We start from the raw sequence: 55021 nt of genomic DNA on the forward strand, positions 1-55021 counted from the left end.
GCACGGCCAACACCTTGATGACCGTGTCGGCAGTCACGTCCGCGGTCAGCCAGGACCGGTCCGGTGCCGAGGTCGGCAATGGGTTGCCGACGAGCATGACCAGCCCGACTGGCACTCCGACGAGCAGGACAAGGAGTCCTGCCAGCGCCAGCAAACCCTTGGGCACGCTGCGCTTCTCGCTGTCCGCGGTGCGTGGGAGATGGTCAGCGCCGCGCCGCGGCTGATAGCCCGTGGTGTTCGGTGCCATGGTCGTACTTCCCCTGTCGTGGCGATCAGTCATCAGCGTATCCAGTGGTCAGTGTGCATCGGAACGGTCGAGCCCCTCGTACGGTCTCGCCCGGCCCTCGCCGGTCGCGCTCAGGTGCTGGACTCCCACAATGCCGAGCAAAGTGGCCGGGATGCGCATGGTCACCTTGGTGTGGACGACGAGCGGCCGAGGGTCGTTGCCACTCACCGTCTCGATGCCGATCAGCGTGCAGGAGCTGACGGAGCCTCGCGCCAGGACCGTCCTGCAGTAGTCAGCGACTCGCTGACGTGCCATCGGTGCGTCGAGGCCGAGCTTGTCCTTCTTGAGGTCGACACCCTGAGCGCCGGCCCGGGCTGCCTCCTCGGCGAAGGCGACGGCTTCCCCGCGTTCGTTGAGCTGGCGCGACGCGTCGATGACCAGCCCGCCGAGCAGCAGGAGAACCATCGCGATGATCGGGATGGCCGGCGCGATCGAGCCCCGCTCCCCGTCCTCAACGCCGCCGCTCAACCACCTCGCCATCAGCTGATCCCCCGGTTGGGGTCCATGGATGAGGTGAAGCTCGAGGTCGGGTGAACCGTGACGCCGCTGAAGAACATGCCCGCGTCGGCCAGCGAGTACTGGCAGCTCGCGGACACCGTGATGGCCGCGCCCGGCTCGAACGGCCGCGAGACGGTGACCTGAAGACTGTCCCGACAGCCCGGGACGGTGACCGAGTCAGCCACAGCGCGGCGCGCGGCGGCGAGCGCCTCGTCGTACGAGCGGGAGACCGTCGCCATCCGTGCCGCGTCCCGGGTGCCGGACTCCAGTGAGCCGTTCACCTGGCCGACCCGGCCGTACGCGACGATCAGACCGAGCAGGGCGAAGACGACACCGGCGAAGAAGACGAACTCGAGTGCGATCGACCCCCGGTCGCCCCTCGAATCAGTGGCAGCGCGGACGGTCATGGCGTTCTGAACCGCTCGACCGTGCCGGACGCCTCTTGCGAGATCGACCAGTCCCAGGGCACCAGGGAGATCACCTTGCCCTTCACCTTGACGTGCACCTTGCCTGCACCGTCGTCGTACGTCGAGCTCGCCGAGGGCTGTCGCAAGGCCTGGCCGCCGACCTGGCTGGCGTAACGCTCCGTGGAGACCATCACCTGTCCACGCATCGCTTGGTACGCGCCCGGATCCTGCGCGAGCCTCAGCTGGGAGACACCTTCGCGTGCCGCCGACAGGGCCACGGAGCGGCCATAGAAGAACAGCGCAGCCTGAATAGTGACGAAGATCAGGAGGATCAGGACAGGAGCAATGATCGCCAGCTCCAGCGCGGTCGAGCCTCGCTCACGTGACCGGGGCGGCATACGCCGCTCGCAGGTCACCTCAGCACTTGGACCCGGCGGGCAACGAGCCACAGTTATCGATCTGACTGGCCTTGTTGGTGACCACCTTGTAGACCACAGCCCCCACTGCGGTCGCAGCCACGACGACGATGGCGGCGATGATGGCCCACTCCAGTGCCGAAGCACCCTCCTCGCGAGCCGTGTGAGCGCGGTGGCGAGCGTCGTTGATCAGCAACCAGGCGAGCTGGAGCATCGGATTCCCCTCTGATGGTGGTACGTCGTCGGGCTGAGCGTTCCGGCCCGATCCCGCAGCAGTGTAAAGGCGTGCCCGATCGAGTGGGCAAATGCGCGGTCGGCGCGATCTGCGCCCCTCAGGTGGCGAGCAGCCGGGTGATCGCCGGATAGGCGAGGTAGATCAGGAATGCCGTACAGATCAGCAGCTGCGCGACCAACATCGACTGGGAGCGCTCGCCCTCGTCCCCCTCAGCGTCGGTCAGCTCCTTGCGGCGCAACGTCGCTGCGCGGGCCGCGAGTGACAACCTGATCTTCGCGCCATCCTCCGCTGCGAGGCCGAGAGCAGCGCCGAGGTCACGCAGCTCCTCGAGGTCGATCTCCTCACCCAGCTCGCCCAGCGCAACCCACGGCGTCGTACCCACGAGCCTGGCGTTGGCCAGGCTCTGGCGAATCCGCAGCAACGACCAGTGCTCGCTGATGGTGGCCGCCGCGAGAAGGGCCTCCGGGAGACCGCGGCCACCCGCGAGGTTCATCGCGACCAGGTCGAGGAAGACGCCGACCGTACGCCGGAACTCGCGTCGTCGTACGCCCGCCTCCGACTTCAGGGCCAGGTCCGGGATGAAGAATCCGAACACGCCGAGAGTGAGGGCAAGAACCACAGGGACAGCCGACGACAGCGAGATGCCGATGATCGACAACGCCGCCCACGCGACGGGTGCCAGGAAGAAGAACACGAGACCGGTCACGACCTTGACCGCGAGGAAGGCTCCGACGCTGCGGCCCATGAGCGCAAGGTCGGCTCGGACTCGGCCGAGCTGCCAGCCGCGCTCGGCAACGAGCACCTCGAGTCGGTCGGCGAGCCGCGCCATGACGGAGCGAGTGCCAGAACTCATCCCCGCGAAGCTGCTGTCCATCTCGGTCAGCGTGTGGGTACGCATCGAGCGCTGGCCGTGCTCGATGCGGGCCAGCATGGTCGCGACTCCAGGCTCGGGACGCAGCAGCACGCGGACGAAGGCGTAGACACCGACACCGACAAGAGCGCCGCAGAGCAAGGACAGACCCATCATCGGCTCAGGTCACCCGCCATCGGTCGTCTGGCCGTCGTCATATCTCCCCCTGCATCGTCGGCACCAGCGCGCCGCACGATACGCGAGATCCGCCCAGATGCGGGCGGGCGGCGCTTCACCCTACGGAGGATCGGCTTCGCTCGACTGACCTCGTCGAGCTAGCTGAGGCAAACGTTGCCCGCTCCGAAGTTCGTTGACCCGGCAGGCAACCACGCGTCGTACCGCTCCCCTAACATCGCGCCCGGGAGATGTGGATCGATGGGGGACAGATCATGGTTGAGGTAAAGCCTGACGGAGGCCCGGTGGTCGGGGGCAGCCCGACGGACCTGGATCAGGGCGCGCGGTCGCTGAGCACACTGGCCACCGACATGACGACCAGCGTGGCCAAGAGCGCGAAGAACGCCTGCACTGACGCCGGCGGTGCCAGTCATGACGGGCAGCTCGGGTCCGCGTTGCACGGTCTGAGCACGCTGGTGAGCTCATATACAACTGCGGTCGGTACGGAGAGTCGGATGCTGGGCACGCTGGCCAGATCGACCGCCGCTGATCTGCGGAATGCGATGGGTCACTGAGGTGACTGGCGATCCGGGTTTTGAGATCCCGCCGGGTGACCCGGACGGGTTGGATCGGGCAGCACGCACTCTGGGCTCTTTGGGTACGTCGTTGGGCACGACGGAGCTGAAGCGTGCGGAGTCGGGGATGGTGACCGCGACCCGGGGGTGGACCGGACCGCGCAAGAACGACTTCGCTGATGCCGGTGCGGGCATGCAGATCCACCTCAAGACCCTGGCGACGGCGCTGACGGGGGCCAGTACGGCGTTGCACCGGTACGCGACGGTGCTGCGGACCGCGCAGCAGGACATCGCCCGGTACGCCTCCGCGGCGCAGCACGCCGCGGATGTCGCCGACCAAGCCACTGACCACGGCAAACCCGATGTGGCAGCGGACACCCGTGCGAGCCAGGCGGCCACCCACAACCGCAACATGGCCAATGGCGCCCGCAATGACGTGCACACCGCGAAGACTGCGTTGTTGGGCAAGCTGCACGACATCTCCACCGTCCTGGTCCCCGGCACCGAGACCCTGACCGACGCCCAGGTCGCGCAGAAGGTCCTGGCCGCGTTCCACCAAACCGGGCTTCCCGCCACCGGTGCGACCAAGGACCAGGCCTGGGGCGCCCTGGCCAAAGCCCGCACCGACTCACCAGACGACGTCGTCCGCACCGACGGCGCGGTCAACTGGCCCGCATGGGTCGGTCAGCAGACCAACGCAGAGCACGCCAGTGCCAAGACGCCTACGCTCTGGGACTGTCTCCAAGACTGGGAAATCACGCCTCAAGATCATGACAACCCCGCCATGTTCTACCTGGAGAAGCTCGGCTTCCTCCCCGAGGCACCTGATCCGCTCAACGCCTCCAACTGGAGCGTCGGCCTGATCGGCATGAGCAACCAGCTCACACGCGAGACTCTGTCGCGGTACATCATCACCGAGTTCCGCTACAGAGACCCCGTCACCGGAAAGTACGCGAAGCCGTCAGAAGATTTCAACAAGGGGTCCGTGTACAAGAACCCGAACGACACCTTTAAGGAAGAGCCTTCCCGGGGCCTGCAAGCCAAGCCGGGCTGGAAAGCGTTCCGCAAAGGAATGTTCAAATGGACTGGCCGCATCGCCCGCGTCGCCGGACCCGCAGGCATGGTAACGATGGCCGTAGTCGACGGAGTCGACACCTGGAAAGAGGACTCCCACGACCCAAAGATGGGGCTCTGGGAACGCATAGGCCGAACTGCGGGTTCTGGGCTAGGGTCCGGAGTTGGCGGCGGGGTTGGCGGCTCACTAGGCGCAGCCGGCGGGGCCGCTCTGGGTATCGAGTCCGGGCCGGGATCAATCGTAACCAGTTTCGCTGGCGGTGTCACAGGGGCATGGATGGGGTCGACCATCGGGGAGGCGACCCTCAAGCGCCTCGGAGGAGAAACCGGGAAACTTGGTGGCGGACTGTGGAAGAAGATGACTTTTGACGAGCGAAAGTAGTCGGGAGATGGGAACGCTGGCAGCCTGGGCGCTCTCAGTGGCGATCGGCGCACCACTCCTTTGGTGGACCATCTGGTTGCGCCGTGGATATTCCGCGAGGGCGCGACAATTCAAACCTCGCACGGTAGTTCAGGAGCGGGCCTGCTTCTATGCCGTCCCCGCTGGCGGCCTGGTGTTCTCGCTAGTGCCAGCGTTGCTTGGCGTCAACTGGGCACTCGAATCAGCATTGGGAAGAATCGGCGCATTCCTCATGTTGCTCTTGTTCATAGTCGTAATTATCGTTGCCCTGGCCTCGACTATTTTTGCCTTCTTTTTCGCCGCGCTTGACTGGCTCGTGCCGACGCCGCGGTGGGTGGTGCCAAAGTGGATGTATGACGACGAAGTCGGGCATCCGTTCAGCTTCAAGATACGTGGGGTGAAGCGCGATCCGAACGCACCCGAGCCGCCATTCCTTTAGAAGGGTTAGCGTGACCTACTCAGAGGCCGACAGCTCGCCCGCGGCGATGGCTGATAGCGGAGCCGAGATCGTGGTCCATCGGCCGTGGCGGTGGCCGCACGCGGCATGGCCCTTCAAGATCGTCATTGACGGCGTGCTCGTCGGGCGACTTCGTCCACGTCAGACCGGTAGGTACTCGGTGCGGCCAGGTACCCATATTGTCTGCGCGCGCATCGCGCCGAAGGCGGGCAGACCGATACAGGTGCCCGTCGGCCCCGGCGAGACAGCAATCATCGAAGTGTTACCCAGCGGCCTCCCGGCCACCGCATCACTCGCCGGCCACGACACCAGCTTGCGCCTTCGCATCGTCAAGGCCGATGAGCCTGGCAAGGGGAAGCACCACGATGGCTGAACCTACAAGCCTCGGCGCGGACGCGTCGATCGTCCTTCCCGCTGATTGGGAGGCCATGTCGGCGCCCCCTCCACCGGCGGTGGTGATCGCGCGTTCGCCGGAGCTGTCCGAATCGTTGGCTGGCAGGACTCGCGGCGTACTGGTCGCGACCCGTGGCGCCGCCGCGCCGCTCGAAGAGTGGCTGCGATCGGCTTCGGAGGGTCTGGTGGAGCAGAACCCGACCTTCCACCTGCTGCAAGCCGCCGACGTCGAGCTGGACGGCCAACCTGGGTTCCGCATCCTCGGTACCCAGGTCGCCCCCGGCGGTGCCGCGGTCGTCCTGGACCAGATCAACACCATCGTCCCCGGTGAGGACACCGAGACTGCTGGTATCGCTCTCTCGTTCACCTGGCCCGCACTGGTGTACGACGCGGCCTGCGCCGCGCAGACCGAAGACATGGCCGCCAGCCTTCAGTTCGGCGGCGTGTCATGAGCCCTTGGTCGCCGTCCAGCGCGTTCACTGCTCAGGACACCCTTCGAATCCCGTACCCGCTTTGGCTTGCCATGACCGACCTCGTGAACGGGCAATCAGTCGACGCCACGGCGCGCGCCGCACTCAACGAACGGTCGCTCCTTATCGACGGCATCCCGAACCCTTTGCTCATCAATACCTTCGACGCGATCGCGAACCCTTACGCCGGGGTGCGTCTTGAGGTCGCCGGCCCGCAGTTCGTCCATGCGTGCGGCATCTATCCGGGGCGGTCGGCAACCGCGATTGCTCAAGTCATTGGGTCGCCACCGGCCGACCTCGAGGACTCTGAGGTCGAGGTAGCGACCACATTCTCCGACCACGTCCCTGCGTTCATCTGCCAGTACGCCCAGCTCGGTCCGCGACCCGCGCTGCAGGGCGAGCAGACGGCCGTGCCGTTCAAGCCAGCGATCGAGCTCAGCGACGCACATCCCGGACTGCGTGCATCTGCGGCGCTGACCATCGCGGACGCTCTGCAAGGAGCTCAGCCCGCGTCAGCGGAGCACCTGCGGTCAGGTCACTGGCGCGCTTGCTACCTCAACCTCGTCGCACGGCCCGACATCTCCATCGGACGGGCCTGGATCGATACCCCCGCCGGTGTCCTGTACTACGCAGACACCCGAGAGAGTGGTCGGCTACTCAGGACGAAGCATGAGGTTCTCCTCGAACCCTCATCCGGGGCAGACGTCCTCATCGAGATCGTCAACATGTGGCAGGGCATGGCCGGCACGGCCCTCACCCCGCCCGACCTCACCCTGGCAAGAGACGGCCGATCGGGCGAGACATTGAGCGAGAGCGAAGGAAGTCACCCTGATGATTGATGAGGCGAAGGACATTGCGCGTCGCGCGCATGCAGAGCAGGTCGACAAGGCGGGGCACGCGTACATCACGCACCCTGCTCGCGTCGCACAGCGGGTCGCCGGCGATGAGCGTGCTGAGGCGGTCGCGTGGTTGCACGACGTCGTTGAGGACACCGCCGTCACGCTCGCCGATCTGGCCGAGACGTTCCCCGCCGAGGTGGTTGCAGCCGTCGACGCCATCACCCGACGAAAGGGTGAGGACGGGGACGACTACTACGACCGCGTTGCCCGCGATCCGCTGGCGCTCAAGGTGAAGCTCGCAGACCTGGACGACAACAGCGACCCGGAGAGACTGGCACTGCTCGACGAGGCCACGCGCGAGCGCCTGACGCGCAAGTACGCGCACGCACGTCAGCGCCTCGCCCAAGGTGCGGAGTCACCAGAGCTCGACTGAGCGCGGTGCCGGTCAGCCGTCGAGGACCGGCTGCGCACCCTCGACCAGGAAGCGCTCCATCTTGGCCGGCATCGCCAGGCGACGCAGCCACAACAGGCCGCCGACGAAGATCAGCGCCACGAGCAGCAGCACCAGCTGACCCAGCGGGGAGTCGTACGCGTCGACGTACTGATGGTTGAAGATCGCGAGACCGAGCATGACGGACAGCACGAGCACCAGCACGATCCGCACGGATCGCCGAATGCTCTTGCGGGACGCCTCGATTCGACGTCGCATGTCGAGCTCTTCACGAGTCGACAGTGCGAGTGCGGTCAGGACGTCACGCAGACCGGGGCCGCGCAGCCGGGCGTTCAGGACGAGCGCCGCGCAGATGATGTCGCCACTCGGATCCCGCAGATCGTGGGCGAACTTCATCAACGCGTCCGGCAACGGCTCCCGGATGCGCAGCCGGTCGACCAGGAGGTTGAGCGAAGGACGAATGGCCGGCCCGGCGTTCACCGCCGTCGCCGGGATCGCCTGCTCCAGACCGTTGGCGCCGGCGATCGTGTCTCGCAGCGACTCGGTCCAGGACGCGAGCGCCTCCAGCCGAGCGATCGAGAGGCGTTCTTCGCGGTTGTTGCCGGCGAGGTTGTCCCAGAACGCGGCGAGGAGGCCGAGCCCGACGGCGGCGACCACCCAACGTGTGAGCACGAGCGCCACCAGCCCGGCGGCCACCCCGCGTACGAGCCGCTGTGCCGTGTCACCAGCCGAGGCGCGGCGAATCAGCTGCGGGCGAGAGCGGTCGCGAGCGGGCAAGCCGACCACAGCCAGGACGCCAACGAAGAGTCCCAGCCCCACGACCGCACCGAGCAACAGCTGGAGGACGAGCTCGGTCATGTCCAACGACTCCCCAGCTCAGGCGTGTAGCCGTGGCGTTCCAGGTCCTCGATGCAGGAGATGGGCGCGTGACTCACGGCCACGCCACTGGGGTCCAGCGAGAACACCTCGCTCGACAGCACGCGCTGGTCGATGCCCGTGACCTCGCGGATGCTCTCGATGCGGCGGGTCAGCGCGCCACCGGACTCGTAGTCGTTGTTCTTGCGCAGGAACACCACGAAGTTGATCGACCCGGAGATGAGCATGTGGGTGGCTTCGACCGGCAGTCGCTCATCGGCCTGAAGCGCATAGGTCGAGATGCGGTTGAAGACCTCGAGCGAGGAGTTCGCGTGGATGGTCGACAGCGAACCGTCATTGCCCTGGCTCATCGCGTTGAGCATCGTGACGATCTCGTCGCCGAGAACCTCACCAACGATCACTCGACTCGGGTTCATACGCAACGACCGTCGTACGAGCTCAGCCATGGTGACCGCGCCGAGACCCTCCGAGTTGGGCAGGCGCTCCTCGAAGGCCACGACGTTGGGGTGCTTCTGCTCGAACTTGTCGAGGCCGAGCTCCAGTGCCCGCTCCACGGTGATGAGTCGCTCGTACGACGGGATCTCGCCGGCGAGGGCGCGCAGCAAGGTCGTCTTGCCTGAGTTGGTCGATCCCGCGATCATCACGTTCTTGCGGGCGGCCACTGCCGCCTTGAGGAACCGAGCGACCTGCGGCGACATGGTGCCGGTGCCGACCAGGTCCTCGAGAGACACCGCCCCCAGGCGGGACCGGCGGATGGACAAGGACGGACGCTGGCAGACGCCCATGACGGCGGAGAGCCGTGAGCCGTCGGGCAGTCGCAGGTCGAGCTGAGGATTGGCCGAGTCGAACGGGCGCGAGGTGAGCCCGACATTGGCCGCCAGCACCTGAATCAACTCGACGAGCTCGTCATCACTGTCGGCGACGGGAGGAGCGAGCTCCTCACGACCGTCGGCATAGCCGACGAAGACCTTGTCGCACCCGTTGATGTCGATGTTTTCGACAGTGGGGTCGTCGAGGAGTGGCTGCAGCCGTCCGACCCCGAACAGGGCGGCGTGGATGGCCGCCGCCAGCTGCTCCTCCTGTAGCGCGTCAGGGGGCGTCGCTCCTCGGCTGATCTCGCCGCGCGCGTGGTCCTCAAGGATCTGCACGATGATCGAGCGGGCGAACTGACGCTCGTCCTCGGCAGTCATCGGCGGCCGGCCGGCCGCTTCATCAGCGCGGCGCTGCCGGTTGAGCCGGTCGGCGACCTGCCCTCGCAGCTGTCGGACGAGGTCGGTGTCGGGCAGGGCGGATCGGGTGGCGGACGTCGTCACGACGAGCTCTTTCGCAGTCTGCGTGAACCGCTTGGCGGAGCGGGCGGTTGATCGGCCGGCGTAGCCGACTCAGGCGGTGGCGCGGGCTCGTGCGTCGGCTCAGGCGCCGGATTGGCTTGGACCGTCGGAAGCCGGCTGGCCGTACGGCGGGACTGCCTCGTCTCACCCTGACCGACCGCGGGCGCGGGAGGCGGCGGCTGGCTCGGCTCGGGCGCAGCGGTCATCGCAGCCTCGATGGCCGCATCGACGGCAGCATCACTCTGGCTCTCAAACGGAGGTACGGTCACGCCCTCCGGGGCGGGACCGCTGTCTGCCTTTCCTCGGCGTCGCAGCCCCTTGCGCGCAGGTTTGGCGGGGACGTCGGCCGAGGGCGGGAGGTGGTCTGTGGCCGCTGGGTAGATGTGTGGTGACGGCACCGTCGAGTGCACACGGGCGACCACCTCGCGCCCGGAACGGACGAGCATCGTGCGCTCTGGGCGGCGAACCGGAAGGCCATCGAACATGCGTGCCGCCGGCGGGTCTTCCGCCAGCGACCCGAAGTCCACGAGCCAGTCGTGCGCGTGCAGCAACGCGCGCGCGGTCGAATCGGTCTCGCGCTGGTCCTGCACATCGTGCACGACCACGAAACCCACTGCAGGCGATTGCCCATCCGGACCGATGAGCGCCTGCCGCAGGGCACCGAGCCGCTCCCGGGCGTGCACGATGCCGGTGACCTGCGGTCGTACGACACAGATCACCGTGTGAGAACGCTTGAGTAACGGCAGGTGGGTCGACCGGGAGTACGCCTGCCCCACGTCCGCGATGACGTCAGCCCCAGGGAGCTCGCCGAGGGCCCGGCCGATCTCGTCCCAGAGACTGCCGACCGCCTGCGCCTGCTCGGGACCGCCCAAGCCGGTCAGGACCCGCTGGCCGCCTTGAGCGATCTGGGTGTGCTCGAGCACGACGTCAGCAGCGAGGCCACGTCGAGCCAACGGCATCAGGCTGAGCACACCTCGGTCGGTACGCAGAGGTGTGCCTTCGTCGGACGGCAGACGAAGGGCGACGTCGCCGCCCATGGGGTCGGCGTCAACGAGCACGCTCTCGCGGGGCCACAGGGCCGCGAACAACATCGCTGAGGTCGTCGCGCCGGGCGATCCCTTGGCCGACATCACGCTGATCAGAGCCATGAGAGTCCCTACTGGCCGATGAGATCGACCTGGGGCTTGGTGCCCTCGGGCAGCTGGGTGACGGCAAGCGTCCCCGCCGACGCGTTGGAGACCACCTCGCTCACCTTCGCCGTGGGCACGAGCAGCGTGAGCCGGGTCGAGCCGTCCGACGTCGTTCCTGCTCCGGATGCTGACACGACGCGCGCGGAGACGAGAATCCTGGTGCCTGCGCGGCTGCTCGGGGTGTCCTGGCCGGCGCCGGCCTTGCCGGGCACGTAGTACGCAGCCACCACCGAGCCCGAGGTGATGCCCGAGAGGGACTGCGTCGCCGGAAGCACCACTCCGACCAGCTCCGCATTGTCCGGCGTCACACCCTGTGCCTGGAACATCTTGCCGTTGATGAGCGTGCCTCGCGGCACGCGCGTCGTGGAGTACGTCCCGACGAAGGCCGGCTTGCTGCTGGCATCGCTGACCAGGCCTGAATCGCTCGCTACCCGAGCGGTCGTGAGGTCGGCAGCAGTCACCTTGTGGCCCACCGGGATGTCACGTGCCGCCACGAGGACGTCTGTGCGCTGCCCACTCCGATAAGCGATGAGGGCGCTGCCGAGGGCGCCGGCAAGGACGAGGAGCAGCGCGAGCGCGGCCAGTGCGGGGCGCTTGTCGCGCCGTCGTACCGGTAGGCGGTTGGCCGATGCCGTGGTGGCTCGGTTGTCGACTTGAGTCACGCGTCCATCCCCCAGTGCGGTCAGAATCGAGGTTCACCCCAGCAGTTCACACCGAGGCACAACCGCGCCGAGACTAACTGACGTCGTTCGCTGCCGGTCACTTGGCGAGACGGTGATCTTCGCGTCCGACAGGCGGGGTCCTACGATCGAGCGGACGACACCGCCAACGGGAGGTCTGCGTGCCGCGCGTTCTGTTCCGCCATCGGCGCATCATCACCGGTGGGTCCGAGTCCGCTCCGGTCACGGGTCTGCTCGTCGAAGGCGAGACGATCATCGCGACCGGCACCGCCGAGACGCTGGCCGCCGACGCTGACACGGTCGTCGACCTCCCTGGAGCCGCCGTCCTGCCCGGCCTGTACGACGCGCACATCCACACGGCCAACCTCGCCCGAGACCTCGTGTCGGTCGACATGCGCCGCGCCCGTTCCCTCGATGAGGCCCTCGACCTGCTCCGTACGCACGTCGCGGGTCTCCCCCAGGACGCCTGGATCTTCGGCGGGCGCTGGGACAGCAACAAGTGGCAGGGGTCGGGTCGACCTGACCGCTACGCCCTCGACCGAGTCGCGCCCGGCCGCAAGATCGCGCTCCCGAGTATCGACGGCCACTCGATCTGGTCGAGCAGCGCCGCGCTCGCGGAGGTCGGCTACACCCGGGGCACCCCGGACCCGGCCGGCGGCCAGATCGTCCGCGACGAGCACGGCGAGCCGACCGGCATCACCCGCGAGTCGGCCAACCAGCCCTTCCGGGCGGTCATGGACGACCCGTCCACCGACGCGCTCGACCCGTTGCTGCGGGCCTGCCAGAACGAGCTGCTCTCGGTCGGCCTGACCAGCATCCACGACATCGACGGCGAGGACTGCCGCGCGTCCTACCTGCGCATGAAGGACGCCGGCGACCTCGCGATCCGCGTGCACAAGGCCGTGCCGATCTATGCGCTCGAGCGGGCCATCGACGAGGGCCGGCGCACCGGCGACGGCGACGACTGGTTCAGCACCGGCCCGGTCAAGCTCTTCGGTGACGGCGCCTTGGGCTCGCACACCGCCTACCTGACCGATGCGTACAACGACTCTCCTGGCGACCGCGGCATCAGCGTGACGTCACCCGACGACCTGCTGCGCCTGACCCGCCTGGCCACTCGTGCGGGCATCGCCGTCGCGACCCACGCGATCGGCGACGCCGCGGCGGCGCAGGTGGTGGACGCGTACGAGAAGGTCCTTGCTGAAGGCCCACTTCCGTTGCAGCCCAACGGGATTCCGCTCCGTCTGCGGATCGAGCACGCGCAGCACCTGCGCCCGACCGACATCGAGCGGATGGCTCGGCTCGGCATCGTCGCGTCGATGCAGCCGACCCACTGCACGAGCGACATCGACCTCGCGGACAAGCTGCTCGACGGACACGACATCGCCTCCTACGCGTGGGCGACCTTGCTGCGTGCCGGCGTCCCGCTCGCGTTCGGTTCCGATGCTCCGGTCGAGGAGCCAGCGCCGATCGACGCGCTGTACGCAGCCGTATCGCGTCAGCGTCCCGACGGCACCCCGCCTGGCGGTTGGCAGCCGTCGGAGAGGCTGACCTTCGAGGAGGCGCTGGCTGCGCACACGGTTGGGTCGGCGTACGCCGCCGGGCAGGACGACCGCAAGGGTCGCCTCGTCGCGGGTCAGCTCGCCGACCTGGTCTGCGTGGATGCTGACCCGACCGACGATCGCGATCCCACGATCGTCCGGGACCTGAACGTGCTGCTGACCATGGTCGGCGGCCAGACTCGGTGGGAAGCGCCAACCGGCTGACAACAGGGGAGATTCGGCATGCGGCATGACGTACGACCACTCGGAGTGGCGCTGGCCGCTGCGGCGCTGCTGCTGACCAGCGGGTGCGGGGCCCGACCGCTTAGCGAGCTCCACGAGAGCGAGAGCGGCAAGCAGCAGGGGCCGGACACGGCACCGGCGGCCGACAAAGCCGCGTCGGTCATCAACGCGATCAAGCCCGACCCGGCTCTCACCGCTGCGCTGCCGTCGCGGATCCGGTCGAAGGGTCTGCGCATGTCGACCTCTGAGGGCTATCCGCCGATGGAGATGTTCGCGGCCGACCAGAAGACGATCGTGGGCCTCGACCCGTCGTTGGCGCGCGCGATCGCCCGGCGGCTCGGCGTACACATGACCGTCAGCAACGAGGACTTCAACGCGCAGATCCCGGGTCTGATCACCAAGCGCTACGACATGGTGATGACGTCGATGACGGACAACCCCGAGCGCCAGCAGAAGGTCACGTTCGTCGACTACGTGCTGGCCGGCGCGGCGTACCTGGTCAAGAAGGGCAACCCGACCGGCATCCAGACGCCCGAAGATCTTTGCGGCAAAACGGTTTCCGTCGTCGACAACGGTTCGTCGCTGGAGCTGGCGACGGGCTACGACAAGGCGTGCAAGGCCAAGAGCAAGCCGAAGATCAACGTCCTGAAGTTCCCTGGCGACCAGGACGCGCTGCTCGCGATGACGTCCGGTCGGGCGCAGGCCAACATCACCGACTACGTCGTCGCGGCGTTCCGGGCGAGCGACCCCAAGACCGGCAGCGAGGCGGTCCCGATCATCGGCACCGAGTCACCGTGGGGCATCGCCATGAACCCCACCGAGAAGCCGTTCATCGACACGGTGCGCAAGGCTCTGCAGTCACTGATCACCAGCGGTGACTACCAACGGATCCTCAAGGCGTGGAACCTCGACAAGCTCGCGGTGAAGTCCGCAGTCGTCAACGGCGGCAAGTGACGGAGATGACGAGATGACTACTCGCACAGCACCTTTCATCGATGACACCGGATCGCAGGTGCCGGTCACGCGCGTCTTCCACTGGGGACGCTGGGCAGCCGGCACGATCTCGCTGCTCGTGGTCGGCTGGCTCGCCTGGCTGATCATCCGCAACCCGCACCTGGACTGGGGCGAGGTCTGGAACTTCCTCTTCGACGGCAAGATCCTGTCGGGCGTCTGGGTGACGATCCAGATCTCGATCCTCGCGACCGTGGTCGGGCTCGTGCTCGGTGTGCTGCTCGCGATCATGCGGCTGGCGCACAACCCGGTGCTGCGCTCGCTGTCGTGGTTCTACATCTGGTTCTTCCGCGGGACACCGCTGATCGTGCAGCTGATCTTCTGGTACAACCTGGCGTTCCTGTTCCCGCACCTGATCCTGAAGATCCCGTTCACCGAGGTCGGCGTCTTCTGGGACACCAACCGGGTGATGACCGGCTTCACGGCCGCGATGCTCGGGCTGGGGCTCAACATGGCGGCCTACTTCGCCGAGACCGTACGCGCCGGCATCCAGGCGGTCGACGAGGGCCAGACGGACGCGGCGTACGCGATGGGCATGACTCCCGCGCAACGGATGCGCTACATCGTGCTCCCCCAGGCGCTGCGCATCATCATCCCGCCGACCGGCAACGAGTTCATCTCCATGCTGAAGACCACGTCGCTCGTCTACGTCGTGGCCGGCAACGACCTGATGACCAACGCCAGCCAGATCTACAAGACCAACAACCTGATCATGGAGCTGCTCATCGTGGCGAGCGCCTGGTACATGCTGATGACCGCCATCGCGACCTGGCTGCAGTCGCGGTTGGAGCGACGTTACGGCCGAGATGCCGTACGCCTGGTGCGAGGCGGTGGACTCACGGATCGCCTTCGCGGACAAGCGATTCCGGCCCGTCCCGTCGGCGAAGGAGCAGGCGCATGAGCACTGATGACAACGCCGGTCGAGTAGGCGAGCCCAACCCCGCTGGTCGAGTAGGCGAGCCTGACCCCGCTGGTCGAGTAGGCGAGCCCCCAGGGGCGAGCCGTATCGAGACCACCGGCACGCCCGCACCTGGTCTCGATACGCCCTCCGCTAGCGCTCCGGGCTACTCGACCGGCGATGGGGAGAACGTTGTACGCGCTCGGGGGGTGCGAATGGCGTACGGCAAGACGGAGGTCCTGAAGGGCGTCGACCTCGACGTCGCCCCAGGGGAGGTCAGCTGCATCATCGGGCCGTCGGGCTCGGGGAAGTCGACGTTCCTGCGCTGCCTCAACGGGCTGGAGCCGGTGCACGACGGCAGCCTGCGGGTGCTCGGCGAGGAGGTCGGCTACGACCTGCGCGACGGCAAGGCGCACCCGTGGGGGCCGAAGCGGTTCGCACAGTTCCGCACCAACATCGGCATGGTGTTCCAGCGGTTCAACCTGTTCGCCCACATGGACGCGACCGAGAACGTCGCCGTCGCGCCCATCCGCGTCAAGGGCATCGACCCGCGCCAGGCGCGCGAGCGGGCGGACGAGCAGCTGGACCGCGTCGGGCTCGCCGACCACGCGCACAAGCGTCCGCACCAGCTGTCCGGCGGTCAGCAGCAGCGCGTGGCGATCGCACGGGCGCTGGCCATGGACCCGGCGCTAATGCTGTTCGACGAACCCACGTCGGCACTCGACCCCGAGCTGGTCGACGAGGTGCTCGAGGTGATGAAGGCGCTCGCTCGCGACGGCATGACGATGGTCGTGGTGACGCACGAGATCGGCTTCGCCCGCGAGGTCGGCGACACGCTGTCGTTCTTCGACGAGGGTGTGGTGGTCGAGCACGGCGATGCCCGTACGACGATCGCCGAGCCCCAGCACGCGCGCACCCAGGCATTCCTGTCCAGCGTCCGCTGACGTACGTCCAACCACGCTGTCCTCGACTACCCCGCCGTTCCTGACACTGCCCTGGTGGAATGACTCGTCATGTCACCGAGGGCAGTGCGCGTTCCGGCGGGGTAGTCGGGTCCGGGCGAGCGGTCCTGGCAGACTGGCGCGCATGACCCAGACGCCTCGTGAGCTCACCGTCGGCGTCGGCGCGGGCGGACTCGCGACGGCCGACATGGTGCTCAACATCGGGCCGCAGCATCCGGCGACCCACGGCGTACTCCGCCTGCGCATCACCCTCGACGGCGAACGCATCCTCAAGGCCGAGCCGATCATCGGCTACATGCACCGCGGTGCCGAGAAGCTCTTCGAGGTCCGCGACTACCGCCAGATCCTGGTGCTGGCCAACCGGCACGACTGGCTGTCAGCGTTCAGCAACGAGATCGGGCTGGTGCTGACGGTCGAGCGAATGCTCGGCATGGACGTACCGGAGCGGGCGACCTGGACGCGCACCCTCATGGCCGAGCTCAACCGGGTGCTCAATCACCTGATGTTCCTCGGGTCCTACCCGCTGGAGCTCGGAGCGATCACGCCGATCTTCTACGCGTTCCGCGAGCGCGAGGAGCTGCAGGCCGTCATGGAGGAGATCTCCGGCGGCCGAATGCACTACATGTTCAACAGAGTTGGCGGTCTGCGCGATGACCTGCCGTCCGGCTGGCTCGGCCGCGTCGAGACGACCATCGACGACGTCCGCAAGCGACTGCCCGATCTCGAGAGCCTCATCGTCGGCAACGAGATCCTCCAGGCCCGCACCCGCGGAGTCGGCGTGCTCGACCAGGCGACCATCTCCTCGTACGGCGTCTCCGGGCCCATCGCGCGTGCCTCCGGTCTCGACATCGACCTGCGGCGCGACCAGCCCTACCTGGCGTACGCCGACCTGTTCGGTCCCGAGGGACCTGGCCGGGTCGTGACACGCACCGAGGGCGACTGTCAGGCGCGGCTGGAGGTGCTGCTGGAGCAGGTACACGTCAGCCTCGACATCGCCGAGCACTGCGTCGAGACGCTCCGTAGGCTCCCGCAAGGTCCGGTCAACGTGAAGCTGCCCAAGGTGCTGAAGGTGCCGGAGGGCCAGGACTACGTCGCCACCGAGAACCCGCTGGGGCTCAACGGCTACTACCTCGTGTCACGCGGCGAGAAGACGCCGTGGCGGCTCAAGCTGCGGTCGGCGTCGTTCAACAACGTGGCCGTGCTGGGCGAGATCCTCGAGGGCTGCCTGCTGGCTGACATGGTCGCGATCCTCGGATCGATGTTCTTCGTCGTCGGAGACATCGATAAGTAGTCGTTCACCCGGGAACCGTTCACAGGCCCAAGTTCTGTGAACCGGCTGCGATCTAGGTCACACGATGCTTACTTTGAGGTTACTTACTCAAAGGTAGGTAGACGGGGGTCTGCCGCCTTCCTCAGCTAGGAGCACCATGACGCAGCAGTCTCGTCCTGCCCACCGCCGTCGATCGTTGACCAAGATCGGCGCTGCGACCGCCGTTGGTGGCGCTCTCGCGCTGAGTATGGCTAGTGGCCTCGCATCCCCAGCGGACGCCGCGACGACCAAGTCGCTCAACTACAAGTGCGGACTGCCGGACCTCGGCATCAATTTCACTGACCCGTGGAAGGTCGTTGTTGCGGCGGACCTGCCCACCCAGGTGGACCCGGGCGCCTCCCTCCCCGCGCCCAAGGTCGACGCGACCGTCACCACCGGCGCCGACGCCGCGGCACAGCTGCGCGCTCTGAACGTCAAGACGATCAAGGGCACCAGCCCCGCTACGTACACCGTGAGCGGTGCGGTCGAGAACCCCGGCACGCGGACCGCGAACCTCACGATTCCGCTGACCAATGTCCCGGCCACGGGCAACATCGTGACCAAGCCGTCCGGTGTCGGTGCAGCCGAGAAGGCGGCTGCCACGGCCGGCACCGCGACCGCGACTGTGGGCAACTTCAAGGCAGCCCTCACCACCGACTCCGGCTTCGTCGCCAACGTCGTGTGCACCCAGGTTGCCGGCCAGGACGCCACGCTCGCCAAGATCACCGTCGGTGACGCTCCGACGCAGTCGCCCACCTCCACGGCGACGCCCACGGAGTCGCCCACCTCGACGTCCTCCCCGACCGACACCGGCACCGGGACGGCTGAGCCGACCGGCACTGGCACGGTCACCGGCCCACCGGTGCAGACCGACTTCGTCCAGGACGGCTCGGGCAACAGCACTGCGGCGATTGCCGGCCTGGTCACCCTCGGTGGCGTGGTCGGTGCGGGTGTCGTTGCCCGTCGCCGCATGAAGGGCTGACGCCTAGCTCAACGGGCACATGCACGAGGGCGGGACCTGCTGGGGCGGCAGGTCCCGCCCTTCGTCGTACAGCCGCACTCCGGCGAAAGTTGGCGAGCCGCACACGCATACCTGTGCACACCACCAACTTTTGCCGGCGAGGTGCGGACGACTGACGTCGGTTACCCGTCGCCCGTGGGCGGCTTCGTGGTCAGGCGGGCTCGGGCGGGCGGCGCTTGTCGTCGGGGTCGTCGTCCTCGGGCGGGTTCTTGCACCACGCCTGCGCGACCAGACCCGCTGCTGACAGACCGGCGCTCGCCAGCGTCAGCACCGCAGCGAGCGTCAGCGACGAACGTACCGAGTCGACGTCCGCGTTGGGGATGTGGACGAGCGCCTGCGCGAGGTACCAACCGGCCGCAGCTCCTCCGCCGATCACCGTCGCCTGCGCACCGACGACCGTGCGGCGGGCACGCTGTGGGGTCGGTAGGACGGTCGACTTACCCTCGACGTAGCGGTGAATCTCCCCGGCTGCGACCAGGATTGCGACGGCCATCAGCACGATGATCGCGACCGCGAACCATGAGTTCTGCGGCATGGCGCGGCCGCCCTCGGACCACAGACGCAGCCCGGCGTACGACGGGATGAGTACGACGACGCCGGTCGTGACCGCGTGCCTCCAGCTCAGACCCTCCTCGCTCACAGCACCTCCCACGCCGGGCCGGGTCGCAGACCGCTCTCGTCGGCCATTCCGGCGAGCTCAGTCACCGACTCCGCGTCGCGACCGACGCGCAGGGTCGCGGCCGGATCGACCTCCAGCCACGGCACCAGCACAAAGGCGCGCTCGCCCGCTCGGGGATGCGGCAGCGTCAGCTCGTCGGTGTCCGACGTCAGATCGGTGCCCGCCCACGGGTCACCCACCTGGATCAGGTCAAGGTCCAAAGTCCTTGCACCCCAACGGATTTCGCGGACTCGACCGTGCCATGACTCGATCTCGTGAAGTCGGGCGAGCAGAGTGTGCGGCGCCAGCCGTGAGCGCGCGAGGACGACCGCATTGAGGTAGTCCGGCTGCTCCGGCCCGCCGACCGGGTCGGTCTCGAAAAGCGGCGAGATGCGTACGACAGTGAGGCCGGCCGTCGCGTCCAGGGCACGCACCGCGGCACGCAGCGTGGCGCCACGGTCGCCCAGGTTGGCGCCGCAGGCGATGACGACCTGGCGGTCCTGCTCACGGCGTACGGTCACCGACGGGCCGCCGAGCTCGGCGTCGTGGAACGGCACACCGGCCGGCGCCTGCGGCTTGTGGATCGTCACCTCGACAGCCTCGATCGTCGGGCGAGTGAGCGCCGCGGCGGCGATGCGCTCAGCCAGCGTCTCGATCAGGTCGACGCTAGGACCGGACAGGATCTGCTCGGCCTCCTGCGCGATCTCGGCATAGCTCACGGTGTGGTTCAGGTCGTCACTCGCACCTGCACGACGCAGGTCCGTCTCCAGCACGATGTCGGCGATGAACGGCTGCGGCTCGACCTTCTCGGAGTCGAGCACACCGTGACACGCCGTCACCGTCAGGCCGGTGAGGGTGATGCGGTCGGTCATGAGGTCCCCCGGGTCCGGGCCAGCACCTCGAACGCGACTGCCGTCGCACGGACCTCATGCACGCGCACACCCCAGACGCCCGCCTGCGCCAGCAGCACACTGGTCGCCGCGGTCGCCTCATCACGCTGGTCCGGTGGCAGCGGCTCGCCGTCGAGACTGCCCACCCGTGACAGGAACGACTTGCGTGAGGTGCCTGCCAGCAACGGCAGTCCGAGGCGCTCGAACTCGGTCAGCCGCGCGAGCATCTCCCAGTTCTGCTCGGTGGTCTTGGCGAAGCCGAAGCCCGGGTCGACGATCAGCGACTCACGTCGTACGCCCGCCTCGAGAAGAGCCTCGACGCGCTCCTCGAGCTCGCGGCGTACGTCCGCCACGACGTCGCCGTAGACCGCTCGGCTCTGCATGTCCTTGCTGTGCCCGCGCCAGTGCATGGCGACATAGGGCGCACGGGCGTCGGCGACCACACGCGCCATGTCGGGGTCAGCCAGACCGCCGCTGACGTCGTTGACCAGCGAGGCTCCCGCCTCCAGCGCGGCGGCTGCGACCCGCGAGCGCATGGTGTCGACGCTGACGCGCGCACCCGCGGAAGCCAGCTCGGTGACCACGGGCAGGATCCGGCGCAGCTCTTCGGTCTCGTCCGGACGCGCCGCACCGGGACGCGTCGACTCGCCGCCGACGTCGAGGATGTCGGCGCCCTCGGCAATCAGCTGGTGGCCGTGCGTCACGGCAGCGTCGGCGTCGAACCAGCGACCGCCGTCGGAGAAGGAGTCGGGCGTGACGTTGACGACCGCCATCAGCACCGGACGGTCCGCCGGGGGTTCGGGCAGGCTGAGCGCGTCAGGCACGTTGGCTCATGCCCACTAGCGACCCATGACGAGGCTCATGGCCTCGGCGCGGGTGGCCGGGTTGCGCAGCTGCCCGCGGACGGCCGACGTCACCGTGCGAGCACCCGGCTTGCGGACACCACGCATCGACATGCACAGGTGCTCGCACTCCAGCACCACGATCACGCCGCGCGCGTTGAGGTGCTCGGTCAGCGCGTCCGCGATCTGCGTCGTGAGTCGCTCCTGCACCTGAGGACGCTTGGCGAACACGTCGACCAGACGCGCCAGCTTGGACAAGCCGGTGATCCGGCCGTGCTCGTCAGGGATGTAGCCCACGTGAGCGAGCCCGTGGAAGGGCACCAGGTGGTGCTCGCAGGTCGAGTAGACCTCGATGTCCTTCACCAGGACGAGCTCATCGTGCGCGACATCGAAGGTGCGAGCCAGCACGTCGGCCGGCTCCTGCACCATGCCGGCGAACGCCTCGGCGTACGCCCGCGCGACGCGGTCCGGGGTGTCCTTCAGACCTTCGCGGTCGGGGTCCTCCCCGACCGCGATGAGCAGCTCACGGACGGCTGCCGCGGCCCGCTCGTGATCAATCGGTCGTGGGGTCGACATAGCCGCCCTCGGGGACCTCGATGACCGCCTCCGGCGGGTGCTCCTGCGGCTGCTGGAAGTCCTCGTGCGGCACCTCGCCGCGAGAGAGGGCCTCCTGCTCGGCCGGCGTCAGCACCGGGCCGCGGTCGCTCACCGTGCGCACGTCACTGGACAGCCAGACCGGACGGTCCGGGCGCTTGTGGACGTCCTTGAAGATCTCCGCGAGCGCGTCGTGGTTGAGCGTCTCCTTCTCGAGGAGCTCGAGCACGAGCTTGTCCAGCAGATCGCGGTTGTCGTTGAGCGCGTGCCACGCCTCGTCGTGTGCGGCATCGATGAGGCGGCGCACCTCTTCATCGACGACACCGGCCAGGTCCTCGGAGTAGTCGCGCTCGTGTCCCATGTCGCGACCCAGGAAGACCTCGGCGTTTGCGGTGCCGAGCTTGATCGCGCCGATCCGCTCGCTCATGCCGAACTGGGTGACCATCTTGCGGGCCAGGCCAGTGGCCTTCTCGATGTCGTTGGAGGCTCCGGTGCTCGGGTCGTGGAAGACGATCTCCTCGGCGACCCGGCCACCGAGCGCGTAGGCGAGCTGGTCGAGCAGCTCGTTGCGCGTGGTGGAGTACTTGTCGTCGACCGGCAGCACCATCGTGTAACCGAGGGCGCGACCGCGCGGCAGGATCGTGATCTTGGAGACGGGGTCGGTGTAGTTCATCGCCGATGCGACCAGCGCGTGCCCACCCTCGTGGTACGCCGTGATCTTGCGCTCCTTGGCGCTCATCACGCGGGTGCGCTTCTGCGGGCCGGCCATCACGCGGTCGATGGCCTCATCGAGCGCGTAGTTGTCGATGATCCGCTTGTTGGTGCGCGCGGTCAGCAGGGCGGCCTCGTTGAGCACGTTGGCCAGGTCCGCACCGGAGAAGCCCGGCGTACGACGCGCGACGGTGAGCAGGTCAACGTCGGGAGCCATCGGCTTGCCCTTGGAGTGCACCTGCAGGATGTGGTGGCGACCGACCATGTCCGGCGCCTCGACCGCGATCTGGCGGTCGAACCGGCCCGGACGCAGCAGCGCCGGGTCGAGGATGTCGGGACGGTTGGTCGCCGCGATCAGGATGACGTTGGTCTTGACGTCGAAGCCGTCCATCTCGACCAGTAGCTGGTTGAGGGTCTGCTCGCGCTCGTCGTGACCGCCACCCAGACCGGCGCCACGGTGGCGACCGACCGCGTCGATCTCGTCGACGAAGATGATGGCCGGCGCATTGGCCTTGGCCTGCTCGAACAGGTCGCGCACACGGGAGGCACCGACACCGACGAACATCTCGACGAAGTCCGAACCGGAGATCGTGTAGAACGGCACGCCGGCCTCGCCAGCAACAGCGCGGGCCAGCAGCGTCTTACCGGTGCCGGGCGGGCCGTACAGCAGGACGCCCTTGGGGATCTTGGCGCCCACGTCGAGGAACTTGCGCGGCTCGGCGAGGAACTCCTTGATCTCGTGGAGCTCCTCGACTGCCTCGTCCGCACCGGCCACGTCAGAGAAGGTGACCTTGGGCATGTCCTTGCTGGCCAGCTTGGCCTTGGACTTGCCGAACTGCATGACCCGGGAGCCACCGCCCTGCATCTGGCTCATGAAGAACCAGAACAGACCGAGGATCAGCAGCAGCGGCAGGATCGTCAGCAGCATGCTGACGAAGACGTTCTGCTTCTCGGGGTCGTCGGTGAAGCCCTTGGCCGGCGGGTGGGCGTTGAGCGCGTCGACGATGCTGTCGCCGCGAGCAGAGACGTAGTACGACTGGATCCGTTTGGTGTCCTTGGCGTCACCAACGTCCTGCTTCTGCTTGAGAGTCAGGTCGATGCGATCGGGCGTGACCTTGGCCGAGTCGACCTTGTCCTGCTGGATCAGGGACATGGCCTGAGAGGTGTCGACGCGCTGGTAGCCGCCGGTATTACCCAGCGTGAACCAGAGGAAGCCGATCGCCACGATAAGGACGATCCACAGGCCCGGTGTGCGGGCGAGACGCTTGACGTTCATGTACCTGCGGGGCGCATGCCCCGATCCTCCTGCTCACTAGGCCACAACGGCCGTCGTACCCTCGCAGGGCAAGGCGGCCGTCGGCAACAGACTCGCACGACGTTACACGGCGCGACACACCCGCTTGGACGCGGGATGTTGCCGATCCTCGCTGGACAACGCCCCATGTCACGGATGCGTTCCGCCAGCGTACGGACCTCGCTCGTCTCCCTGCCCATGGCCATCGGCAGGTGGCCCGGAACGCCACACGAGTGGCCCACCAGGCGGTGGGCCACTCGTGCTCGGCGGGGGCCGGTCTGGTGCGGTCCCGTCAGTGGTGGCCGTCGATCGTCGTGGCGTACGAGATCACGCCGCCCGAAGGCGAACCGGAGCCGGCCACCCGCGTGATGGCGTTGGTGGCGAGGTCGTACTTCAGCAGCGACGCGGTCGGGTGGGGCTTGTTTTCGGCCCAGACGAACTCGTCCACGTACGCGGTCGAGCCATACGCACCGCTGACCTGGTAGTCCGAGTAGTACCCGTTCTTCAGGCCGGGCAGGTCATGGACGGTCGAGCCGACGAGGTAGCCGACGATGTTGCTTTCGCCGGGCTCGGAGACCAGACGCTTGGCAGTCGTGGGGTAGGCGAAGGCCGTGGACTGCGGCGTGATCGGCGTCGTCTTGCCGGTTGCCGTGTCGATCCGGAAGGACTGGTAGTCGCCGAGCTCCAGGCTGCAGTCGAGTGAGACCGACGTCGCGTCCCACTGCTGGGCCACGTCGCACTGGCCCAGCTCGCCGGCGTACCTCGCGGGGATGGCCCAGGTGTGCAGCACGGCCCCCGTCTTGGCATTGCGGGTCACGATCGTCTTGCCCTTGGTCTGATAGAAGACGCTGCCGCCCGGCGAAGCGGAGAACCGGGTGGACGGGGCGCTCAGGGTCCGGACGAGAGCGCCGGTCAGCGTGCGGGACTCGACCGGCCCGGTGCCGGCCTGGACGAGGATGCCGTCCCCACCGAACGCGAGGTACAAGCCGTTGATGCCATGGTCCGGCACGCGGAAGTAGGTCGGCTTCTTGGTCGCGGTGTCCCAGACCGTGATGCGGTACTGACCGTCCTGATGGCGCGAGGTCAGCACGTGGCGCATGTCCTGGGTCGTGTCCTGCAGGCCAGCGTCATCGGACACCGGCCCGATCGTGGTGAGGCTGCCCGTGGGAGACACGATCGCCAGGGCGCCCTTGTTGTCATCAGTGTCGGTGCTGTGTCGCACGACGGCCGACCAGCCATAGGCGTACGACCCGGCCGGCGGCAAGGCCGCGGTGCTCGCGCCCGACTGGCCCGTGGCGTACGACGGCTGTGCGGCCAGTGCGCCGCCAGCCAGTGTGGCCCCGGCCAGTGCAACAGCGGCCAGTCCGCGTGCAGAACGTGTCTTCATGAGACTCCCCTTCATCATGGTCCGGCGCTCTCAAAGTCGCCGGTGAACCCCGTGTGTGGGCCTCCTGGCCCGCTATGACAAGCCTCTGAGAAAGGGGCGTCCCGATCTACGGGACTTGGGCCCAATGGTCCTAGGACCAAGATCAGACCAAGTCGGAGCCAACCTGCTCGTCGGTGACCGCATGAGACCGGCCCAGACACAGCACGAGTGGCCCACCAGGCAGTGGGCCACTCGTATCGTGTCTGGGCTGGTCTTGCGTCGTGACCTCAGACGTGACCGTCGACCGTCCGGGCCTGCGTGCCGCTGAGGTAGCCGACGATCAGCCTGCGGCAGATGGGTAGTGCGAGGCAAGCTTGTCGGCGGCGCCCTGCGCCTGGGTCTGCGCGATCTGGCGTGCGCGCGCCGCCGTGCCGTTCGGCAGGCTGACCTCGGTTGCGACGAGCATGTTGCGCACCCGCACCACAGCCTCGTAGTCATGACCGTTCGTGAAGAGCTTGTGGTCGGCCTTGCCGGTGTTCACCTCGCGCCAGTCGTCATTCAGCACGCAGTCCGTTCCGTTGTTGGACAGTGCCTTCAACGCGGCGCGACCGTCCTTCCAACCGGTGACGTGAACCTCGGCGGTGTTCTGGTCCAAGTCGTTCGAGCCGTCGTAGTAGTCCCACATGCGGCCGGCGACCGGCGACAGTCCGCCAGGGTTGCCCGGGTCGCAGGTCATCGCGGACATCGCGGGCATGAGGTCGTACTGACCGCTGTCCCACTGGATGGGCTGTCCGGCGATCTTCGTCGGTGCCACGTTCGGCACGTTGTACGCGGGCGTCGCAGCCTGGGCATGCGAGGTGTCGGCGTGCGAGGTCTGGGCTGCGGCCACGCCGCCGCCCAGCGCGGCGGTGCCGGCGAGTGCGAGTCCGATGAGTCGGTACGAAGTGCGAGTCTTCATGTCAATTCCCCTCTTGACTGTCAACGACACGTGGCCGCTGAGCTGGCGACCGCCCCCTGCGGTCGGCCTGACATGAAGAACTCTGTCGCGAGCGCTCCGCGCACGCCATCAGACTTCGACTGATCTGTGGTCGGCGCCAAAGATCAGACCATGACAGGCCCCCCGGTCGTGCAACCTCCGCGGCCGCCACGCGTCACACGCGCCCGCACGCGTCGTACGCGCCGACCCCTTGGGCGGTCAGCTGTAGACGTGCGGGGCGAGCGTGCCGACGTCGCGCAGGTTGCGGTACTTCTCGTCGAAGTCGAGGCCATAGCCCACGACGAACTCGTTGGGGATGTCGAATCCGACGTATTTGCAGTCGATCTCGACCTTCGCAGCGTCCGGCTTGCGTAGCAGCGTGCAGATCTCCAGCGACGCCGGGCCGCGGCTGAGGAGGTTGGAGCGGATCCAGTTGAGCGTCAGACCCGAGTCGATGATGTCCTCGACGATCAGCACGTGCTTGTTGGTGATGTCCTCACGGAGGTCCATCAGGATGCGGACGACGCCGGAGGACTTGGTGCCCGAGCCGTAAGACGAGATCGCCATCCAGTCCATCGGCACCGACCCGGGGAAGGTCCGCATGAGGTCGGCCATCACCAGGATCGCGCCCTTGAGCACGCCGACGAGGAGCAGGTCCTTGCCCTCGTAGTCCTTCCAGATCTGCTCGCCCAGCTCGGCCAGCCGGTCCTGGATCTGCTGCTCGGTGTAGAGCACCTTCTCCAGGTCCTGGCCCATATGGCTCGCGTCCACGGTCACTCCCTTGTGCGGGTCGGTCGTGCGGGGGCTACGTCGGACCTATTGAACCGGACCGGCCTGGCGCACGATGATGCGGCCGTCCTCGCGGACGGCCTGCAGCCCGCCCGGCACGTCGACCGGGCCCTGCCCTTTCCAGCGCATGACGAGGTCGTCGATCCATCCGATCTGCGCCGAGGACAGGGCCGCTGAGTCGGCGCCTGCGTCGAGCAGCAGCAACCGGATGACGCGGGTCCGTACGCCGGTGGGCAGCTTCGCGAGCGCCTCAGCCTCCAGGCCGGCCGCATCATGCTCGTACGCCGCCGCGGCCAGCTCGTCGAGCACGTCACCGTCCGCACGGAGCAGGTCCGCCGACCGAGCCAGTCCGGCCCGTACACCTGGCCCGATGCGGGCCTCGACCTCATCGAGAACCCGGCGTACGCGTACGCGCAGGAAGCGTTCGTCGGCGTTGTGCGGGTCGTTCCACACCTGCAGGTCTTGGTCGCGGCACGCCTGGTGCGTCTCGGCCGCGGTGACGTCGAGGAAGGGCCGCAGGACGGTCGGCGTACGCCGCGGCATCCCTGAGAGCGAGCGCGTGCCCGAGCCGCGCGCCAGGCCGAGGAGCACCTGTTCGGCCTGGTCGTCGCGGGTGTGGGCGAGGACGAGCGAGGTCGCACCGAGCCGCACCCGCGCGGCCTCGAGCGCTTCGTAGCGGGCCGCGCGGGCCTGCGCCTCCGGCCCCTCGCCGGTGCCCGTCGGGACGTCGACGCGCAGCACCTCCACCGGCCCGAGCCCGATGGATCGACACTGCTGGGCGGCGCGGTCGGCCACCTGTGCCGAGCCTTCCTGGAGGCCGTGGTCGACGACCAGCGCGCCGACGGCGAATCCGGCCCGCGGCCCCTCGAACGCGAGCGCTGCCGCGAGCGCAAGTGAGTCCGCTCCGCCACTGACCGCGGCCAGCAGCAGCGTGCCCTCCACCTCTGCGCCCTGGGTGATGTCCACGTCCGCCGGGCGGTCCAGCTGTCGCCGCCGGCCGCCCCAAGAAACTGCGTCTCTTGAATCTGTCGCACTCGTAACCGCGTCAGATTCAGGAGACGCAGTCTCTTGCGCGGGGGCAGCTGGGGCAGGGGCGGGGTGGGGCAAGCGGGGCGTACGACGTGAGCTGAGCGCACGGCGTACGGCCAGTCGGGTGACCGCGACGGCGGCAGGCGGGCCGGCCATGGCTCAGCCGTGGACCCGGGCGACCCAGTCCGACGGCTTCTCGATCTCCGTCGGCAGCGGCAGCGTCTCGGGCGAGGTCCAGATGGCGTTGAAGCCGTCGACACCGACCTGATCGGTGACCGAGCGGACGAACACGGCGCCGTCGCGGTACTGGCGCATCTTGGCCTCCAGTCCGAGCAGCCGTCGCAGCAGCCGGTCGACACCGCCGGCACCCTTGCGGCGGTGGTTGAACCGCTCGCGGATCTGGTCGACGGACGGCACGATCTGCGGACCGACATCGTCCATCACGACATCCGCATGGCCCTCGAGCAGCGACATGATGGCGGTGATCTTGGCCATCTCGGCGCGCTGCTCGGGCGTGGCCACGAGGTCAGCGATGCCCTGGCCGCCCTCGCGCAGCAGGTCGGGCAGCCGGCCTGCGACGTTCTGGATGCGCTGCTGCAGCTGCTCGGGGTCGGGCACGAGATCGACCATGAGGCCACGCGCCCGCTCGATCATGTGGTCGCGCAGCCACGGCACCGCGGTGAACTGCACGCGATGCGTCTCCTCGTGCAGGCACACCCAGAGCCGGAAGTCGCTCGGGTCGACGCTCAGCTCACGCTCGACGTGCACGATGTTGGGTGCGACGAGCAGGAGGCTCGGTGTGCCGCCGGGGGCGAGGTCGTACTGACCGAGGACGCGGCTGGCGACGTAGCCCATGACGGCGCCCGTCTCGGCGCCGGTGATCTTGGCGCCGACCTTGCGGGCGGTGGGCCCGGACGGCTTCTTGGCCGCGAGCTGGTCGATGACCGGAGAGATGAGCGAGGCCATCGAGGCGACGTTGGTGTTGATCCAGCCCTTGCGGTCGACCACGTGCACCGGGCTGCCGTCGGCCACAGCGTGCAGGCGGGCGGTGTCGGCGACCGGTTGGTGCGCGCGCGCTGCGGCTCCGCGCAGGTCCTCGACGGCGGCGTGAGCCTCGCCCTCGGTGACCGACGGCCCGTCGCGTACGACGCGGTGTCCGGTGCGGCGGGCCAGCTCCCAGTCGACGTAGTCCTCGGGCTGAGTCATGACCCCATCCTCACATCCGCCCCTCCCGGCAGAAGTTGGTCACCTGCACACGCATACCTGTGCCCGGCACCAACTTTCGCCGGAGGGGGCCCCGACGGTGGACCGGTCAGCGGCAGCCGCAGGTGGCGAGGGCGGCCACGATCCGGTCGAGTGACGCGCGTGTCTCCAGCGCACCGCCCGCCTGCTTGCCGTTGTTGATGACGGCGAAGGCCAGGAGCCGCCCGTCTGCGTCGACCACCGTGCCCGTCAGGCTGCTGACCGACGGCAGGCTGCCGGTCTTCGCGCGCACCACTCCGGCACCACTGGTCGCCCCATCGACGGTGAACCGGTCGTGCAGCGTGCCGTTCCAGGCCGCGACGGGCAGCCGGGTCAGCACCTCGTGGAACGGCTTGCTCCGACCCGTGGTCCCGTGCACGACGAGGTCGCCGAGCACGCGCGCGGGGATGGTGGTGCCGTCGGACAGACCGCAGGCGTCCGCGAGCTTGACCCCGCGGGTGTCGATGCCGTCCTTGCGGAGCGTGTCCAGCACCCAGCCGGTCACGGAGGCCGTGTCACCGGGCTTCCCGGCCTTGGCCGCCGCCTGCCGCGCCAACGACTCGATCATCGCGTTGTCGCTGTCCTGCAGAGCCAGCCCGAGCACGTCGGCGATCGGCGCGGAGTGCACGACGCCGAGCCGTGCAGCGCCGGTCGGCTTCGTCGTCTGTTTCCCCAGCGTGGCCGAGATGCCTTGTGCAGCAAGGGCTTTCGCGAAGGCGTCGGCTGCAGTCCGCGCAGGATCCTTCGGCGGCGCGTGACCTGGGTCGGACCGCTTCGTCGACAGCCCGAGCATCGCGATCCGCGTCGTGAAACCCATGTCGACGTTGCCCTGATCCCAGTGCGCCGCCTGCAGCGGACCGGGCGCGTAGGACAGGTCGTAGTCGACCGTCGTGGACGTCTGCCCCTTCGCCTTGAGCTGGGTCGCGACCTGCACGGCCAGGTCCTCGAGGCCGGCGTGCCCGTTGATCGCCGCCGGGTCACCCTTGCCGGGCGCCAGGACGGTGTCGCCGCCCGCCACCAGGACGACCGAGCTGCCAGCGCCACTCGTGACCGTGGTGTCGAGGGTCGCGCCCATGTCGAGGGTCGAGGAGATGGCGTACGCCGACAGCATCTTGGTGATCGACGCCGGCGTGTGCGCCCCGTCGGCATCGACGTCGAGCAGATGCTGCCCGGTCTGCCCGTCACGCACCGTGACTGCGGTCGTCGGGCCGAGGTTCTTGCTCTTCAGTAGGGGCCGTACGACGTCGCCCACCTTGGCGGGCACGGGCACCGGCGCGTTGCTGCGCCCTGTGAGGAGGGCGGGCCGACCGGCCACAGGCGGGCGCGCGGACGCGACCGGTGGCGGAGTCGTACGACCAGCGACGGGGACCGGGGCACGCACGGCGTCCGCGCGGGTGAGCACGCCGGGGACCTTGTCGTAGACGTCGAGGGTGGCGTAGGCACCGAGTGCGATGAGCAGGGCTCCCGCTCCCGCCGCGACCTTGCCCGCAGTCCGCATGCCGCCCCTTTACACATTCTCGCCGTCGGTGGGAGACACTAACCCGCGGACCTGCGGGGCTTGCACCGTTCGGTCCATCACCGCAGACGACACGAGGGAATGGCCAGGTCATGGAGTTCGACGTCACCATCGAGATCCCCCGGGGCAACCGGAACAAGTACGAGATCGACCACGAGACCGGCCGCATCCGGCTCGACCGTCGGCTCTTCACATCGATGGCCTACCCCGCCGACTACGGCTACATCGAGCACACGCTCGGCGAGGACGGCGACCCGCTGGACGCGATCCTGCTCATCGAGGAGTCGGTCTACCCCGGCGTCGTCGTCGAGGCACGCCCGGTCGCGGTCTTCAAGATGACCGACGAGGCTGGTGGCGACGACAAGGTGCTGTGCGTCGTGGCGGGCGACCCGCGTACGGAGCGCACCAACGACCTCGAGGACGTCGAGCCGTTCCTGCTGAAGGAGATTCAGCACTTCTTCGAGACCTACAAGGCGCTTGAGCCGGGCAAGTCGGTCGAGGAGGGCTCGCACTGGGTCGGTCGCGACGAGGCCGAGAAGATCGTCGGCGAGGCCATCGAGCGCGCCAAGAGCAAGGGCCTCTCGACCGCCCGCTGGGCGATGCCCGAGGGCCACTGACCCACACCGCCGGTCGAGTAGCCGGAGCGCCAGCGGAGGCGTATCGAGACCCGGTGACCGCGTGCGCCTGGACGCTCCTATGGGTCGTCAAGTGGTTGCGGGGTGTTGGAGAAGTCGGTAGATGTCTCGGGCGATGTAGCGCTTGAGGCAGCGGGTGATCTCGCGTCTGGTCTTGCCTTCGCTGGTGCGGCGGGCGACGTAGTCGCGGGTGTTCTGGTCGTAGCGGATCCGGGTGAGGGCGATGGTGTGCAAGGCCCGGTTGAGCTGGCGGTCGCCGTATCGGTTGAGTCGGTGCCGGGTGATCTGACCGCTGCTGGCGGGGATCGGCGCAGTGCCGGCGATCATCGCGAAGGCTGCCTCGGAGTGGATGCGTCCGTTGTGGGACCAGGCGCACAGGATGGTCGCGGCCACGATCGGTCCGATGCCGGACTGGGTCAGCAGGTCTGGTCGCCAGGAGGTGACGATCGCCAGGATTGCTTTTTGGTGCTGCTCGGCTTCAGCGGCCAGGGTGCGGGCGCGGCGTGCCAGGGCCCGTAGTGCGGTGATCGTGGTGGTGGTCTCGGTGTCCGCTGCGGTGCGCACGCGTAGGGCTGCCGCGGTGGCGATCATCGCGGGCAGCCGTTGCCCGCGGAACCGGGCTCGGATGGGTTCAGGGGCGGCGATGACCAGCGCGAACAGCTGACGTTGGGCGTCGGTGGAGGCGTTGACCGCGGAGCGTCGCGCGGCCAGCAGCACCGACAGTGCCTGCCGGTCGCCGCTGGCTCGTGGGGTGCCTAGCCGGGGTCGGGCCATCGCTTCTCGGGCCGCGCGGACCGCGTCCAGCGGGTCGGACTTGGCACCGCCTCGGCGCTGGGCGCGTTGAGGGCGGTCCAGCTCGACCACCATCTCCTGCCGGCCGCTCAGCAGCCGCGTCAGGCCGGCGCCATGGCTGCTGGTGCCCTCGATCGCCCAAGCCCGCAGCACTGCGTGCTCGTCGGCGAACGCCACCAGGCGGGCGTAACCGGCCGCGGTGGCCTCCACCGTGATCTCACCCCGCACACCACCGGTGCGAGCATCAACAGCAGCCGCGCTGTGGGTGGCCACGTGAGTATCGACGCCGATGACGACATCGACCACATCAGTCAGACTGGTCATGCGTTCTCTCCTTTGTCGGAACGGGACGTGCTCCGGTCCGGATCGGAGAGTCGGCAGGACTGTGATGGGACACATCGCGCGCCGCTAACGCTCGATGGTCAAGCTCCTGATCAGGCCAGCAACTCCGACCGGGCCGGGGTCGGCAACCACGAGCGGACAAGTCCAGGCAAAGGCACCAAGCCAGTCTCGATACGGGTCACACCCGCGGCCACCAACCACAGCCCAGCACCAACAAGGCCGCGACACGAGCCTCACAGTCTCGATACGGCTCGCCCTAGGGGGCTCGCCTACTCGACCAGCGAGGGTTGGGTCAGGCGGCGATGCGGAGTTTTTCGGGGATCAGGTGGTCGTACGCACCCGTCTCGTCCGCATGAATGTGTCGGCGGGTGCGTCGCCTGTAGCGCACGATCATCGCGATGCCGGTGAACCAGACGAGGTACTGCACCGCCATGGCCCAGCGGAACGAGTCGACCGTGTAGGTCGACGGTCCGCCCGGCGAGACCCGGTCGAGCACCGCACCGATCAGCACCACGGTCCCGAGCGCGGCCACGAAGCCGCCCACGTTGACGATGCCGGTCGCGCTGCCGATCCGGGTCGGCGGGTTGAAGGTGCGGGCCAGGTCGAACCCGATCATCGAGCCGGGTCCGCCGACGGCGGTCACCATGACGAGCACGATCAGCAGCCAGATCGGCGCCCGCCCGGGCCACAGCAGCACCACGGTCCAGACCGTCATGATCGCCGCGACGACCCCCAGGATCAGGGTCGAGCGCGAGTAGGGGTAGCGCGTCACGAACACCCCGAAGAGCGGGCTGCTGATCACCGTCGTGACGACCATCAGCGCGAGCAGCTGGCTGGCCTGACCGGTGCTGAGGCCTTGCCCGGCGGTCAGGAACGGGAAACCCCACATGATCGCGAAGACGTTGGCGCTGAACTGGGCCGTGAAGTGGCACCACAGACCGAGGCGAGTGCCGGGCTCACGCCAGGCGTGACGTACGGCTCGGCCCACCGCTCGCATCTTGAGCTCGGTGCGCTCGCGGTCGGCGTACGGGCTGTCCCGGACGACGAAGAGCAGCACCACCCCGAGCACGACGCCCAGCCCTGACGCCATCAGGAAGGACGTGGTCCAGCCAAGTCCGTCGAGGCTGGCCGCGAGCGGTCCGGCTGCGGCGAGCGCGCCGAGCTGGCCGGCGAACCCGGTCACCTGGGTGACCATCGGCGTACGGGCTGACGGGAACCACAGCGCGACGAGCCGCAGGACCGAGACGAAGACCATGGCGTCACCCATGCCGACGAACACCCTGGCGAGGATGCCCGCCGCGTAGGAGTCGACGAACGCGAAGGCCAGCTGCGCCAGCGACATCGTGGTGACCCCAGCGATCAGGAGCACGCGCGAGCCGTAGCGGTCGAGCAGCGCGCCGACCGGGATCTGCATTGCGGCGTAGACCGCGAGCTGGACCATCGCGAACGTCGCCAGCTGGGCGGAGCTGATGTGGAAGCGGTCGGCCGCGACCAGGCCTGCCACGCCGAGCGAGGTGCGGTGGAAGATCGCCAGGATGTAGACGAGGACGGCGCTGGTCCACACCATCCAGGCGCGCGAGCCCCCGAGGGGGAAACGCAGCGTACGGTCGCTCATCGGGCGACTCCGAGCCGATCCATGGCGTCCTCGACATGCGCGCGCGACTCGCGGACGAACTCGGCCTTGGTGCCCTGCTCAAGGAGCCGAATCAGCTTGCGGTGCGCCGTAATTGCGTGGGCCATGCGGGACGCGCTCGCTCGGATGCCATCGGCGAGGATGCACATCTGGCGGTCGCGCAGCATGCCGTACTGACGAGCCATCACCGTGTTGCCGGCGGCCTCGACGATGACCGCATGGAAGACCCGGTCGGCCTCGCTGAACGCGGCCACGTCGTCCGCAGCCTTCGCCTCCTGCATCGCCTCGAGCCGCTGCTTGAGGTCGCCGACCAGCTCCGCGCGCGCAGCCCACGCCCGACCTGCGGCCCACTCCTCGATGACGAGCCGGGCCTCCAGCACCTCGTGCGCCTCACGCGGTGTGACGGGTACGACGAGCGCGCCGCGTTTGGGGTAGAGCGCGACGAGTCCCTCGGCCTGGAGTCGCAGGAGCGCCTCCCGCACCGGCGTACGACTGATGCCGACCTGGGCGGCGATGTGACCCTCGGTGAAGAGCTCGCCCCCGGGGAGTTCGCCGACGAGGATGGCCCGCTTGACGTGGTCGTAGGCGCGGTCGGAAGCGGGCGACGGGCGGGTGGTGACTGCTGTACTCATGTTGCATCCAACATAGATGCAACAGCATTGTGGGCGCTCCGCCGACCACATCGTGGAAGTCGCTGGTTACGGTGCCGTAATGGACACCTTCACCCGCGACGGCCTGACCTTCGACGTCACCGACAGCGGCCCGACCGCCGGCGAGGTGGTGATCCTGCTCCACGGCTTCCCGCAGGACCGCACCTGCTGGGACCAGGTCGCACCGCTGCTGAATGAGGCGGGGCTGCGCACGCTCGCCCCTGACCAGCGGGGCTACTCACCCGGGGCGCGGCCCAAGAGCCGATTCGCCTACACAATGCGCGAGGTCGCGGCTGATGCACTCGCGCTCGCGGATGCCGCCGGCGCCGAGCGGTTCCATGTCGTCGGTCACGACTGGGGTGGCGCCGCAGCCTGGTACCTCGCCCAGCACCACGCCGCCCGCGTCCGCACGGTCACCTCGCTCTCGACGCCGCACCCGGACGCGCTGGCCTGGTCCTTCACGCACAGCTCACAGGGCCTCAAGAGCTGGTACATGCTCTTCTTCCAGCTGCCCTGGGTCCCCGAGCACCTCGCACCGCGGACGCTGCGCAAGACGTTCGCCGACTCCGGCCTGCCACGCGCGGCCGCTGTCCGGTACGCCGACCGGTTCAGCACTCCGGAGAGTCTCACCGGACCGATGGGCTGGTACCGCTCGATGCTCGCCGACCCAGGGATGCGCCGAGCGGTGCTCCCCCGCGGGACAGTCGCGTGGCCGAAGGGCGGCTCGCCGCACCATCGCGTGCAGGTGCCGGCGACGTACGTCTGGGGTCGCGAGGACTTCGCCCTCGGCCGAGCAGCCGCGGACAAGACTGCCGAATTCGTCTCTGCTGACTACGAGTTCGTCGAGCTGGATGCTGGCCACTGGTTGCCGGACACCCACGCCCCCGAGGTCACCGAAGCCATCCTCGCCCGCATCCGATGAGTGCCGCCCTGACTGACCGGGGCGGCCGACGCGTCACGTTGCGCGCCGTCGATGATGACAACTGGCGCGCCATCGCTGACATCGCGCCGCGCGACGACCAGCGCGACTTCGTGGCCGCACTCGCTGCCCGCTACCTCCTGCTGTCGATGCGTGGCGGGGTGTGGACCTCGCTCGGCGTCCTCGCGGACGAGACCGTGGTCGGTCACGTCATGTGGGCGTACGACGAAGATGACGAGGCCTACTGGATCGGTGGCGTGGTCATCGACGCGTCCGAGCAGGGCAAGGGCGTCGGTCGGCAGGCCATGCTCGCGTTGATCCAGCTGTTGTCGGAGCGTCCGAACTGCCGCGAGATCCGGCTGTCCTACTCGCCCCGCAACACGGGCGCGGCCAAGCTCTACGAAGCGCTCGGGTTCGCGCCGACCGGCGAGGTCGAGGACGACGAGATCGTCGTCCGCCTGCTGGTCGAGTAGCCGGAGCGCTAGCGGAGGCGTATCGAGACCCCGGTGACCGCGTGCGGCTGGTCTCGATACGGCTCGCCCTTGGGGGCTCGCCTACTCAACCGGCGGGTCTGGGTCGCCAAATCGACCAGCGAGACAGCGCTGTCGCGGCGAAATGTCGGCTCGAAGTCACCTCTTGGTCACTCGACCAATGCATGCTGGGCGTGACCCGCTCGTGCCACTGCAGAGGATTGCCATGCCGCCGATCAGTCGCCGCTCGTTCCTGCTCGCCGGGGCCGGTGCCCTGGGCGCCGCCGCCCTCAGCTGCGGACGGGGTTCGTCGGCGTACGCCCTCGACCGCGCCCTGACCCTCGGCGCGGGCCGCGCGGTCAGCAGTGCCGGCACGACGCTCGAGCAGGCCGCCTCCCCTGCCGGCGCGTCCGGCTACCGCCGCCTCACAGCGGGTCCGGGCTACCCGCTCACGGTGCGCGAGGACCTGGCGACGGGCAAGACGGGCCGCGACGACCGGCGTACGGCAAAGGCCTCGATCGTGCAGTTCACCGACCTGCACGTGGTCGATGCCCAGTCGCCGATGCGCTTCGAGTACCTCCACCAGGTCGCCGGCTCGGCGTTCCGGCCCCATGAGGCGCTGGGCACGCAGGGCGCGGCGCAGCTGGTGAAGCGCGTGAACGACATCAAGAAGGGGCCGTTCAGCGGACGGCCCTTCGACTGCGTGGTGTCCACCGGCGATAACACGGACAACCACGAGGACGTCGAGCTCGAGTGGTTCCTGTCGGTGATGAGCGGCGGCAAGATCGTCCCCAACACCGGCGACCTGACTCGCTGGGAGGGTGCACAGACGACCGGTGACACGCTCTACTACAACCCCGAGCACTCGGTGCAGGACATGTACAAGAAGGTCGGATTCCCTTCACTGCCAGGCTATTTCAAGCGCGCGACAGCCGCGCACACGAGCGTTGGGCTCGCCACCCCGTGGTATTCCGTGTTCGGAAACCACGACGACTCGATCCAGGGCACGCTGCCACCGAACTTCCTCGGCATGGACGCGATCTACACCGGCGACTGCAAGTTCACCGGGTTCACCAACGATGCCGCCAACAAGGCGCTCGTCGACGGCCTGCGCAAGGGCGGCCTGCAGACCGCTGACGGCGGCGCCAGCGCGTCACCGTGGAAGGTGACCCCCGACGTACGCCGTCGCCCGTTCTCCCCGAAGGAGTACATCGAGCGGCACCGGCGTGAGGCGTACACCGGTCCTGGGCCGTTCGGGCACGGCTTCGACGCGGAGGCTGCTGCGACCGGGCGTGGCTACTACTCCTTCCGGATTGCGCCGGGTGTGACTGGTATTGCTATGGATTCGACCAACCGGGCCGGATTCACGGACGGGTCGATCGGCGACGAGCAGTGGCACTGGCTGAAGTCCACGCTGCGCGCAGGATCGAGCACCTACTGGGACTGGGGCTTCAAGCACACGCACGCCGTGACGGACGAGTACTTCGTGCTGTTCAGCCACCACACGTCCGACTCGATGGGCAACCTGCTGCTCGACCCGGGCAAGCTCGAGCTGCGGCACGCGGGCTTCGAGCTGTTGCGCATGCTGCACGACTTCCCCAACGTGCTGGCCTGGGTCAACGGGCACACGCACGTCAACGCGATCACGCCGCAAGGGCACGATGATCCCCGCCGGGCCTTCTGGGAGATCAACACCGCTTCGCACACCGACTTCCCACAGCACGCGCGCATCATCGACGTCTGCGACAACGTGGACGGCACCGTGTCAATGTTCACGACGCTGATCGAGTCCGCGGCGCCGTACGAGGCGTCCTACACCTCCGGCACGCAGGCGTCCCTGGCCTCGCTCTACCGCGAGCTGTCCTTCAACGACATCCACTACGACGCCGCCCGCGAGGGCCACGCGGTCGACCACAACACCGAGCTGCTGCTGGTCAACCCCCACGCCTGATCTGGGCCGACAGTCCCCCGGGTGAGCGAGGCGGACCGTTCGCTCAGGGGAGGCTGGGCCGTACGCCGCTCGCGCACGGTCGTCGTATGACCACCTTTGCCGCCCGAGACATAGCGCCCACCTGGCCGCCGGTCAGCCCGGCGCGTCGTCGCCTCTGCGTGGCGACGATCCTCGCCTGCCTCCCGTACGTCTGCCTCAAGACCGCGTGGATCCTCGGCTGGCAGGTCGGCGCGACCACCGACGACTTCTCCGAGACGACACGGGTGGCGAACCTCGTCACCGGGACGATGGATCTGTGCGGAATTGCGTTGGCAGTGTTGCTGATTCACCCGCTCGGCCGACGCATTCCGGCGTTCGTCGTCGGAGGACCGCTGTGGATCGCCAGCGGTCTCCTTGCACCGCTGGCGATCGGCATCACGCTCGGAACCGCGACCCAGGTCCTCACCGGCGGAGGCAGCCCCGTCTCCGGCGACGAGGCGCTGTCGGGCTGGGTTTTCTTGGCCGTGTACGGCGGGTTCACCGCGCAAGCCGTCCTGCTGCTCAGCGGCTTCGCGCTCTACGCACGGGACCGGTGGCCGGTGGCGCTGGGTGGCGGCCGCGAGCACGACGGCGCCGGCGCCACTCGCAGCCTGCAGAACCTGCTCGGATGGGTCTTCCTGCCGTCCGCGATCGGGCACGCCGCGCTCGCCCTCCGCTGGTCCGTCACCGGCGGCGGCGACTTCGACGACCCGTCGACAGCGCAGCGCGTCTTCCTGATCGTCGGCGCGGCGCTGGCCCTGGGCGGAGCTGCGGCGTACGCCGTCCTGCTCCGGGGCGGGCGGCTGCGGCAACGGTGGTTGACGCTCGGATTTGTCGGAACCGCAGTCGTTTTCACGGGCACGCTGACCGGACTGATCACGCTCGTGTCCGTCGAACGCACCGACTGGGGCGGCTCCGGTCTCACGCACGGCGAAGGTCTGGCCTACCTGTTCATCGCCCTCGGTGCCCTGGGCGGCGCGATCGGCGGCACCCTTCGCCTCGTCGAGGAGCAGCGCACCACCCCGCTGGTCGAGGAGCAGCGCACCACCCCGCTGGTCGAGTAGCCGGAGCGCCAGCGGAGGCGTATCGAGACCAGGTGCACGCGATCACCTGGTCTCGATACGGCTCGCCCTTGGGGGCTCGCCTACTCGACCAGCGGTACGGGCTCGCCTACTCGACCAGCGGTACGGGCTCGCCTACTCGACCGGCCGGAGAGAGCCGGCGACGGCGGTGGCCCAGGCGGCGCGCAGGGGGTGGATCGAGCCGAGGTCGCGCCTCGGGTGGACCCGATTGGTCAGCAGGATCGCAGCCGCCCGCCGGTCGAGGTCGACCACGAGTGACGTGCCCGTGAAGCCCGTGTGGCCCAGCGTGCGCGGCCCACTGAGCCCGCCCATCCACGCCGGCCGGTCGATCTCGAGCACGAGGCTGTGACCCTCCCCCTCGACACCCCGCAGGTCATCGGTCACGAGCGCGAAGCCGCGTTCGCTGAGAAGCCGGCCCCCGTCGTACGACCCGCCGTTGATGAGGCACCGCGCCAGCAGCGCGAGGTCGTCCGCCGTCGAGAACAGCCCGGCGTGCCCGCTGACTCCACCGAGCGACCAGGCGTTCTCGTCATGCACCTCACCCCGGACGATGCCGCGACCCGCGTCGACCTCGTCCTCCGTGGCTGCGCAGCGCGACGGGGCGAGTGGTCCAAACCCCGTGCTCGACATGCCGAGCGGCAACGTAATCCGTTGCTGCACAAGCTCTTTCAATCCCAAAGCACTCACCCGCTCAAGCAGCAGCTGCAGGGTGATGAGATTGAGATCGCTGTACGTGTAGCGCGCGCCTGCGGCCGCCTCGAGCGGACACGTCAGCACCGCGTCGAGCCGCGCGCCCCGATCCGGCCAGTCGCTCCACAACGGCAACCACCACGGCAGACCGCTGGTGTGCAGGGCGAGCTGCCCGACAGTCACGTCAGGCTTGTCCACGAACGACGGGAGGTACGCCGTCGCCGACCGGCCGAGGTCGATCTCACCCTCGTCGACCAGCTGGGCGAGCACCAGCGTGGTGAACACCTTCGTGATCGAGGCGACGTCGAAGACCGTGTCGACGGTCATCGGCACGCGATCGGCCGCGGGGAGAGCGACGTCCCGGGAGGCGTACGCGACGGCGTACCCGGATGCCTCCCGAGCGACCACCTCACCGTCATGGATCGCAAGAGCGACCGCACCGGGCAGCAACGGCCGACCCTCGGGCCCGGGCTCGGACTGCGCCCGGCGGATCGCGTGCAGGCCGTCCTGCAGAGCGAGCCGGTCAGACCGGCGGGAGGTCGGCAAGATCGCCCCGCCGCCACGCCTCGACGCTCGCGTCAAGACCCAGCGCGTGAACACCCATGCCGACGCGACCCGACTGGCGATCGACGAGGTAGACGCCCCGGTCGGGCGGCGTCCGGCGGTGCGGGCCGGGCACGCGAACGCCTTCCCAGGACACGATCCAGCCCCAGTCGCGTTGCTCGACGCCACTGATGATGAGCGTCTCTCCCTCGCGTGGCGGGCTCGAGTCCAGACGCTCACGAATCAGCTCGACAGCTGTGGCCTCATCCAGTTCCCAGGACATCGCCATCCACTGTAGAAGACTGAGCGCCGCTCAGGCGGTGTGCTCGTACGCGGGATATGTCAGGTAGCCGACTTCGCCGCCCTGGTACCAGGTCGCCTCGTCGTCGGGGGCGAGCGGCAGCCGCAGCCGCAGGCGCTCGACCAGGTCGGGGTTGGAGATGTACGCCCGGCCGAAGCTCACGACGTCCGCACCGAGGTCGAGCCAGCGCTCCGCGTCCGTGAGGTCCACGCGCTTCGGTCCCATCGGCACCGACGGATTGGCCATGAACACGCCGGACCAGGCACGGCGGAGACCGAGCAGCACCTCGTCGTCCGCGGTGCCCTCGACGTGGAGGTACGCCAGGCCGAGCCGGTCCAGCGAACCCAGCAGCTCGGCGTACAGCTCAGGCACGTCCTCGTCCTGCACACCCCAGATCTGCGCGCCCGGCGACAGGCGGATGCCGACCCGTGCGGCACCGATGGCGTCGACACTCGCCTCGACCGCCTCCACCGCGAAACGGACGCGGTTCGGGATCGAGCCGCCGTAGCGGTCGGTGCGCAGGTTGGCGTTCGAGGAGAGGAACTGCGAGATCAAGTAGCCGTTGGCACCGTGCAGCTCGATGCCGTCGAAACCGCCGGCGACCGCCTGAGTGGCGGCATCGGCGTACGACCTCGCCTGCTCCGGGACCTCGTCGGTCTCCAGGGCGCGCGGGACCGGTGCAAACTGCGGCCCGCTCGGGGTGAACACCTTGCCGCGCGCGGCGACCGCCGACGGCCCGACCGGCTGCAGGCCCGTGGTGTCCGGGTGGCTGACTCGGCCGCCGTGCATGATCTGGGCGAAGATGCGACCGCCATTGGCGTGCACCGCGTGCGTCACCGGGCGCCACGAGGCGACCTGCTCGTCGGTGTGCAGGCCGGGCGTGCCGGGGTTGGACTGGCCGAGCAGGCTGGGCTGGACGCCCTCGCTGATCAGCAGACCGGCGCTCGCCCGCTGCGCGTAGTAGGTCGCCATCGCGGACGTCGCCAGGCCGCCGGCCGCTGCACGGACACGGGTCATCGGCGCCATCGCGATGCGGTTCGGCAGCTGCAGGTCGCCGAGGGTCAGGGAGTCGAACAGCGTGGTCATGTCAGTCCTTCGTCGTCAGCAGGTGTGGACACGACGTACGCTAAAACCTGACGTTGACGTCAGAGGCAAGTCCTGACCCGAAGGAGACCGGATGCGGATCGGCGAGCTGGCATCGCGCGCGGGCACCAGTGTCCGCTCGTTGCGCTACTACGAGGAGCAGGGACTGCTCGCGAGCGAGCGCAGCACGAGTGGCCAACGTCACTACGACGAGCACGAGGTCGAGCGAGTCACCTTCATCAAGAAGCTGTACGCCGCCGGCCTCACCAGCCGCACGATCGCCGAGCTGCTGCCCTGCGTCGACACCCCCAGCCTGGAGAACTCCGATGTCGCCCTCGACCGGATGACGCAGGAGCGGGACCGGATGACCGAGCACATCGCCGACCTGGTCCGTACCCGCGACGACCTTGACGCCCTGATCGCGAGGGCGCGTGCCCACCGCGCGAAGTTCGAGCCGAGGGCCGACGCCGGCTGAGCGATGACCGCGGGTCAGCCCTGTTCGAACACCGGGTCGAGCACAGCAGCGACCTTGGCCAACTGGGCGTCAAGGTCTGGTTCGCTGATGTCCTCGACGCGTTCCTTGCGTCTCCACGCTGCCCACTTGACCTGGCCGATCGCGCCGTACCCGACAACGACTGGCGTGATGGGGCGGAGTGCGACCTTGCGGTAGCGGGCGACGGCGGTCGCTGATTCGAGGAGAAGGTTCTCGTCAACACCGTGTTTCTCGGCGAGCTGCACGATATCGACGTAGTCACGCCACCTAGTGCTGGCGACCCCTCGCTCCAGGATGGTCACACCCTTCTCAGCGACACTGGTCTCGGGCGCGTACCCCAGCATCTCGATGTCGTCACCGAGGACGCGGGGAACCCTCACTCGTCGCGGCAGCGGGACAATAGGGTCTCCCGCCGAGACGTCCCAAGCCACGACGACCTTCTGGGGCCCGATGTAGCAGCTGATCCGCATCCGCATCCCGGCATACTCGGCGTCGTCGCGAATCTCGTGGACGCTGATCGTGTTCACGTCGAATCGGACGCCATCTCCCAAGTCGAGGGCCGCAATGTCCCGGACGACCTCGACGATGTGGCCCGAGGTCACGGGCCTGCCGATCGCTTCGGCGTCCACGTCCTTGGTCGGACGCCGAACCCCGTAGACAGCGAGAAGGATTCCGCCCTTCAACACGAAGTCGTCCTTGTACTCGGTCCGGCTCAGCCGGTCGAGGAACGACTCGAGGGCATGACGGGTGAGGTACTCGGCGGTTGGCGTGGGCGTACCGGTCCTGGCTCCGTCCGACCGCGCCTTGTTCTGGATCTGCCGAAAGATCGCGCCGCCTTCGATCATGTGAGTACCTCCAGCGCCTGGAGAAGTGGGCCCCTGGCTCTCGGGAGCCGGGTGGCGATGGCCATGAGTGCGGCTGGCTTGCCACCGCGTCGCAGCCATTCACGCAGAGCATCCCTACCGAGCTCGTACCCGAGGTCGCCGCGGAGTCGGAACGCGTCAGCGATGCACCGTTCGGGCGAGTAGATGCCGATATCGAGCTCCGAGCCGGGAATCGAGATGGCGGAGCGACCGAGGCCGAACGTCTCCTTGGCGAACAGGTGCCAGCTGATTGCGGTCTCTGTGGCGGGAATGCGGGACCCGCGCGGGATGGCGATATCGAGGGCGTTCGGGATCGCGTCGGTGAGATCGTGGTGGGCCAGCGCCGACGCCAGGCAGATGGTCGCATCGGGACGGCGCGTCGCCGCCTCGATCCAGTCCCAGTCTGCGGCCGACGCATCGGCGGGTCGGTAGATGCCGCGTGCGATCCGCTCGTACTTCCCGGACTGAGCCGCGCGGTAGAGGCCGCTCCGCGACATGCCCAGGTCCCGCGCCTGCCTCGGGCGCAGCGTCCCCATCTTCATAGGCTCAGCTCCTCCTGACTCAAATCGTATGCAGATAACTATACCTGTATACGTTTTGACTCAGCCGGACCCGGACACTCCGCTGGGCGTCCCGCGCTCTGACACACAGAAACGCCCCCGACCGGAGTCGGGGGCGTCTTGGTGGAGCCGCCTATCGGAATCGAACCGATGACCTATTCATTACGAGGGCTCACCTGGTGACGAAAGTGACTGTGCTGCAAGGTGATTCGTGGTGATCTCGTTGCACGGAATGATCGGCCATGACCATCCGGGGGGCGCGGGGGGTGCGCGCTTTGGCAGCGTGGGCAGAGAGAGCCACCGAACCGATAGCGGAGCATAAGAGCATGACGGATGCCCGGGTCAAGGGTGGCGTAGCCATCGCGTAGCGACACTGCCCTTGATGCGGGTTGGAGTCGTGCGGATGATCCGGCGTCGGGTCGGCGGCTCGGATGGGTGAGGACGTCTCGGTCAGGTGACCGGGGCGTTTTTGCTTCGAGCGCAGCGAGTTCGGAACACGAGCGCAGCGAGTCCTCTAATGGCGGAGCCCCGGCTTGTTGACCGTGAGCGCAGCGAGCCCCCTGGCTTTTGGCGGCGAAGCCGCGCGGCGCCGCAGGCGCCGCCTTGAGTCAGTAGAGAAACTCCTCACGAGACCTCGGCAGCGGTCGGCACTGTTGCGGGCGTCCAGCGCCATCCGAGCGCTCTCAGAGTGTCGGCCTGGGCGAGCATCACGTCGCGGGCTGGTCCACCGTCTGACGCGGCGTTCACGTCCTTGTCGGCGGTCGTCTGCTTGGGCCACTTGCGGTAGAGGATCGATGCCTCGGGCTGCATCCATCCGGGCGCTACGGCTTCAAGCGCGATGAGTAGGGCGACGTCCTCGGATATCGGCATGGCAGGCCACCCGCCGACTGCTCGAACGAGGGCAGTGTGAGCCGTGACCGTTGTGCCGATGACGGGCACGAGACCGGCCTTCTCGCCGTCGTACATGACCCGATCGGGAAGTCGTCCCGTGTTGGGGTCGCGCGGTCCCGCGACAACGCTGCCGTCAGGGAAGAGGTCGAGCGCTGGCGAGACAACCCAACCGACAGGCTCGGTCTCCAAGACGCTGATGTCCCGTGCGAGGGCACCGGGCGTCAGCATGTCGTCTGCGTCAAGGGCACGGGTGTACTTCCCGGTGACTCGGCTCATGGCAAGGGTCCGGGCTGCTGCGGCTCGTGCGTGAGGTCCGGTGCCGAACGTGACTCGTGGGTCATCGGTCGGTAGGTGTCGGGCCGGTCGGCCAGTCTCGCCATCCTCCTGGACGATCCACTCCCAGGACCAACCGTCCGGCATCTCCTGGGCCGCGATGCTGTCGTAGAGGTCGGCCAGGTAGTCGTCGATGTCCGCGAGGACGGCGGTCACGAGTGAGATGCGAGGCATGGTCAGTGCTCCCAGGGTGTGAGGTCGGTGACGTATTCGAGTCGTGATCTGTCGGCGGGGTAGTTGACCTGACCGCTGAGCACGGTTCGTCCTTCGGTGTCGATCATCTGCCCGTCTACAACCAGCATCGGCTCACTTGGTGCCATGCCCCACGCGCTGAGTTCGACTGTGGTTGCAGCTCTTGCGGTGATGGTGGCTACCGAGCGCGCTATCTCGATGCCAACCGTGCTCAGTTGGTGCTGGGTGCCACCTGGCCACGGCTCGGTGCTCTGGTCGAGCAAGTCGGGATTGCTCTCAATGAGATCGACAGGGATCGATGAGACCGACCAGGCGAGTAGTCGCCCGTCGCTGTGACGTCGGGTCTCGTACTCGCGGCGGAGTAGTTCGGTGCCTTCCGTAAAGGGCTCGTCCGGTCCGGCCTGTGTGCGGGTGTAGGCGGCTGAGAAATCGGTGTCCTTGTCGCGGATGCTCACGCCGGTCGTGGCTTCGAGCGCTCCACGTGCACGCCGGGTCCGCTCCGGCGCACGCACGAGGGCCTTCTCCTCGTCAAGCGTCACGTTTGAGTAGGTGATCGGTGTTGGCCGCTCCCGGACGGTTGGCCGTGCCCCGTTGCGCGTGGTGATGAGGGCCTGTGCGGTCAGCAGCCTGATCGCATCTCGGGCTGACGACTGCGACACGCCGTACTGCTCGCAGAGTTCGGCCAGAGAGGGCAGTACGTCACCCGGCCGTAGTTCATGCCGCTCGATCTGCATGCGGAGATCGTCGGCGATCGCGAGGTACCGGGGCCCGCTGACGGGCGTGCGCTGAGGGCTCATGCAGAAAACCTTATGACCTTGTGGACAAGGGGTCCATGACGCTGTAACGTGCGAGACGCAACCTTGTACACAAGGTCGCAAGGTCACAAGGTCTGTGGCCGCAACCAAACCCAGGAGACAAGTCATGGCTATTCAGCGTCGTATCTCGGTTCAGCACTCGGACGTCTTCCCGATGGATGCCGTCCTCAAGCCGTCGAAGGATGGGGTCGTCACGCCGGTGATCGACTTCAACGCGGAGAAGCGTGCGGATGGCTCTCGTGCGCAGCAGGTGGACAAGGAGACGGGTCTGCTGGTGTGGCAGGTCACGGTGATCGACCTGGACGTTGAGGCGGGCAAGAAGGACACCGCTCTCACGGTCAAGTTCCTCGCCCCTCAGCAGCCGATCCCGCCGTCGAACAAGTCCGGGCTGCCTTGGATTCCAGTGGAGTTCGTCGGTCTGAGCGCGCTGCCGTACGTGGATGACAACGGCAGTCGTCCGCGTATCGCGTGGTCGTACCGCGCAGAGGGCATGGTCGAGCCGGGTGCGGCTGCTGGTGGTCGTGGCTCGGCTGCGAGCAAGGCGGCTGACAACAAGGACGCGGCCTGATGTTCGGCATCGACATGGAGACTCCGCCTCCCTGGCGGGCGATGCTGCTGGTCGCAGCGGTCATCGTGGTCGGGTTCCTCGCGTACTGGGTTGCCATCTCGGTGGCCCGGTACGTGCAGGCTCCGTCCCAGGTGCGTCGCGCCAAGCGCGTGGCTCTCGTGGCTCGTGCCCGTTGGCACGCGGTCGCACAGAACACGAATCTGGCGCTGGTGGACCAGTCCCGGCGCGGTAAGACCGACATCCACGGCAAGCCGATCAAGCCGCGTGTCCGGGTGCCTCGTGCACGGTTCTACGCCACGGACTACGGGCTGCTGGTGGTCGCTCGCACGATGCCGAAGGTCGGCCTTGCGGAGTATGAGAAGGCTGCCCCGTGGCTGGCTGATGCCTGGCGCTGCCGCACCGTGGAGGTCACTCAGGACAACCCGAAGTCTGTCGAGCTGCGCGGGTTGATGGGTGAGCCGTTGTCGGTGTCCCGCCCGGCGACGTTCGATCTCGGCTCGGACTGGTCGCTGCCGCTGGGCCGTAACCCGTGGGGTCAAGACCGGTACATCGCGCTCAAGAACCTGTCAGGCATCAAGGTCGCTGGGCTGCCCGGCTACGGCAAGTCGATGCTGATGCTCGACTGGTACGCCACGCTGGCGACCTCGCCTGCGGTGCAGTTCGCGGTGTTCGATGGCAAGACCGCTGACGCCCGCTACGGCGATTGGGGACAGGTCGCTGACCGCGCGATGTTCGTGGTCGGTGATGACCCCGTGGAGGCCAACCGTCGTCTGCGGGACCTGGTCCGGCTGATCAAGACTCGCCCGGCCGCGTTGATGGCTGAGCGCGAGACACACCGGTTCTGGACGGCTGGTCCCACGGTGGCCAACCCGTTGGTGCTGGTGCTGATGGATGAGTGCCACAACTACATCGACTCATCTGGCCTGCGTGGTGAAGAGAAGGCGCTGATCGACTCAAACCAGCGGTTGATGCGCACGGTCGCCAAGGAGGGTCGCGCGCTCGGTGTCATCCCGGTTGCTGGCACGCAGAAGCAGACAGCGGACGCGATCCCGACTGCTGTGCGCGACAACCTCGAAGTGGGGGTGTGCTTCGCGGTCGCCACGCTCGAGGGAGCCTCGGCTGCTCTCGGCTCGCACATCCGTGAGGACGAGGCCAACCACCCAACCCGGTTGCGCGACAAGGAGAAGCACGTCGGCACGTGCGTCGTGACCGGTGTGCCCGGCGTGCTCGGCTTCGACCGGGTGCGCGTTGACCACGTGGACGAGCAGGCCCTCATCGCGGCCATCGCGGCCACGGTCGGGCTCCGCCGCGACGTCATCCCGTCAGACGTCCAGGACACGCCCGTCCAGGACGTCCAGGACGCTCCTGCGGCGCCTGAGACCGTGCAGGACGCTCCGGTGGTCTCGGTGGCTGCTCGGGTCAGTCAGGCCCGCCAGGAGCCGACAGAGGCCGATCTGTCGAAGATGACCGCTGCTCAGGCTGCGGCGTTCATCCGTGAGCAACAGGAGCGTGCGGCATGACCACGTTCCAGGAGTTGGCGAACTGGTCGCCGGCCGACGTGATGGCCCTCGGTGTTGACGGTGCGACGGTCGCAGCGAATGAGGAACGGCACCGGCGTGCCCTGGCGATCCTGGCCGAGTACGACCCGGACCCGGAGGACTTCGACGTCAACCCGCTACTGGCGTTGCTGATCAGCCACCGTGGCGACCTTCGAGCTGCGGCGGATGACCCCGCCCTGATCGAGCACCTGCGTTCCTACATCGGCGTTGACCCGCTGCTGGTCCAGGTGTGGCAGGACCTCGAACGCATCGCCGTCGACTCCCAGGCTCGCCCGGTGTGCGGCGGTCTGGGGGACCTGATCACCGCTGAGGTCAACGCGGTGCGTGCTCGGGCTGGGCTGTCGCTGCTGACGTCCCGGCAGGTGGCTGCCCGTCGGCTGCGAGACGTGATCCGCGAGGTCACCGCTGCGCTGGACGTCGACCGGGGCCGCTCTGACGACTCGATGGGACAGGGGTGAGCGGCCATGACTGCACACGGCATCGGTTCCGGTGGCCTCGATGATCTGGACGACCTCTCAGCGCACTGGTTGGGCCTTCCCAATGCTGACCAGGACCGGCAGGCAGGTCAGTCGGTCGAACGGGTTGCGGCTGCTGCGACGCAGGAGCAAGCAGACGCCCTAAACAACCCTCCTTCGTCTCAGATCAAGACCCAAGCCTTCACCGACTCCCCGGCTCCCGCGACTGAGCAGGATCGGGCACGGGCTACCTGGGCTGCTCGGGTCGCAGCATCACGTGAGCAACAGCGGTCCAAGGTCGACGGGCAGACCATCGCCACGACACGACCTGGCTCGATCGCTGCGGCCTGGCGTGCCCGTGCCGACAGTCCACCCGCACCGGCTGGCCAACGCTGGATGGACGGCGCTGCCTGCACGACGCGCCCGGACCTGCCCTGGACCGACGACGCTGCCGACGTCTCGCCCTGGGACGCGCTGTCCATCCGAGAGACCTGCGCGACGTGTCCGGTCCGCCTGGCCTGCGCTGCTCACGCGTACGCCCGTGGTGTGACTGGTGGTTGGTGGGCTGGTGCCGATCGCGACCCTGACGCCGCCTCGGTGCCAGAGCCGACCTGGGACCCGCCACGTAAGGACGCACCCGCTGGTGTCGAACAGGGCTGTCTGCCGCTCGACCTCACCAGACGCCAGAGCAAATCAGTCAAACCCGGCCGCAAGCGTGGACCACGGACCAAAGCCGCGGCGTCCACTTCGGCGGCAGGACAAGACGCCCGGCCCGTCGAGCCTGAACGCCAGTTTGCTGTTCTCCCAACGACATTCGGAGGTGACGCGGCATGACCACCGACGAGACGATCGCGGACTTCCCCGAACTGCCGCAGATCGTGGCCGACAACGCCTCGTGCAAGACCCGCGACCCTGACCTGTGGTTCCCGGTGCGCCGTGTGCGCCGTGAGTTGGTGGTCCAGTACGCCGCGACGATCTGCGCTGGCTGCCCTGTGCTGGATGAGTGCCGCGAGTGGGCCATCAACGCACCGGACCAGTACGGCATCTGGGGTGGGCTGGACAGGATCGAGCTGCGCCGCCGCCGCGCTGCTCGTGCTGGCGGTGCTGGCATCGAAGACGTGGCGTCCTGAGCGATGAGCACGTTCCACGGTCACGGCGAGGATGCCCCGCTGCACGTCCCCGGCCTGGACTCCCCACAGGTCCAGGCTGGGCTCGCTTCGCGGCTCGCTGACGGCTCGTTCGCCGCGTTCGAGCAGACCGCCGCGTCCGTGGGCTACTGCTCCAACCCGATCCGGCTCGTGGGCTCCTCGACCACGGTGGACACCAAGACCGGTGAGGTCGTCGGCTCGTTCAGCAGTGAGGATGCCCCACTCGGTGCGCTCTACCGGCGTTGCGGCAACCGCCGTGACCACGTGTGCCCCTCGTGCTCACGGCTGTACGCCCGCGACACCTTCGAACTGATCCGCGCTGGCGTCCAAGGCGGCAAACAGGTCCCCACCGATGTTGCTGACAACCCGTTGGTGTTCCTGACGCTCACGGCCCCGTCGTTCGGGCACGTGCACGGCGCGCGCGTCCACGGCGGACCGTGCCGTCCTCGTCGTCGTGATGACCGCACCCGCTGCGTCCACGGCCGCCCGATGTGGTGCCACGCCCGCCACGAGACCACCGATGACGAGGTCGGTGCTCCGCTGTGCTCGGAGTGCTACCGATACGACGCCCACGTGATCTGGCAGTGGTGGTCACCCGAACTGTGGCGACGCCTGACCATCGAGGTCCGGCGCGCACTGGCGTCCCGGCTCGGTGTCGCTGAGTCCCGCCTGGCCGACGTCGCCTCGGTGCAGTACGCCAAGGTGGCTGAGTATCAGGCACGCGGTGTCATCCACTTCCACGCGCTGATCCGCCTCGATGGCCCCGCCTCGGCTGGTGTCGGCTCACCCGCACCCGCGAGCCTGGACGGCAACGACCTCGCGCAGCTGCTGCGTGACGCGGTCGCACGAGTGGCGTACACCGCTCCCGCCGCACGGAACAACGACGACACGACGTATCGGCTCACGTTCGGTCGTCAGGTCGACGCGCGCACCGTCCGCGCTGGGTCCCGCACGGATGCACCCGATGGTCCGCTCACGCCCGGCCAGGTCGCGGGCTACCTGGCGAAGTACGCCACCAAAGACGCCACCGCTGCCGCTGGCACCGACCGTCGCAGCACGCCGCACCTGCGCCGGATCAAGGACGTCTGCCGGGACCTGCACGCACACGCCCGCGACCGCGAAACGTACTGTCGCGCAACGAATCCCGACCACGTCGACCCCTACCGTCTGCTCGGCAAGTGGGCTCACGCGCTCGGCTTCCGTGGGCACTTCTCGACCAAGTCACGCCGCTACTCGATCACCCTCGGTGCTCTGCGTCGTGCTCGCGTCCGCTGGCAGGCCATCGCGGCTGAGTCCCGCCGTACCGGCGACCCGATCGACACCGCAGACCTTGAGGCCCGCCTGCTCGCCGCTGACGACGAAGAGACCACCCTCGTGGTCGGTGAGTGGGCCTACGCCGGAACCGGCTGGGAAACACCCGGTGATGCCGCCCTCGCGAACGCTGCCGCTGCTCGTGCACGCGAGTACGACCAGTGGAAGGCAGACCACAAGTCCGCATGAAACCGACTGAGAGACAAGGGGATTGGCGATGAGTAACGAATCGAACGTGGCAGGCTTCCCGCGTCTGCTGACGACAGAACAGGTCGCACAGGCGTTGCAGGTCTCGCCCTCGACGCTGTGCCGTTGGCGGCAGTCTGGGCGCGGACCTCGGGCGACGTGGCTGACTCCGAGTTGCCCGCGATACCGCCAGGACGACGTAGACGCCTGGTTGATGGCGGCTGCGGCATGAGCGTGCGTAAGACACCGAGTGGTCGGTGGCGTGGGGTCGTGAAGATCGGGCGCGTCAATGTGGCCAGCAAGACGTTCGACACACAGCGCGAGGCCGTGTCCTGGGTCAACCGGGAGCGTGCTGCCATTGCCGGTGGCGTGGACCCTCGGGCCGGTAAAGCCACCGTTCGCTCGCTCCTGCCGCAGTGGTTCGAGGTGCGGGCGCTATCGGTGGCCGATACGACGTACAAGACGGATCAGAGGCTGCTGAAGGCCCTGCCGACGTGGCTGGCTGCTCGGGCCGTGAACTCGGTCACCGATCGGGAGGTGCAACGGGCGTTGGTCGCCTACACCAAGGCTGGGCGTGCGCAGTCCTCGGTCACGCGGTATCGGGCGGCGCTGTCGTCGTTCTTCGCGTGGTGCGTTCGAGAGCGTCTGATCGCAACGAATCCGGTTGCTGCTACACGGGTGCCAAGGCAGTCGGCTCCCCGCGTCGCGATGCGTCCGTTCGCTGAGTCGGAACTGGAGGCTGTCGCAGCGTCTATCGAGAAGCGCGACGAGAGGCTTGCTCGGATCGTGCTGGTGGCAGGTTGGACCGGTCTGCGGTGGTCTGAGCTGCGGGCGATCCGGGTTCGCGCATTCGTCCAGGTGCCGTTACCGCTGCTGCTGGTCGACCGGGCTCACCCTGAGGGTGTGGACGTCAAGACCACCAAGTCGGGCCGGGTACGCCGTGTGCCGATCGCGGATCGGGTGCTGCCGCTCGTGAAGGAGTTCGCCAAGGGCAAGGAGGGTGATGACCTGCTGTTCACGACCTCGCGTGGCCACCAGTTGCACGTCACGCCGTTCAAGCGTTCGACCGACTGGAAGAACACCGGCTTGGGGCACCGGGTGTACGACCTGCGGCACACGGCGGCGTGCCTGTGGCTGGCTCGTGGCGTTGATCCGGCGACCGTCCAGGCGTGGATGGGGCACTCTTCGATCGCGGTCACGAACCTCTACATCCAGCACCTGGGCTCGTCTGCCGATCGGGCTGCACTGGACCTTCTGAACGGGCCGGGGGGCGCGGGGGGTGCGCGCAAGGGCGCACAGGATGAGGAGATGGGGTCATGACCGGCGGTGTTCTGAGCGCAGCGTGGATGTGGTCACACGCTTCTGACCAGCACAAACGCCCCCGACCGGAGTCGAGGGCGTGTGGTGGAGCCGCCTATCGGAATCGAACCGATGACCTATTCATTACGAGTGAATCGCTCTGGCCGACTGAGCTAAGGCGGCACGCGTCCGCAGGATCCCCGCGAACGCGGCACGAGTATACGCACGGCCGCGGGTCACCCCGAAATCGGTCCGAGGTCGCCTCGCTGGTCGAGTAGGCGAGCCCCAGGGCGAGCCGTATCGAGACCCCGTGCCCGCGGTCGCCGGGTCTCGATACGGCTCCGCTGGCGCTCCGCCTACTCGACCAGCGTGGGCGGCTGGCGCTCCGCCTACTCGACCAGCGTGGGCGGGCAGGCGCTCCGCCTACTCGACCAGCGTGGGCGGGCAGGCGCTCCGCCTACTCGACCAGCGGTGGGGTCAGCACTTGAGGGACTTGCCGGGGTCCTTGCCGTCCAGGAGGTAGGCGTCGACGGCGTTGTCCACGCAGGAGTTGGAGCGGCGGTACGCCGTGTGGCCGTCACCGTCGTAGGAGATCAGCCGGCCGTTCTGCAGCATCGCGGCCAGCCGCTGGGACCACTCGTACGGCGTGGCCGGATCGCGCGTCGTGCCGATCACCAGGATCGGGCCAGAGCCGGCCGCAGTGATCTTCTTGGGGGCGCCCGTCGCCTTCACGGGCCAGGTGCCGCAGATCGCCGTCCCCCAGGCCAGCATCGGTCCCCAGGTCGGCGCGGTCTTGGAGAAGTCCGCCTGATCCTTCTCGTAGCTCGCAGGGTCCGAATTTCCTTGGCGGTCAAGGCAGTTCACCGCATTGATGACCTGCATGATGTTGCCGGAGTACGAACCACCGGAGCCGCGCTCGGCGTAGCTGTTGGCGAGCTTCATCAACCCGTTGCCGTCGCCACCGAACGCGCTCTTGAACGCCTGCGTCAGCGTGCCCCAGCTGCCCTGGTCGTACATCGCGGCGGCGATACCCATCGACGCCCAGCCCTCGGTGAGCTGCTTGACCTGCTCGTCGTCGGTGACCGGGATCGGCTTGGCATCGACCTGCTTGAGGAAGTCGCGGATCTTCTGCTCACCAGCCTGCTGGGTCGACCCGAGCGGGCACCCACCGCCGGCGACGCAGTCCTTCACGTAGGACTTGGTCGCGCGCTCGAAACCCTCTGCCTGACCCTTGTTCATCTCGGTGTTGGTCAGGTCGGGCGACACCACACCATCGAGCACGAATTTGCCCACGCGAGAAGGGAACTGGTCGGCGTACGTCGAACCGAGGAACGTGCCGTACGACTTGCCCAGGTAGTCGAGCTTGGGCTCACCGAGCGCCGCCCGGAGCACGTCCATGTCCTTGACGGCGTCCGACGTCGACACGTGCGACAGCAGCGGGCCGGCCTTGGTCTTGCAGGCATCGCCGAAGCCCTTCGTGCTCTTCATGAACGACCCCTCCTCGGCCTTGTCGTCCGGTGAGGGGTCCGAGCCGAGGAAGGTGTCGAGCTGCTTGTCGTCGAGGCAGGTGATCGGCGCGGACCGCTGGACACCGCGCGGATCGAAGCCGACGACGTCGTACGACTTGTGCACCTTGGAGCTGACCACGAAGTCGGCAGCCGCCGCGTAGTCGACGCCGGACCCGCCCGGGCCACCAGGGTTGACGACGAGCGAACCCTTCTTGTCACCGGTCGCCGCGGACTTCAGGACCGCGACCTCGATCGAGCCGCCGGCCGGCTTGGTGTAGTCGATCGGGACCTTGAGACCGGCGCACTTGTTGTCGCCCTCGCAGTCCTGCCAGTTCAGCTTTTGGTTGTAGAACTGCGCCAGCGCCGGGCTCGGAGGGGTGTTGGGCGCCGCGGACGGCCCACCCGTGGCACCGGCGGAGCTGCTCGAGGGCGCACCCTTGACCTCGGCGTCGCCGGTGCAGCCGGCCAGCACCGTGGCCAGGCCGATCATGCCGATGGCGGCCACGCGGCCGTACGAGGCCGTGCGGGTCGTCGTCGATGTCACCTGTCGTCTCGCTTCCGTGGGGTGCAGGTCCGCGGTAGACGCTAACCGACCCACCTGGACGAATGAGGTCAGCGAGGGAGGCGCAGCGAGATCGCCATCGCTTCGAGCGCCAGCAGCGGCGGCACGTTGGCCTCGATCCGCTCGCGGGCGGTGCCGATCGCGTCCATCGCGCCCAGCAGCTGCTCGGCACTGAGCATCTGAGCCAGCGAGCCGACCTGCTCAGCCAGGTCAGCATTGACCAGCTCGACGTCAGAGCCCGACCGGGTGATCAGCGCATCGCGGTAGATCGACAGCAGATCAATCAGCGACCGGTCGATGACATCGCGTCCGAAGCGGGTGGCGCGCGTCTTCTGCTCCTTCTCGAGAGCAGCGACCTGCGACCGGATGTGCGGTGGCTGCGTGCGTGCCTCGGGGTCGGCGCCGAGCTGCTCGAGCAGCCGCGCCTTCTCCGCCCCATCGCGCTCCGCCGAGCTGGACGACTGCTCCTGGGTGGCGATCGAGGCGAGGTCGGCGGCCGCCTCCATGGCGTCGCCCAGCGACCGGATCCGGCCGGCGAGGAGCACCGTGTCGCGGCGCCGGGTGCGCGCTCCTTCGTCACGGGCCAGCCGGCGCGCCAGACCGACGTGGGACTGAGCCGCGCGGGCGGCGTACGACGCCATGGCCGGCTCGATCCCGTCTCGCCGGGTCAGCAGG

General features: G+C 68.2%; 60 protein-coding genes and 1 tRNA gene (2 of these 61 cut by a window edge). 27 read left to right on the plus strand and 34 right to left on the minus strand.

Annotated features, from left to right (window positions below):
• The 6 genes from VV02_RS22920 to VV02_RS22945 all read right to left on the minus strand — a co-directional run.
• Positions 1-247, minus strand: partial view of a LysM peptidoglycan-binding domain-containing protein gene (locus VV02_RS22920; RefSeq protein ID WP_052595413.1) — the 5' portion only. Its footprint begins 2522 nt before the window's first position; the window shows 247 of its 2769 coding nt (coding positions 1-247); it begins with the start codon at positions 245-247; the stop codon falls past the left edge of the window.
• Positions 248-295: 48 nt separating this feature from the next.
• Complete coding sequence (locus VV02_RS22925; RefSeq protein WP_052595415.1) at positions 296-766, minus strand: pilus assembly protein TadG-related protein; 471 nt, start codon at positions 764-766, stop codon at positions 296-298.
• Complete coding sequence (locus tag VV02_RS22930; RefSeq protein ID WP_052595417.1) at positions 766-1191, minus strand: TadE/TadG family type IV pilus assembly protein; 426 nt, start codon at positions 1189-1191, stop codon at positions 766-768. Before VV02_RS22930 ends, VV02_RS22925 begins: the two co-directional genes overlap by 1 nt.
• The gene (locus VV02_RS22935) at positions 1188-1589 is read right to left on the minus strand and encodes a TadE family protein (RefSeq protein ID WP_052595419.1); all 402 of its coding nucleotides are present in this window, start codon (positions 1587-1589) and stop codon (positions 1188-1190) included. Before VV02_RS22935 ends, VV02_RS22930 begins: the two co-directional genes overlap by 4 nt.
• Before the next feature lie 19 nt (positions 1590-1608).
• On the minus strand, positions 1609-1821 hold the full coding sequence (locus tag VV02_RS22940) for a hypothetical protein (protein WP_052595421.1): 213 nt from the start codon (positions 1819-1821) through the stop codon (positions 1609-1611).
• Between the two features lie 118 nt (positions 1822-1939).
• Entirely contained in the window at positions 1940-2869 is a 930-nt protein-coding gene (locus VV02_RS22945) for a type II secretion system protein (RefSeq protein ID WP_245633169.1), read from the minus strand.
• A 272-nt stretch (positions 2870-3141) separates the two neighbouring features.
• Here VV02_RS22945 and VV02_RS22950 point away from each other — a divergent pair, with 272 nt between their 5' ends.
• The 7 genes from VV02_RS22950 (at position 3142) to VV02_RS22980 (ending at position 7507) form a co-directional block, all read left to right on the plus strand.
• Positions 3142-3441 (plus strand): hypothetical protein, encoded by a 300-nt coding sequence (locus VV02_RS22950; protein ID WP_157063509.1) that lies wholly within the window; start codon positions 3142-3144, stop codon positions 3439-3441.
• A 127-nt stretch (positions 3442-3568) separates the two neighbouring features.
• Positions 3569-4897, plus strand: a complete 1329-nt coding sequence (locus VV02_RS22955) for a hypothetical protein (RefSeq protein WP_157063510.1) — start codon at positions 3569-3571, stop codon at positions 4895-4897.
• A 7-nt stretch (positions 4898-4904) separates the two neighbouring features.
• Positions 4905-5354 (plus strand): hypothetical protein, encoded by a 450-nt coding sequence (locus VV02_RS22960; protein WP_052595427.1) that lies wholly within the window; start codon positions 4905-4907, stop codon positions 5352-5354.
• A 10-nt stretch (positions 5355-5364) separates the two neighbouring features.
• A complete protein-coding gene (locus VV02_RS22965; protein ID WP_052595429.1) occupies positions 5365-5745 on the plus strand; it encodes a hypothetical protein in 381 nt (126 codons plus the stop codon).
• Complete coding sequence (locus tag VV02_RS22970; RefSeq protein ID WP_157063511.1) at positions 5738-6217, plus strand: hypothetical protein; 480 nt, start codon at positions 5738-5740, stop codon at positions 6215-6217. Before VV02_RS22965 ends, VV02_RS22970 begins: the two co-directional genes overlap by 8 nt.
• A 71-nt stretch (positions 6218-6288) precedes the next feature.
• The gene (locus tag VV02_RS22975) at positions 6289-7074 is read left to right on the plus strand and encodes a hypothetical protein (protein ID WP_052595434.1); all 786 of its coding nucleotides are present in this window, start codon (positions 6289-6291) and stop codon (positions 7072-7074) included.
• Entirely contained in the window at positions 7067-7507 is a 441-nt protein-coding gene (locus VV02_RS22980; protein WP_052595436.1) for an HD domain-containing protein, read from the plus strand. The genes VV02_RS22975 and VV02_RS22980 overlap by 8 nt, the downstream gene beginning before the upstream one ends.
• 12 nt (positions 7508-7519) lie before the next feature.
• On the opposite strand, the gene VV02_RS22985 is transcribed toward VV02_RS22980, so the two are convergent.
• The 4 genes from VV02_RS22985 to VV02_RS23000 are packed head-to-tail and all read right to left on the minus strand — an operon-like array spanning position 7520 to position 11584.
• Entirely contained in the window at positions 7520-8383 is an 864-nt protein-coding gene (locus VV02_RS22985; RefSeq protein WP_052595438.1) for a type II secretion system F family protein, read from the minus strand.
• Positions 8380-9714 (minus strand): TadA family conjugal transfer-associated ATPase, encoded by a 1335-nt coding sequence (locus tag VV02_RS22990; RefSeq protein WP_245633170.1) that lies wholly within the window; start codon positions 9712-9714, stop codon positions 8380-8382. Before VV02_RS22990 ends, VV02_RS22985 begins: the two co-directional genes overlap by 4 nt.
• Positions 9711-10880 (minus strand): MinD/ParA family ATP-binding protein, encoded by a 1170-nt coding sequence (locus VV02_RS22995; RefSeq protein WP_052595440.1) that lies wholly within the window; start codon positions 10878-10880, stop codon positions 9711-9713. The genes VV02_RS22990 and VV02_RS22995 overlap by 4 nt, the downstream gene beginning before the upstream one ends.
• 8 nt (positions 10881-10888) lie before the next feature.
• Entirely contained in the window at positions 10889-11584 is a 696-nt protein-coding gene (locus VV02_RS23000) for an SAF domain-containing protein (protein ID WP_052595442.1), read from the minus strand.
• 179 nt (positions 11585-11763) lie between these two features.
• Here VV02_RS23000 and VV02_RS23005 point away from each other — a divergent pair, with 179 nt between their 5' ends.
• The 6 genes from VV02_RS23005 to VV02_RS23030 all read left to right on the plus strand — a co-directional run bounded on the left by VV02_RS23005 (position 11764) and on the right by VV02_RS23030 (position 18548).
• On the plus strand, positions 11764-13368 hold the full coding sequence (locus VV02_RS23005) for an amidohydrolase (RefSeq protein ID WP_052595444.1): 1605 nt from the start codon (positions 11764-11766) through the stop codon (positions 13366-13368).
• A gap of 18 nt (positions 13369-13386) precedes the next feature.
• Entirely contained in the window at positions 13387-14340 is a 954-nt protein-coding gene (locus VV02_RS23010; protein WP_052595446.1) for an ABC transporter substrate-binding protein, read from the plus strand.
• Between the two features lie 13 nt (positions 14341-14353).
• A complete protein-coding gene (locus VV02_RS23015) occupies positions 14354-15298 on the plus strand; it encodes an amino acid ABC transporter permease (RefSeq protein WP_052595448.1) in 945 nt (314 codons plus the stop codon).
• Positions 15299-15510: 212 nt separating this feature from the next.
• Positions 15511-16239, plus strand: coding sequence for an amino acid ABC transporter ATP-binding protein (locus tag VV02_RS23020; protein ID WP_052595450.1), 729 nt, complete (start codon positions 15511-15513; stop codon positions 16237-16239).
• Positions 16240-16381: 142 nt separating this feature from the next.
• Positions 16382-17548 carry an NADH-quinone oxidoreductase subunit D gene (locus VV02_RS23025; RefSeq protein ID WP_052595452.1) on the plus strand — a complete coding sequence of 389 codons (1167 nt, stop codon included), beginning with the start codon at positions 16382-16384 and terminating at the stop codon, positions 17546-17548.
• A 136-nt stretch (positions 17549-17684) separates the two neighbouring features.
• Entirely contained in the window at positions 17685-18548 is an 864-nt protein-coding gene (locus VV02_RS23030) for a DUF6801 domain-containing protein (protein ID WP_052595454.1), read from the plus strand.
• A 190-nt stretch (positions 18549-18738) separates the two neighbouring features.
• Here VV02_RS23030 and VV02_RS23035 read toward each other — a convergent pair whose 3' ends face one another.
• The 11 genes from VV02_RS23035 to VV02_RS23085 form a co-directional block, all read right to left on the minus strand.
• The gene (locus VV02_RS23035) at positions 18739-19227 is read right to left on the minus strand and encodes a DUF3180 domain-containing protein (protein WP_052595456.1); all 489 of its coding nucleotides are present in this window, start codon (positions 19225-19227) and stop codon (positions 18739-18741) included.
• On the minus strand, positions 19224-20117 hold the full coding sequence (gene folK, locus VV02_RS23040; protein WP_052595458.1) for a 2-amino-4-hydroxy-6-hydroxymethyldihydropteridine diphosphokinase: 894 nt from the start codon (positions 20115-20117) through the stop codon (positions 19224-19226). The genes VV02_RS23035 and folK overlap by 4 nt, the downstream gene beginning before the upstream one ends.
• The gene (gene folP, locus VV02_RS23045) at positions 20114-20908 is read right to left on the minus strand and encodes a dihydropteroate synthase (RefSeq protein WP_052597456.1); all 795 of its coding nucleotides are present in this window, start codon (positions 20906-20908) and stop codon (positions 20114-20116) included. The genes folK and folP overlap by 4 nt, the downstream gene beginning before the upstream one ends.
• 66 nt (positions 20909-20974) lie before the next feature.
• Positions 20975-21553, minus strand: coding sequence for a GTP cyclohydrolase I FolE (gene folE / locus VV02_RS23050; protein WP_052595461.1), 579 nt, complete (start codon positions 21551-21553; stop codon positions 20975-20977).
• Complete coding sequence (ftsH, locus tag VV02_RS23055; protein WP_052595463.1) at positions 21531-23558, minus strand: ATP-dependent zinc metalloprotease FtsH; 2028 nt, start codon at positions 23556-23558, stop codon at positions 21531-21533. Before ftsH ends, folE begins: the two co-directional genes overlap by 23 nt.
• A 310-nt stretch (positions 23559-23868) precedes the next feature.
• Positions 23869-24963: a hypothetical protein gene (locus VV02_RS23060; protein WP_052595465.1), complete on the minus strand. Its 1095-nt coding sequence runs from the start codon at positions 24961-24963 to the stop codon at positions 23869-23871.
• Positions 24964-25282: 319 nt separating this feature from the next.
• Positions 25283-25900: a hypothetical protein gene (locus VV02_RS23065; protein WP_052595467.1), complete on the minus strand. Its 618-nt coding sequence runs from the start codon at positions 25898-25900 to the stop codon at positions 25283-25285.
• Positions 25901-26137: 237 nt separating this feature from the next.
• The gene (gene hpt, locus VV02_RS23070) at positions 26138-26689 is read right to left on the minus strand and encodes a hypoxanthine phosphoribosyltransferase (RefSeq protein ID WP_052597458.1); all 552 of its coding nucleotides are present in this window, start codon (positions 26687-26689) and stop codon (positions 26138-26140) included.
• Between the two features lie 45 nt (positions 26690-26734).
• The gene (gene tilS, locus VV02_RS23075; protein ID WP_245633171.1) at positions 26735-27673 is read right to left on the minus strand and encodes a tRNA lysidine(34) synthetase TilS; all 939 of its coding nucleotides are present in this window, start codon (positions 27671-27673) and stop codon (positions 26735-26737) included.
• Between the two features lie 222 nt (positions 27674-27895).
• Positions 27896-28942: a zinc-dependent metalloprotease gene (locus VV02_RS23080; RefSeq protein ID WP_052595469.1), complete on the minus strand. Its 1047-nt coding sequence runs from the start codon at positions 28940-28942 to the stop codon at positions 27896-27898.
• A gap of 106 nt (positions 28943-29048) precedes the next feature.
• Positions 29049-30476 (minus strand): D-alanyl-D-alanine carboxypeptidase/D-alanyl-D-alanine-endopeptidase, encoded by a 1428-nt coding sequence (locus tag VV02_RS23085; RefSeq protein WP_052595471.1) that lies wholly within the window; start codon positions 30474-30476, stop codon positions 29049-29051.
• Positions 30477-30586: 110 nt separating this feature from the next.
• Here VV02_RS23085 and VV02_RS23090 point away from each other — a divergent pair, with 110 nt between their 5' ends.
• Complete coding sequence (locus VV02_RS23090; RefSeq protein ID WP_052595473.1) at positions 30587-31111, plus strand: inorganic diphosphatase; 525 nt, start codon at positions 30587-30589, stop codon at positions 31109-31111.
• Between the two features lie 87 nt (positions 31112-31198).
• On the opposite strand, the gene VV02_RS23095 is transcribed toward VV02_RS23090, so the two are convergent.
• The 3 genes from VV02_RS23095 to VV02_RS23105 all read right to left on the minus strand — a co-directional run bounded on the left by VV02_RS23095 (position 31199) and on the right by VV02_RS23105 (position 34528).
• Entirely contained in the window at positions 31199-32245 is a 1047-nt protein-coding gene (locus tag VV02_RS23095) for an IS110 family RNA-guided transposase (RefSeq protein ID WP_052589306.1), read from the minus strand.
• Positions 32246-32555: 310 nt separating this feature from the next.
• Positions 32556-33878 (minus strand): MFS transporter, encoded by a 1323-nt coding sequence (locus VV02_RS23100; protein WP_052595475.1) that lies wholly within the window; start codon positions 33876-33878, stop codon positions 32556-32558.
• Positions 33875-34528 carry a GntR family transcriptional regulator gene (locus tag VV02_RS23105; protein WP_052595477.1) on the minus strand — a complete coding sequence of 218 codons (654 nt, stop codon included), beginning with the start codon at positions 34526-34528 and terminating at the stop codon, positions 33875-33877. Before VV02_RS23105 ends, VV02_RS23100 begins: the two co-directional genes overlap by 4 nt.
• 79 nt (positions 34529-34607) lie before the next feature.
• Between VV02_RS23105 and VV02_RS23110 the strand changes: the two genes are divergently transcribed.
• From VV02_RS23110 to VV02_RS23125, 4 genes are all read left to right on the plus strand, one after another.
• Positions 34608-35468, plus strand: a complete 861-nt coding sequence (locus VV02_RS23110; RefSeq protein WP_052595479.1) for an alpha/beta fold hydrolase — start codon at positions 34608-34610, stop codon at positions 35466-35468.
• The gene (locus VV02_RS23115) at positions 35465-35938 is read left to right on the plus strand and encodes a GNAT family N-acetyltransferase (protein WP_052595480.1); all 474 of its coding nucleotides are present in this window, start codon (positions 35465-35467) and stop codon (positions 35936-35938) included. Before VV02_RS23110 ends, VV02_RS23115 begins: the two co-directional genes overlap by 4 nt.
• Positions 35939-36161: 223 nt before the next feature.
• Entirely contained in the window at positions 36162-37886 is a 1725-nt protein-coding gene (locus tag VV02_RS23120) for a TIGR03767 family metallophosphoesterase (RefSeq protein ID WP_052595482.1), read from the plus strand.
• Positions 37887-37972: 86 nt separating this feature from the next.
• The gene (locus tag VV02_RS23125) at positions 37973-38968 is read left to right on the plus strand and encodes a hypothetical protein (RefSeq protein ID WP_157063512.1); all 996 of its coding nucleotides are present in this window, start codon (positions 37973-37975) and stop codon (positions 38966-38968) included.
• 132 nt (positions 38969-39100) lie between these two features.
• Here the strand turns inward: VV02_RS23125 and VV02_RS23130 are convergent, their stop codons facing one another.
• From VV02_RS23130 to VV02_RS23140, 3 genes are read right to left on the minus strand one after another with little or no spacing between them, the layout of a single operon-like run.
• Positions 39101-40222 (minus strand): serine hydrolase domain-containing protein, encoded by a 1122-nt coding sequence (locus tag VV02_RS23130; RefSeq protein WP_052595487.1) that lies wholly within the window; start codon positions 40220-40222, stop codon positions 39101-39103.
• Positions 40200-40502, minus strand: coding sequence for a hypothetical protein (locus VV02_RS26740; RefSeq protein WP_169787742.1), 303 nt, complete (start codon positions 40500-40502; stop codon positions 40200-40202). The genes VV02_RS23130 and VV02_RS26740 overlap by 23 nt, the downstream gene beginning before the upstream one ends.
• A gap of 30 nt (positions 40503-40532) precedes the next feature.
• The gene (locus VV02_RS23140; RefSeq protein WP_052595491.1) at positions 40533-41606 is read right to left on the minus strand and encodes an alkene reductase; all 1074 of its coding nucleotides are present in this window, start codon (positions 41604-41606) and stop codon (positions 40533-40535) included.
• Between the two features lie 91 nt (positions 41607-41697).
• Here VV02_RS23140 and VV02_RS23145 point away from each other — a divergent pair, with 91 nt between their 5' ends.
• Entirely contained in the window at positions 41698-42078 is a 381-nt protein-coding gene (locus VV02_RS23145) for a MerR family transcriptional regulator (protein ID WP_052595493.1), read from the plus strand.
• Between the two features lie 14 nt (positions 42079-42092).
• Here VV02_RS23145 and VV02_RS23150 read toward each other — a convergent pair whose 3' ends face one another.
• The 4 genes from VV02_RS23150 to VV02_RS23165 form a co-directional block, all read right to left on the minus strand.
• Entirely contained in the window at positions 42093-42941 is an 849-nt protein-coding gene (locus tag VV02_RS23150) for a nucleotidyl transferase AbiEii/AbiGii toxin family protein (RefSeq protein ID WP_052595495.1), read from the minus strand.
• The gene (locus VV02_RS23155; RefSeq protein ID WP_245633173.1) at positions 42938-43501 is read right to left on the minus strand and encodes a type IV toxin-antitoxin system AbiEi family antitoxin domain-containing protein; all 564 of its coding nucleotides are present in this window, start codon (positions 43499-43501) and stop codon (positions 42938-42940) included. The genes VV02_RS23150 and VV02_RS23155 overlap by 4 nt, the downstream gene beginning before the upstream one ends.
• Before the next feature lie 642 nt (positions 43502-44143).
• Positions 44144-44917, minus strand: coding sequence for a glycosyltransferase (locus VV02_RS23160; protein ID WP_052595497.1), 774 nt, complete (start codon positions 44915-44917; stop codon positions 44144-44146).
• Positions 44918-44919: 2 nt separating this feature from the next.
• Positions 44920-45732, minus strand: a complete 813-nt coding sequence (locus VV02_RS23165) for a GntR family transcriptional regulator (protein WP_052595499.1) — start codon at positions 45730-45732, stop codon at positions 44920-44922.
• A 124-nt stretch (positions 45733-45856) separates the two neighbouring features.
• On the opposite strand from VV02_RS23165, the gene VV02_RS23170 reads away from it, so the two are divergent.
• The 8 genes from VV02_RS23170 to VV02_RS23200 all read left to right on the plus strand — a co-directional run bounded on the left by VV02_RS23170 (position 45857) and on the right by VV02_RS23200 (position 52297).
• A complete protein-coding gene (locus tag VV02_RS23170) occupies positions 45857-46318 on the plus strand; it encodes a hypothetical protein (protein ID WP_052595501.1) in 462 nt (153 codons plus the stop codon).
• Positions 46318-47838, plus strand: coding sequence for an ATP-binding protein (locus VV02_RS23175; RefSeq protein WP_052595503.1), 1521 nt, complete (start codon positions 46318-46320; stop codon positions 47836-47838). Before VV02_RS23170 ends, VV02_RS23175 begins: the two co-directional genes overlap by 1 nt.
• Complete coding sequence (locus VV02_RS23180) at positions 47835-48335, plus strand: hypothetical protein (protein WP_052595505.1); 501 nt, start codon at positions 47835-47837, stop codon at positions 48333-48335. Before VV02_RS23175 ends, VV02_RS23180 begins: the two co-directional genes overlap by 4 nt.
• A 393-nt stretch (positions 48336-48728) precedes the next feature.
• The gene (locus VV02_RS27480; protein ID WP_425412299.1) at positions 48729-49166 is read left to right on the plus strand and encodes a WhiB family transcriptional regulator; all 438 of its coding nucleotides are present in this window, start codon (positions 48729-48731) and stop codon (positions 49164-49166) included.
• Positions 49163-49462, plus strand: a complete 300-nt coding sequence (locus VV02_RS23190; RefSeq protein WP_052595509.1) for a WhiB family transcriptional regulator — start codon at positions 49163-49165, stop codon at positions 49460-49462. Before VV02_RS27480 ends, VV02_RS23190 begins: the two co-directional genes overlap by 4 nt.
• A gap of 3 nt (positions 49463-49465) precedes the next feature.
• Positions 49466-50980, plus strand: coding sequence for a replication initiator (locus VV02_RS23195; protein ID WP_052595511.1), 1515 nt, complete (start codon positions 49466-49468; stop codon positions 50978-50980).
• A gap of 28 nt (positions 50981-51008) precedes the next feature.
• On the plus strand, positions 51009-51209 hold the full coding sequence (locus VV02_RS26175) for a helix-turn-helix transcriptional regulator (RefSeq protein WP_083450381.1): 201 nt from the start codon (positions 51009-51011) through the stop codon (positions 51207-51209).
• Positions 51210-51247: 38 nt separating this feature from the next.
• Complete coding sequence (locus tag VV02_RS23200) at positions 51248-52297, plus strand: tyrosine-type recombinase/integrase (RefSeq protein WP_245633174.1); 1050 nt, start codon at positions 51248-51250, stop codon at positions 52295-52297.
• A gap of 85 nt (positions 52298-52382) precedes the next feature.
• Here VV02_RS23200 and VV02_RS23205 read toward each other — a convergent pair.
• From VV02_RS23205 to VV02_RS23215, 3 genes are all read right to left on the minus strand, one after another.
• Positions 52383-52459 (minus strand) — tRNA-Thr (locus VV02_RS23205).
• 294 nt (positions 52460-52753) lie between these two features.
• The gene (locus VV02_RS23210) at positions 52754-54328 is read right to left on the minus strand and encodes an alpha/beta hydrolase (RefSeq protein ID WP_342667857.1); all 1575 of its coding nucleotides are present in this window, start codon (positions 54326-54328) and stop codon (positions 52754-52756) included.
• A 68-nt stretch (positions 54329-54396) separates the two neighbouring features.
• Positions 54397-55021, minus strand: the 3' portion of a protein-coding gene (locus VV02_RS23215) for a DNA polymerase III subunit delta' (protein WP_281177323.1). 530 nt of this gene lie beyond the right edge of the window; 625 of the gene's 1155 nt are visible here — the last part of the coding sequence; its start codon lies beyond the right edge, outside the window — the gene reads right to left on this strand; the stop codon is at positions 54397-54399.

The organism is Luteipulveratus mongoliensis (genome assembly GCF_001190945.1).
In the GTDB taxonomy this organism is placed as follows: domain Bacteria; phylum Actinomycetota; class Actinomycetes; order Actinomycetales; family Dermatophilaceae; genus Luteipulveratus; species Luteipulveratus mongoliensis.

Bases quoted from the DNA above. Each gene is read 5' to 3' on its own strand.
- VV02_RS22925 (WP_052595415.1), bottom strand. From the start codon at position 766: ATGGCGAGGTGGTTGAGCGGCGGCGTTGAGGACGGGGAGCGGGGCTCG.
- VV02_RS22930 (WP_052595417.1), bottom strand. From the start codon at position 1,191: ATGACCGTCCGCGCTGCCACTGATTCGAGGGGCGACCGGGGGTCGATC.
- VV02_RS22935 (WP_052595419.1), bottom strand. From the start codon at position 1,589: ATGCCGCCCCGGTCACGTGAGCGAGGCTCGACCGCGCTGGAGCTGGCG.
- VV02_RS22940 (WP_052595421.1), bottom strand. From the start codon at position 1,821: ATGCTCCAGCTCGCCTGGTTGCTGATCAACGACGCTCGCCACCGCGCT.
- VV02_RS22945 (WP_245633169.1), bottom strand. From the start codon at position 2,869: ATGATGGGTCTGTCCTTGCTCTGCGGCGCTCTTGTCGGTGTCGGTGTC.
- VV02_RS22950 (WP_157063509.1), top strand. From the start codon at position 3,142: ATGGTTGAGGTAAAGCCTGACGGAGGCCCGGTGGTCGGGGGCAGCCCG.
- VV02_RS22955 (WP_157063510.1), top strand. From the start codon at position 3,569: ATGGTGACCGCGACCCGGGGGTGGACCGGACCGCGCAAGAACGACTTC.
- VV02_RS22960 (WP_052595427.1), top strand. From the start codon at position 4,905: ATGGGAACGCTGGCAGCCTGGGCGCTCTCAGTGGCGATCGGCGCACCA.
- VV02_RS22970 (WP_157063511.1), top strand. From the start codon at position 5,738: ATGGCTGAACCTACAAGCCTCGGCGCGGACGCGTCGATCGTCCTTCCC.
- VV02_RS22975 (WP_052595434.1), top strand. From the start codon at position 6,289: ATGACCGACCTCGTGAACGGGCAATCAGTCGACGCCACGGCGCGCGCC.
- VV02_RS22980 (WP_052595436.1), top strand. From the start codon at position 7,067: ATGATTGATGAGGCGAAGGACATTGCGCGTCGCGCGCATGCAGAGCAG.
- VV02_RS22985 (WP_052595438.1), bottom strand. From the start codon at position 8,383: ATGACCGAGCTCGTCCTCCAGCTGTTGCTCGGTGCGGTCGTGGGGCTG.
- VV02_RS22995 (WP_052595440.1), bottom strand. From the start codon at position 10,880: ATGGCTCTGATCAGCGTGATGTCGGCCAAGGGATCGCCCGGCGCGACG.
- VV02_RS23010 (WP_052595446.1), top strand. From the start codon at position 13,387: ATGCGGCATGACGTACGACCACTCGGAGTGGCGCTGGCCGCTGCGGCG.
- VV02_RS23015 (WP_052595448.1), top strand. From the start codon at position 14,354: ATGACTACTCGCACAGCACCTTTCATCGATGACACCGGATCGCAGGTG.
- VV02_RS23020 (WP_052595450.1), top strand. From the start codon at position 15,511: ATGGCGTACGGCAAGACGGAGGTCCTGAAGGGCGTCGACCTCGACGTC.
- VV02_RS23025 (WP_052595452.1), top strand. From the start codon at position 16,382: ATGACCCAGACGCCTCGTGAGCTCACCGTCGGCGTCGGCGCGGGCGGA.
- VV02_RS23030 (WP_052595454.1), top strand. From the start codon at position 17,685: ATGACGCAGCAGTCTCGTCCTGCCCACCGCCGTCGATCGTTGACCAAG.
- folK (WP_052595458.1), bottom strand. From the start codon at position 20,117: ATGACCGACCGCATCACCCTCACCGGCCTGACGGTGACGGCGTGTCAC.
- folP (WP_052597456.1), bottom strand. From the start codon at position 20,908: ATGGCGGTCGTCAACGTCACGCCCGACTCCTTCTCCGACGGCGGTCGC.
- folE (WP_052595461.1), bottom strand. From the start codon at position 21,553: ATGTCGACCCCACGACCGATTGATCACGAGCGGGCCGCGGCAGCCGTC.
- ftsH (WP_052595463.1), bottom strand. From the start codon at position 23,558: ATGAACGTCAAGCGTCTCGCCCGCACACCGGGCCTGTGGATCGTCCTT.
- VV02_RS23060 (WP_052595465.1), bottom strand. From the start codon at position 24,963: ATGAAGACACGTTCTGCACGCGGACTGGCCGCTGTTGCACTGGCCGGG.
- VV02_RS23065 (WP_052595467.1), bottom strand. From the start codon at position 25,900: ATGAAGACTCGCACTTCGTACCGACTCATCGGACTCGCACTCGCCGGC.
- VV02_RS23080 (WP_052595469.1), bottom strand. From the start codon at position 28,942: ATGACTCAGCCCGAGGACTACGTCGACTGGGAGCTGGCCCGCCGCACC.
- VV02_RS23085 (WP_052595471.1), bottom strand. From the start codon at position 30,476: ATGCGGACTGCGGGCAAGGTCGCGGCGGGAGCGGGAGCCCTGCTCATC.
- VV02_RS23090 (WP_052595473.1), top strand. From the start codon at position 30,587: ATGGAGTTCGACGTCACCATCGAGATCCCCCGGGGCAACCGGAACAAG.
- VV02_RS23095 (WP_052589306.1), bottom strand. From the start codon at position 32,245: ATGACCAGTCTGACTGATGTGGTCGATGTCGTCATCGGCGTCGATACT.
- VV02_RS23100 (WP_052595475.1), bottom strand. From the start codon at position 33,878: ATGAGCGACCGTACGCTGCGTTTCCCCCTCGGGGGCTCGCGCGCCTGG.
- VV02_RS23105 (WP_052595477.1), bottom strand. From the start codon at position 34,528: ATGAGTACAGCAGTCACCACCCGCCCGTCGCCCGCTTCCGACCGCGCC.
- VV02_RS23110 (WP_052595479.1), top strand. From the start codon at position 34,608: ATGGACACCTTCACCCGCGACGGCCTGACCTTCGACGTCACCGACAGC.
- VV02_RS23115 (WP_052595480.1), top strand. From the start codon at position 35,465: ATGAGTGCCGCCCTGACTGACCGGGGCGGCCGACGCGTCACGTTGCGC.
- VV02_RS23120 (WP_052595482.1), top strand. From the start codon at position 36,162: ATGCCGCCGATCAGTCGCCGCTCGTTCCTGCTCGCCGGGGCCGGTGCC.
- VV02_RS23125 (WP_157063512.1), top strand. From the start codon at position 37,973: ATGACCACCTTTGCCGCCCGAGACATAGCGCCCACCTGGCCGCCGGTC.
- VV02_RS26740 (WP_169787742.1), bottom strand. From the start codon at position 40,502: ATGTCCTGGGAACTGGATGAGGCCACAGCTGTCGAGCTGATTCGTGAG.
- VV02_RS23140 (WP_052595491.1), bottom strand. From the start codon at position 41,606: ATGACCACGCTGTTCGACTCCCTGACCCTCGGCGACCTGCAGCTGCCG.
- VV02_RS23145 (WP_052595493.1), top strand. From the start codon at position 41,698: ATGCGGATCGGCGAGCTGGCATCGCGCGCGGGCACCAGTGTCCGCTCG.
- VV02_RS23150 (WP_052595495.1), bottom strand. From the start codon at position 42,941: ATGATCGAAGGCGGCGCGATCTTTCGGCAGATCCAGAACAAGGCGCGG.
- VV02_RS23155 (WP_245633173.1), bottom strand. From the start codon at position 43,501: ATGAAGATGGGGACGCTGCGCCCGAGGCAGGCGCGGGACCTGGGCATG.
- VV02_RS23160 (WP_052595497.1), bottom strand. From the start codon at position 44,917: ATGCCTCGCATCTCACTCGTGACCGCCGTCCTCGCGGACATCGACGAC.
- VV02_RS23165 (WP_052595499.1), bottom strand. From the start codon at position 45,732: ATGAGCCCTCAGCGCACGCCCGTCAGCGGGCCCCGGTACCTCGCGATC.
- VV02_RS23170 (WP_052595501.1), top strand. From the start codon at position 45,857: ATGGCTATTCAGCGTCGTATCTCGGTTCAGCACTCGGACGTCTTCCCG.
- VV02_RS23175 (WP_052595503.1), top strand. From the start codon at position 46,318: ATGTTCGGCATCGACATGGAGACTCCGCCTCCCTGGCGGGCGATGCTG.
- VV02_RS23180 (WP_052595505.1), top strand. From the start codon at position 47,835: ATGACCACGTTCCAGGAGTTGGCGAACTGGTCGCCGGCCGACGTGATG.
- VV02_RS27480 (WP_425412299.1), top strand. From the start codon at position 48,729: ATGGACGGCGCTGCCTGCACGACGCGCCCGGACCTGCCCTGGACCGAC.
- VV02_RS23190 (WP_052595509.1), top strand. From the start codon at position 49,163: ATGACCACCGACGAGACGATCGCGGACTTCCCCGAACTGCCGCAGATC.
- VV02_RS23195 (WP_052595511.1), top strand. From the start codon at position 49,466: ATGAGCACGTTCCACGGTCACGGCGAGGATGCCCCGCTGCACGTCCCC.
- VV02_RS26175 (WP_083450381.1), top strand. From the start codon at position 51,009: ATGAGTAACGAATCGAACGTGGCAGGCTTCCCGCGTCTGCTGACGACA.